Below are 56,589 nucleotides of genomic sequence, written 5' to 3' on the forward strand. Positions count from 1 at the left end.
CACCAACACCCCAGCCCTAACCGAACGGCATTGCGTCTAGGGGGTGTCTGGTGGACTTCTTCGCGGAATTCGACGGACTCGACCACCGGCAGGTGACCTCGCGGCTGCTCGCCGAGGGTTGGACCGTCTGCGGCCTCGGTGAGTGGGCCACCGTGTGGCGCTCTCCCGGCGGCGGCCTGGCCGCGCGGGTCTGCCCGTTCGAGCCGGGATACCAGGTGTTCGTCGAGCTGTGCCGCTCGCTGTCGGGGCACCGCCTGCTGCCGCGCATCGAGTTCGACGCCGAGCTGTCCGGCGGCGGGCGGGTGACGGTCATGGAGTTCCTGTACCCGTCCGAACCGGCCTTGCACGAGAAGGCGAGCCGACTGTGGGAGGCCGGCGAAGGGGACTTCGGCGCGGTCCGGGCCGAGGCCGAGCGGCTCGACGCCGAAGCAAGAGCGTCGCTGCCGTTCTGGGGCGGACTGGGTCTCAACCCGCACAACGTGATGACCACGCTCTCCGGCGAGGTCAAGCTCGTCGACCTGTACTTCATGTCCGGCCACGAGCTCTATGCCGCGCTGCTGCGCGACCCTGCCGCGTTCGCGGAGGCGATCCCGGCCGAGCGCTACGCGCACTTGCCCGAGATCGCCTTCATCGCGCGGAACTCGACCCCCGATGAGATATCCGAACTGCGCCGGGCCGCCGCGGTCGTTCAGGACTCGGGGCGGTATTCGGCGTAGTCGAAGTCGGCGAAGCTCCCTTCCGCGGCCAGGTCCTGGACCCACATCCCCACGAACGCGCCGGTGAAACCCCACGTGTCGGCGGTCTTGGCGAATTCGTCGGACAGGATCGTCGCGTCGCGATCCTCGTCCAGATCGGTCCATTCGCTCTCGCGGTACGCGAAGCGGAGCCTCGGGCCCTCGAAGGCGATGCGCAGGTCCGATCTCGGGCCGACCTCGGCGACCGGCCGGATCTCGCGCTCGCCCCACTTGCTGGTGACCAGGGACAGGGTCGGTCCGCCGTCTTCCAGGGAGATCTGGAGAAAGTGCCAGTTGTCGGCGTTGTAGTAGGCGACGATCCCGGCCGCCTGGTGCTCGGTGGTCGGCGTGAACTCGATCCCGGCCTCGAAGACCCCGCGCACGGCGGTGACCCGCTGGGCGACCAGGCTCGGAGTGCGGCGGGCGAACGGGCCCTGGCCGCCGGTCACGCGCAGATGGGAGGGGCGGTCGGCCAGGCTCAGCCAGTCCTCCGAGGGGTGGCGGCGCAGGGTGCTCCAGCGTGCGTCGAGGCGGTCGGAGTCGAAGTCGTCGCGGGCCGGTTCCTGCGGCCACGGATGGGGATCCAGGTTCGGGGCCGGAACCTCGACCGCGGGCGCGGCGTCGGGGACGCGGGGCCAACCGTCGACCCACTCGATCCGGGCGATCGCGGTCTCGCGGCCGAGCACGCACGGGTCGGTGCCGTCGCGTTCAAGCGGCCCCCGGTCGGGGTTTCGGACGACGGGACGGCCGGTCAGGTACGGCATGTACCACTCCCCCGCCTGCGTCTGGACCAGGCTGCCGTGTCCGGCCTTCTGGAGTTCGGAATCGGGTTTGTCGCGGGCGGTGATGAGCGGGCCGTTCGGGTCGATCTCGTAGGGGCCCATCAGGTCTCTCGAACGCGCGACGATCTCGCCGTGGTAGTAGCCGGTGCCGCCCTCGGCGCAGAACAGGTAGTACCAGCCGTCCTTGCGATACAGGTGCGGGCCCTCGGTGACCCCGGCCGGGCTGCTCTTCAACAGCAGCGTCGGCTCGCCGACCGGCGCCCCCGCTTCCAAGCGCTGGATCTCGATGCCGTCGAATTTCCGGCCGGGTTTGGGGACGCACACCATGTTGAGCAGGTAGGTGCCGCCGTCCTCGTCATGGAACAGGGCGGCGTCGAAGCCGCGGCCCGGGAGGCGGACGGGGTCGCTCCAGGGTCCGGCGATGTCGGCGGCGGTGGTCAGGTAGTTCGCGCAGTCCTTGTAGTCGTGGGTGTAGGAGTCCATGACGCTGTAGACCAGGTGGAAGCGCCCGTGGGCGTAGGTCAGGTCGGGGGCCCACACGCCGCCGGAGTCGGGAACGCCGGTCAGGTCGAGCAGCCGCCCGCTGTCGGCGATGCCGCCGAGGGCCCGCCAGTGCTTCAAGTCTCGGGAGTGGTGGAGCCGGACTCCCGGACACCATTCGAAGGTCGAGGTGGCCAGGTAGTAGTCCTCGCCGACGCGGACGATCGATGGGTCCGGGTGGAAGCCGGGCAGGACGGGGTTGCGGATGACGCCGTTCGGCGGTTCGGTGCTCACGGTTCGGTCCTTCCAGTGCCTGGTACGCGCACTCGGCATTCAACCGCGGTCGAAAGCCCGTTGCAAGATGTCGCACCCCCTCGATAATTTCGATGCATGCCGAAAACCGATTTCGAGATCCGGCCCGTCCACGAGTCGGAGTACGCCGCCCTCGGGGAGATCACCGTAGAAGCCTACGACCGCGACGGCTTCCTCGACGGTCCCGACGACCCGTACGCCGACTTCCTGCGCGACGTCGCCGCGCGCGCGTCCGAGGCTGAGGTGCTGGTGGCGGCCGAGGGCGATCGGCTTCTCGGCGGGGTGACGATGGTGCCACCAGGGGCCGCCGGCGCCCAGCTCGCCGGGGCCGGCGAGGCCGAGATCAGAGCACTCGCGGTCGGTCCGGCCGGGCGCGGTCGCGGAGTCGGCACGGCGCTCACGGACGGCTGCATCGCGCTCGCCTCGGAGACCTTCGGCGCCAAGCGCGTAGTGCTGTGCTCGCTCTACAGCATGAAGGCCGCGCACCGCATATACCTGCGGCGCGGTTTCCGCCGCGCACCGGAGCTGGACTGGGAGCCGGTCCCCGGTGCGGTCCTGTGGGGCTTCGCGCTCGAGCTCTAGACCGTTCCGAGCCCGGCGACGAAGTCGCCGTAGCCGCCGAACGCCTGCGCGACGTCGGACTGGCCGATCCCGTAGCGGGACAGGTCGTAGACGTGCCCTCCGGTGCCTCCGGCGCGATTCCGCGCGGCGTCGAGGTTCTCGCGCTCGGTCGGGCCCCACGGGGCGTCGAGCCGTTCGAACAGCTCGGTGAAGCGCCGCTCGGGGTCCTCGGCCAGGTGCCGGTAGGACACGTCGATGATCGAGTCCCCCGGCACGTTCTCGCGGGCGGCCGAGGCGCGGGCGATGCCGGTGGCGAGCATGCCGAGCCAGACCCTGCCGATCTCCTCGAGGTCGGGAGAGCGGGTGTGGACGGACTGGCTGGTCTCGGCCAGCGAGCACATCGAGCCCATGACGGTGCCCGGGTCGCGGTGGGTCCACACGACCTGGGCGTCGGGGAAGGTCTTGAACAGCGTCTCCAGGCTCCACAGGTGCGCCGGGGACTTGAGGACCCACCGGCGGCGGGGCCTCCCGTACTGGAGGACCTGGAGCGCCTGCTTGAGGTACTGGTAGTCGGGGGTGTAGTCGCGGTCGAGCATCCACTGCTCGTAGCGCGGCATGTGGGCGCGGACGACGAACATCAGGCCGTGCGGCAGGACGAAGACGCACTCCTCGGGTTTCTCGGCGCCGAGCGGATGGATCCTGGGCATCATCGGGGACGCCTTGCTGGCGCCCTGGGCGACCTGCTCGGCCTGCTTGATGTAGCGCTCTCTCACCGAGTCGGGGATGTCGGCGAGGTCGCAGTTCATCAGCTCCCACATCAGCGGGGCCCGGTGCGCCTCGGGTTCGGCCAGGACGTGGTGGGTGAGGGTGGTCCCGGTGCGCGGGAGCCCGGCCACCACGATGGGTCGCTCGATCGGCTCGTCGGCGATCTCGGGGTGCAGCGCGTGGAGCTTGCGGATCCGCATGCGGTTCTCCAAGCGCTTGCCAAGGTCGTCGACCGTGCCGATCCAGCCGGTTGGAGTGAGTCCGTCGACGTCGGCGAAGCAGGTCAGGAGGAAGCGCATCTCTTCGATGAACTGCTCGTCGCCGTGGGCGGTGCCGTCGGTCTTGGATTCCGCCTCGTCGATCGCGTGCTTGATGATCTTGTCGATCTTGTTCCGTCGGTTCGCGATCGTCGGGGTGAGTACGACGTTGATCGCCTTGAGCCACGGGGCAACTCGCTGCATGGCGGCTTCTCCTCTTGGGGCGCTTCAAATGTGAGGAAAGCCTACCTCCTCACCGGGTCATCCCGCTTCTTCGTCCTCCCTCGGCAGCTCCTCCAGCGGGAACGCGGTCGCGATCTGCGGAGTGAGCTCCGCGACGAAGCGCGCGGCCAGATGGTTCGAGTCCCGGTAGACCAGCAGGTTCCCCACCACCACCGGACACCGGCCGGTCTCGGTGTCGCAGATCCACGGGATCGGGTCGACCACGTGGGCGCCGGCCTCCGAGACGGCGTCCTGGAGATCTTCCCGGCGGTCGGGGTAGAGGACGGCGTCGTCGAGCTCGTTGACGCACTCGGTGGCATCGTCGGGGTGCTCGGCGAGGCAGTCCGGGACGTCCTCGGCGGCGACCGGTGTGTCGGCGAGGTAGTAGACCTCATCGGTCCGGCTCCGGAGGTCCTCGACGGCCTCGACCCATCCGTCCACCCACGCCTGGTCGGGATCGTCGGCAATGAGGTCCTTGTCGTCGTAGGAGGCGGCGACCACCAGGTCCGGATCGACTTCCTCGATCTCGGCGAGCGCGTTGCCCTTCCAGTCGTAGCACTCGGTGTACTCGTGGTTCAGTTTCGGGTCGTGCTCCCTGACCTCGGGCACCGAGCAGTTCGCCTTGGTCAGCACCAGCATCCGCCAGCCGGAGGCCTGGGCGAGCTGATTGAACGCCGGAAACCACTGCGCGGCGTGGGAGTCGCCGTACAGGACCACGGTCTTGTCGCCTTCGGGATCGCCGAACCAGCACTCGTCTACCAGATCGGTGGCGGAGCGCGCGACCATGCAGCCCTTGTCGTACATGGACGGTTCATCCTCGCGAGCGTCCTCCAGTGACGGCGTGAGGTTGGCCGGGACCGAGTCGATCTCGGAGGACTCGCCCAGCAGCTGCCACACGGTGGTCTCGTCGCCGGTGATCTCCGCGGCCTCGGTCCCGTCGCCGTCCGTCACCGGCTGGGTGACCGCCACGAATGACGCGGCCAGCGCGCACACCATCAGCGCCCCGCCCAGCGCCAGTGCCCGCGAGGGCACCTGGACCAGCGGCCGGCGGGTCCGGACGGGGTTCTCGATGAGGTGGAACATCGCGACGCTGAGCAGGAACGCCAGGCCCATCAGGGGGACCATGTACCGCAGCCGGGGCTCGACGCCCAGCGCGACCGGGGCGATCATGACGATCGGCCAGTGCCACAGGTACAGGCCGTAGGAGATCTTCCCGAGGTACTGGGCGGGGGCGATGCCCAGCAGCGTCCCGGCGCCGAAGCGGTGGGGGACGCAGCCGGCCGCGATCACCACGGCGGTGCCGGCGACGGGCAGGACCGCGGCGTAGCCGGGGAACGCGGTGGCCTCGTCGATCAGGAAGACGGATCCGACCAGGGCCGCCAGGCCGATCCAGGAGGCGACCGCGGCGGCGGCCGCGGGAACCGTGCGCCTGATCCGGTTCGCCAGCACGGCGACGAAGGCACCGGCCGCGAGTTCCCAGGCGCGGGTGTGGATGCCGAAGTAGGACCAGACCGGGTCCTCGGCCGAGCGGGTGACGCTCAGGAAGAACGAGACGGCGGCGACGGCGGCCAGGACGATCGCGATCACGGTGATGCGGCGGCGGTACAGCGGGTACCGGCGGGCGAACCGGCCGCCCCACAGGCGCCCGCACACCACGGCCACGGCCAGCAGCATCAGCGGCCAGACCAGGTAGAACTGCTCCTCCACCGCCAGCGACCAGAAGTGCTGGAGCGGCGAGGGGTCGACGTCCGCGTTGAGGTAGTCGGTGCCCTCGGAGGCAAGGCGGAAGTTGACCACGTTCAGGGCCGCGGCCGCGGTGTCGGCGGCGATGTCGCCCAGGCGGGTGCGCGGCAGCCACAGCCAGGCGGCGACCAAGGTCGCCACCAGGACCGTGGCCGCGGCCGGCAGCAGCCTGACGGCGCGGCGGGCGTAGAACTTGGTGAGCGAGACCCGGCCGGTGCGCTCGATCTCCCGCAGCAGCAGCGAGGTGATCAGGAACCCGGAGATGACGAAGAACACGTCCACGCCGACGAATCCGCCTTCTGAGTAGAAGAACTGGATGTGCGCCGCGATCACCATGACGACGGCGAGGGCGCGCAGGCCCTCGATGTCGGGTCGCCAGTGGTCGGGACGGGTCCGGTCCGGCGCGGAATCGTCGCGCCGACTGGTCGATCGTGCCGCTTCGGTCAGAGGCATGAGGATGAGTCTCCGAACTGTTCACCGGTCGAGGTCCGCCCAGCGGGCACGGCAGAGCGGACATTTCCGGGCAAGGGGGGCCGTCTTCGGGGACGATCTGCGACCATAGCACTTTCCGCACCTTGAAATCGACCGACTCCCAATGTGTGACATGTACGTCAATCGATAAGGGCGGCGCGGAAAGCGGCGTAAACCGTCTACGGCACTCCGGGAGGCTCGGGGGTGCGGCGCAGCAGCCCTTCCTGTGCGGCGGTGGCCAAGTGGTGTCCCTCGCCGTCGAAGAAGCGCCCCTGGGCCAGGCCGCGGCCGCCGGAGGCGGTGGGCGACTCGGCGTCGTAGAGCACCCACTCGTCGGCGCGGAACGGCCGGTGGAACCACATGGCGTGGTCGAGGCTGGTTCCCAGGTAGCCCCCGCCGCCCCAGACGGCGCCGTGCCGGTTCAGCACCGTGTCGAGCAGCGTCAGATCCGAGGCGTAGGTCAGCACGCACACGTGGATGAGCGGGTCGTCCGGGAGCTTCCCGTCGGCCTTCATCCAGACCCGCTGGCGGTCCTCAGCCGGTCTTTCACCCGATCGGGCGTAGCCGGAGCCGCCGAGGTAGCGCACGTCGATGGGCCGGGGGATGCGCGCCCACATGCTCAGCCGGTCGGGGTCGGCCCGCAGCTGCTCGGAGATCGGGGCGATCCGGTCGGGGCCGGGCACCTCGGGGGCGGGGTCGCCGTGTTCGAGGCCGTTCTCGCCGACGTGGAAGGACGCCGACATGAAGAACAGGGTCTTGCCGCCCTGGAGCGCCACGGTGCGCCGCACCGAGAAGGAGCGGCCGTCGCGGATGTTCTCGACCTGGTAGATGATCGGCTTCGACGAGTCCCCGGGCCGCACGAAGTAGCCGTGCAGGGAGTGCACGCGCCGATCCGGTGCGACGGTGCGGCCGGCGGCCACCAGCGCCTGCCCGGCTACCTGGCCGCCGAACACGCGCTGGAGCCCGACCTCGGCGCGGGGGCCGCGGAACAGGCCGGTGTCGATCTCCTCCAGGTCCAGGACGCCGAGGAGCGAGTCCACGGCGTCCTGCCCGACGAGTACCTCGGACACTATGAGCCGACCTGGTGGACGCGGACGGTGTTGGTCGAGCCGGGGGTCCCGGCCGGGGTGCCGGCCACGATCACGACCAGGTCGCCCGGCGAGGCCAGGCCGTGCTCCTGCATGGTCCTGTCGACCAGCGTGAACATCGTGTCCGTGTGGTCGACGTGCTCGACCTGGTAGGCGTCGGTGCCCCACGACAGCGCCATCTGGTTGCGCACCGACTCGATCGAGGTCATGCCCACGATCGGCTGCTGGGGCTTGAGGCGGGCGAGGCGCTTGACCGTGTCGCCGGTCTGGGTGAACGCGGCCAGGGCCTTCGCGTCGAGGGCGTCGGCGATCTGGGCCGCGGCGGCGGTGACCGCGCCGGGCTTGGTCCGCGGCTCGTGGTGCATCTCGCGGGGGCCGACCGGCCCGGACTCGGTGGTCTCGACGATCTTGGCCATGGTGCGGACGGTGCCGACCGGGTACTTGCCGACGCTGGTCTCGCCGGAGAGCATGACCGCGTCGGCGCCGTCGAGGACGGCGTTGGCGACGTCGGAGACCTCGGCGCGGGTGGGGCGGGCGTTCTCGATCATGGAGTCGAGCATCTGGGTGGCCACGATGGCCGGCTTGGCGTTCTCGCGGCAGAGGCGGATGATCTCCTTCTGCACCAGCGGCACCTCGTCGAGGGGCATCTCGACGCCCAGGTCGCCGCGGGCGACCATGACGCCGTCGAACGCGCGGACGATCTCCTCGAGGCGGGCGACCGCCTCGGGCTTCTCGACCTTGGCGATGATGGGGCGCCGCACTCCGACCTCGTCCATGACCTTGTGTCCGAGGCGGACGTCGTCGGGGTGGCGCACGAAGGACATCGCGATCAGGTCCACGCCGAGGTTGAGCGCGAACTTCATATCGGAGATGTCCTTCTCCGAGAGCGCGGGAACCGAGATGTTCACGTTCGGCAGCGACAGGCCCTTGTGGTTGGACACCGGTCCGCCCTCGACGACCAGGCATTCGACGTCGGTGTCGGTCGAGGAGAGCACCTCCAGGGCCAGTTTGCCGTCATCGACCAGGAGCCGGTCGCCCTTGGAGACCTCGGACGGGAGCTTCTTGTAGGTGCACGAGACGCGGTCGTGCGTGCCGTCGACGTCGTCGGAGGTGATGAGGACGCGGTCGCCGGCGTCCCACTGCTCGGAGCCGCTCTCGAAGGTCCCCAGCCGGATCTTGGGCCCCTGCATGTCGGCCAGGATCGCCACGGGCTTCCCGGCGGTCTCGGCGGCCTCCCTGACCATCTGGTAAACGGCCTCGTGGTCCGCTTGGGTGCCGTGGCTGAAGTTCATTCGGGCGACGTTCATGCCGGCGTCGATCAGACCGGCCATCCGCTCCGGAGTGGCGGTGGCGGGACCGATGGTGCAGACGATTTTTGCTCTACGAGTCACCCTGCGAGCTTATATCGGACGCGAATTCGGACTCGGGCGGTCACCGCAGATGAGAGGCGGAATTCACCGTCCCCGAATGGCATAGGCGCACATTGCGAATACGCGGAATTGAGCGCCCGCCGCAATAGTCGAGGGCGCGCAATTCCGCGTAATTCGATTCCTTTAGACGCCCAGCGGCTGGGCGTCGGCGGTCACCGGCTCGGGCAGAGCCGTGGTCTCGCCGAGGTACCGGTGGACGGCCGCCGCGGCGGCGCGGCCCTCGGCGATGGCCCACACGATCAGGGAGGCGCCCCGGTGGGCGTCCCCGGCGACGAACACGCCGGGCGCGTCGGTCTGCCAGTCGGCTCCGCAGTCGATGACGCCGCGGCCGGTCCGCTCGATGCCGAGCTGGCGCAGCAGCTGCTGGTCCTCCGTGCCGGAGAAGCCGATGGCCAGCAGCACCAGGTCGGCCGGGACGACCTGCTCCTTGCCGGGCACCGGGATGATGTCGCGGCGGCCCTGGGATTTGTCGACGGTGACCTCCGAGAGGCGCATCTGGCGCACGTGCCCGTGCTCGTCGCCGATGAACTCGAGCGCGGCCGAGCCGTAGTTGCGCTCGCCGCCCTCCTCGTGGGCCGGGTAGTTGCGCACGATGACCGGCCAGACCGGCCAGGGGTCGCGGTCGGCGTCGCGGTCGGTCGGCGGCATCGGGTACAGGTCGAGCTGCCGGACCGAGGCGGCGCCCTGGCGGTGGGCCACGCCCAGGCAGTCGGCGCCGGTGTCGCCGCCGCCGATGATGACCACGTGCTTGCCGCGGGCGTCGATCGGGGCGAACGGGGCCTTGCCGGCCGCGACCTGGTTGGCGCCGGTCAGGTGCTCCATGGCCTGGTGGATGCCGGCCAGTTCGCGGCCTTCCTGGTCGGTCTCGCGACCTTCGAGCGCGCCGACGGCCAGCACCACGGCGTCGTGGCGTTCGCGCAGGTCCTCGGCGGACAGGTCGACGCCGACGTTGACGCCGCAGGCGAACTCGACGCCTTCGGCCCGCATCTGGTCCAGGCGGAGGTCGATGTGGCGCTTCTCGAGCTTGAAGTCCGGGATGCCGTAGCGCAGCAGCCCGCCGGGAGCGTCGTCGCGCTCGTAGACGGTGACGGCGTGTCCGGCGCGGGCCAGTTGCTGGGCGGCGGCGAGCCCGGCCGGGCCCGAGCCGACCACGGCCACGGACTTGCCGGTGGACCGCTCGGCCGGGTGGGGCCTGACGTTCTCGTCGTCGAAGGCCCGGTCGATGATCTCGACCTCGATGTTCTTGATGGTGACCGGGTCGTCGCCGATGCCGAGCACGCAGGATGCCTCGCACGGGGCCGGGCACAGGCGGCCGGTGAACTCGGGGAAGTTGTTGGTGGCGTGGAGCTGCTCGATGGCCGCGCCCCACCGTCCGGTGCGGGCCAGGTCGTTCCACTCCGGGATCCGGTTGCCCAGGGGGCAGCCGTCGTGGCAGAAGGGGATGCCGCAGTCCATGCACCTGGAGGCCTGGGAGGTCACCATCTCGGCGGTGGTGCGCTCGTAGACCTCGCGGTTGTCGAGGATGCGGACGGGCACCGGCCGCCTCTTGGGCACTTCGCGGCCGTGCTCGAGGAACCCGCTGGGATTAGGCATTGGCGACCTCCTTCTCTTGGGCCTGACGGGCGAGTACGGCCTTGTACTCGGTGGGGATGACCTTGGTGAAGCCGCTGGCGGCCCTGGGCCAGTTGGACAGCAGCTCGGCGGCCACGGTCGAGCCGGTGGCTCGGCCGTGGCGCAGCAGCAGGTTGTGGACCAGGTCGATGTCGGCTGCGCCGAGCTCGTCGAGGTCCACCAGGGTGGTGTTGGTGCGGCTCTCGTCCAGGCGCCACACGTAGGCCACCCCGCCGGACATGCCCGCGGCGAAGTTGCGGCCGGTGGGGCCCAGGACCAGGACGGTGCCGCCGGTCATGTACTCGCAGCCGTGGTCGCCGACGCCCTCGACGACGGCGACTGCCCCGGAGTTGCGGACGCCGAAGCGCTCGCCGACCTTGCCGCGGATGTAGACCTCGCCGGAGGTGGCGCCGTAGAGGATGGTGTTGCCGGCGATGACGTTCTCCTCGGCCTTGAACGGGGCCGCGGCGTCGGGCAGGACGGTGATCCGGCCGCCCGACAGGCCCTTGGCGAGGTAGTCGTTGGTGTCGCCGACGAGCTTGAAGTTCGCTCCCCGGGTGAGGAAGGCGCCGAAGGACTGGCCGGCGGTGCCGCGGAAGGTCACGTCGATCGAGCCGTCGGGCAGCCCCTCGCGGTGGGTGCGGCTGACCGCCGCGCCCAGCAGGGCCCCGACGGAGCGGTCGGTGTTGCGGATCGACATCTCGGCCGAGACCGTGGTGCCCTCCTCGATGGCGGGCCGGGCGAGTTCGACCAGCGCCGCGCCCATGGTGCCCTCGACGTCGTGGTCCTGCTCGCGCCCTCGGGTACGCGGACCATCGGAGGGGGCGGCCAGGATGTTGGACAGGTCGATGCGGGAGGCCTTGCGGCTCTCGCCGGTGACCTGGCGGAGGCGCTCGACGTTGCCGATGGCCTCGTCGAGGGACCGGTAGCCGAGCTCGGCGAGCAGCTCGCGGACCTCCTCGGCGATGTAGCGGAAGAAGTTGACCACGTGGTCGGCCTGGCCGGTGTAGCGCTCGCGCAGGACCGGGTCCTGGGAGGCCACACCCACCGGGCAGGTGTCCAGGTGGCACACGCGCATCATGACGCACCCGGCGACGACCAGGGGCGCGGTGGCGAAGCCGTAGCCCTCGGCACCGAGCAGCGCGGCGACGACGACGTCGCGGCCGGTCTTCATCGCACCGTCCACTTCGAGCTTGACGCGGTCGCGCAGCCGGTTCTGCACCAGGGTCTGCTGGGCCTCGGCCAGGCCGATCTCCCAGGGCGTCCCGGCATGCTTGACCGAGTTGGCCGGGGCCGCGCCGGTGCCGCCGTCGTGGCCGGAGATGAGGATGTTGTCGGCCTTGGCCTTGGAGACACCCGCGGCGACGGTGCCGACGCCGACCTCGCTGACCAGCTTGACGTGGACCTCGGTGTCGCCGCCTCCGGCGTGCTTGAGGTCGTGGATGAGCTGGGCCAGGTCCTCGATGGAGTAGATGTCGTGGTGCGGCGGCGGGCTGATGAGCCCGACGCCGGGCGTGGCGTTGCGGGTCGCGGCGATCCACGGGTGGACCTTCTTGCCCGAAAGCTGGCCGCCCTCGCCGGGCTTGGCGCCCTGGGCCATCTTGATCTGGATGGCGTCGGCGGTGGCCAGGTACTCGCTGGTGACGCCGAAGCGGCCCGAGGCGACCTGCTTGATCGCGCTGCGCCGCTCGGGGTCGTAGAGCCGGTCGACGTCCTCGCCGCCCTCGCCGGAGTTGGAGCGGCCGCCGAGGCGGTTCATGGCGATCGCGAGGGTCTCGTGTGCCTCCTGGGAGAGCGCGCCGTAGCTCATCGCGCCGGTGTGGAAGCGCCGCACGATGCTCTCGACCGGTTCGACCTCCTCGACCGGGACGCTCTGGCGGGTCTCGGTCTCGAAGTCGAGCATGCCGCGCAGCAGCCCGGAGTCGGCCGCGATCGAGTTGACCTTGTCGGTGTAGCGCTTGAACACCTCGTACTGGCCCGACTTGGTCGAGTGCTGGAGCAGGAAGACCGTCTCGGGGTTGAACAGGTGGACCTCGCCCTCGCGGCGCCACTGGTAGTCGCCGCCGGGCGGCAGCGGCTGGTCGGGGTCGACCTCCTGCTCGTAGGCGCGGCGGTGCCGCTCGGCGACCTCCTTGCTGATCGTCTGGAGGCCGATGCCGCCGATACGGGAGTCGGTGCCGGTGAAGTACCGGTCGACGAAGTCCTCGTCGAGGCCGACGGCCTCGAAGATCTGGGCGCCGGTGTAGGAGGCGACCGTGGAGATGCCGATCTTGGACATCACCTTGAGGATGCCCTTGCACAGCCCCTCGATGTAGTTCTCGACCGCCTGCGCCGGTTCGGCGTCGACCACGCCGAGGTCGCACAGCTCCTCGATCGAGTCGAAGGCCAGGTACGGGTTGACCGCGGCGGCGCCGTAGCCGAGCAGCACCGCGGCGTGATGCACGGTGCGGCAGTCGCCGGTCTCGACCAGGAGCGCGACCTTGGTGCGGGTCTGCTCCCGAACCAGGTGCTGGTGGACGGCGGCCGTCAGCAGCAGCGACGGGATCGGCGCGAGGTCGGCGGTGACGTCGCGGTCGGACAGGACCAGGATGCGGGCCCCGTCCTCGATCGCCTCGGAGACGTGGCGGCAGATCTCGACCAGGCGGTCCTTCATGCCGCGCGAGCCGTGCCGCACCTTGTAGAGGCCGGAGACGCGCACGGCCTGGAAGCCGGGCATGTCGCCGTCGTCGTCGATGTGGAGGATCTTGGCCAGCTCGTCGTTGGACAGGATCGGGCGGGACAGCTCGATCTGGCGGCACGAGTGCGGGCCGGGCTCCAGGATGTTGCCCTCGGGACCGATCATGTTGCCCAGGGCGGTGACCAGCTGCTCGCGGATGGCGTCGAGCGGCGGGTTGGTGACCTGCGCGAACAGCTGCGTGAAGTAGTCGTAGAGCAGCTTGGGGCGCTTGGACAGCCCTGCGATGGGGGTGTCCGATCCCATGGACACGACCGGCTCGGCGCCGGAGGAGGCCATGGGGGCCAGCAGCATCCGCAGTTCCTCGTCGGAGTAGCCGAAGGTCAGCTGGCGGCGTCGCACGATCTCGGAGCTGTAGACCACGTGCTCGCGGTCGGGCAGCTCCTCGAGGTGGATGAGCCCGGCATGGAGCCAGTCGCCGTAGGCGTGCTCCTTGGCCAGGGCGTCCTTGATCTCCTCGTCGTCGACGATGCGGCCCTCAGCGGTGTCGACCAGGAACATCCGGCCCGGCTGCAGGCGGCCCTTCTCGGCGACCTGCGCGGGGTCGAAGTCGACCACGCCGGACTCGGAGGCCAGGACCACCACGTCGTCGGTGGTGCGCCACCAGCGGGCCGGGCGCAGGCCGTTGCGGTCCAGGACCGCGCCGATCTGCGTGCCGTCGGTGAAGGCGACCGCGGCCGGTCCGTCCCAGGGCTCCATGATCGCGGCGTGGTAGCGGTAGAAGTCGCGCCGCTTGGGGTCCATGGTCGCGTTGTGCTCCCATGCCTCGGGCATCATCATCAGCATCGCGTGCGGCAGGCTGCGCCCGCCCAGGTGCAGCAGCTCTACGACCTCGTCGAAGTTCATCGAGTCGCTGGCGCCGGGCGTGTTGATCGGGAACAGGCGGCGCAGGCGGCCGGGCAGGTGCTCGCTGGCCAGCTCGGCCTGGCGGGCGGTCATCCAGTTCCGGTTGCCCCTGATGGTGTTGATCTCGCCGTTGTGGGCGACCATCCGGAACGGGTGGGCCAGCGGCCAGGACGGGAAGGTGTTGGTCGAGAAGCGCGAGTGGACCAGCGCCACGGCGCTGGCGGTGCGCTCGTCGCGCAGGTCGGGGTAGAACTGGGGCACCTGGGCGGGGGTGAGCATCCCCTTGTAGACGATGGTGCGCGCCGAGAGGGTGACGATCGCGGCCCCTTCGAGGCGCCTCTCGCGCAGCTCCCGCTCGGACTGCTTGCGGACGGCGAAGGCGAGCCGGTCCAGTTCGAGGCCGGAGACGGACTCGTCCTCGGAGGCGACGAAGACCTGGCTGACGCGGGGCATGGAGGCCAGGGCGCCCTCGCCCAGGCCGGAGGGGTCGACCGGGACTTCGCGCCAGCCCAGGACGCGGCAGCCCTCGGCGATGGCGTACTTCTCGATGATGGTGCGGGCGCGGTCGGTCGCCTCGTCGTCGTCGACCGGCGTGAAGACCAGTCCGGCGGCGTAGCGTCCGGCCTCGGGGAGGCGGAAGTCGACCGCGTCGCGCAGCAGGGCGTCGGGGATCTGGATCAGGATGCCCGCCCCGTCACCGGAGTCGGGGTCGGGCGCGGTGGCGCCGCGGTGCTCCATCCGCACCAGGGCCGACAGGCCCCGTTCGATCACCTTGTGGTCGGCGCGGCCTTGCAGATCCGCAACGAAGGCAACGCCGCAAGCGTCGTGTTCCCATTCTGGGCGGTAAAGACCTGGCGTGGTGTTCAGGGCAGAACTCAACCTTGGCCTCCTTCGTCGTCGAGGGCTCCAGCAAGGTGGGGGCGCTGGAACACGGCGGTGTTTCGTACGGGACGACGTCGGCCCGAAAGAATGCAAAGTGTCAGACGAGTGTAATGCATAGCTCATCTTCAGGACACCCGCGTCCTACGATACGAGCAGCTAGAAACGTCGAAGCAGATAAATCGCGCTCGATGGGCGCAATCGCCGCGCAATCGCGATGTAACCGATATTCGAAACCCCCACAGGCCCGCAGCGGTCTTGCGGAGGGCGGTTAGAGTGTTCGAATTCGCACGGCGCCCGAACCGTGAATGAGGCACCCCCCGCATCGCGACTCAGCCGAGCCATGTGAGTGCATCAAAGGTACGCATCCAAGGAGCAGTTCGACAATGACCTATCCCCCACCCGGCGGCACCCCGCCGCCTGGCTTCGGCCAGCAGCCCCAGCAGCCGGGCTATCCCCAGCAGCAGGGTGGGTACAACCCACAGCAACCCGGGTACGGCGCACCCCAGCAGCCCGGCGGCTACACTCCGGCCGCTCCGGGCGGGTACAACCCGGCCGGAGCCCCGGGCGGCTACCAGCAGCCCGGATACGGCGGACCGGGCGCTCCGCCCCCCGGGCCTGGAGCGCCCCCGCCGATCCCGCCGCCCTCGGGCGGCGGCAACGGCGGCTTGGTCGCGAAGATTCTGGGCGCGGTCGGTTCGATCGTGCTGATCGCGGTCATCGCGCTCGTGAAGGTCTTCGTGTTCGACTCCGACGACGGCGGCAACAACGACTACGCCGGCGACACCACCCTCTCCAGCGACGAGGAGGAGGCGGCCGAGCAGGCCGTCGAGGGCGACTGCATGCCGCAGAACTACGGCAGCGGCGACGGCGAGGAGATCGTCGTCGACTGCGGCGACGAGCTGGCATTCTGGACCATCACCAAGGTCGACAACGACGCCGCGGTCTCGATCACCGCCGGCGACGTGACCGACTTCCAGGACGCGGTCGACATCTGCGGCGAGAACGTCTACGCCCGCATCCCCGGCGAGGTCTGGCTCGACTACAACTTCGTCGAGCTCGAGGGCACCACCGAGCAGTTCTTCTGCCTGGAGGCGATCCAGGAGGAGAACGTGGACGGCCAGCTCCCCAAGGTCCCGACCACCGGGGAGTGCTTCGACGACGCCGCCGACTGGTGGACGGTCGACTGCTCCTCGGCGACCGCGATCGGCGAAGTGGTCGACGCCATTCCGGTCAGCCCGCCCGAGCAGGACATGAGCCAGTCCGACGCCCAGGGACTGGCGGGGCAGTGCTCCGGCGGCGAGGTCTACTGGCAGATCGAGGACCAGCTCGGACGCACCGGCGGCATCCTCTGCGGCAACGAGCTCTAGCGAGCGAGAACCACTGGGCCGCTCCGGCTTCGGCCGGGGCGGCCTTTCTCGTGGCGCGGGTGGTCGCACGGTCCTCTTATGATGGGAGGCAGGCCCCCTGCCCGGTGAGCAACGGAGAGACCAATGAGCTACCCACCTCAGAACCCCTACGATCCGAACCAGCAGCCCGGGTTCGGCCAGCCCACGCCCGAGAACCCCCGGCACTTCACCACCGACTCCGACCCGTATTCGCGGCCCGACCCGTACGGGCAGAGCCCCTACGGCGGCGGCCCGCCGATGAGCGTCCAGCCCGGCAGCGTCCCACCGAGCGTCCCACCGGGCCCGCCGCCGGCGCAGGGCTTCCAGACCGGGCAGGCGTTCCAGCCCCACCAGCCCGCTCCGCCCCCGCCCAGCGGCTCGTCGAACACGCCGCTGATGGTGACCATCCTGGTCATCGTCGTCGCGCTCGCCATCGGCGGCACCGTGATCGCCACGCTGGTCGGCGGCGACGACGATGAGACCGACATCGCCGACGACACCACGACCGGCGAAGCCACGACCGCGGCCGAGGAGACCACCGAGCCTTCGCCCGAGCCGACCGAGGACGAGACGACCGACGGCTACGAGGCCGAGTACCGCCCGCCCGAGGTCGACGAGTGCATCGAGAACGTCGACTCCGGCTTCTACGTGGTCCCCTGCGACGCGGAGGAGGCCTACTGGATCGTCCTCCACATCGAGCAGAACCCGGACGACCCGGACCCCGACGACTCGGCGCACAGCACCGCCGGGCACAACGTGTGCAAGGACTACGACTACACGACCTTCTACTACACCGACACCGCGCTGGCCGCCGGCCGCGACTGGGATCCCGAGATCGACTCCATCACCGCGATCTACTGCATGCGCGAGGTCGACGGCTAGAGCCATAGCGCGGTTACGATCGAGCCATGTCGCTGCGCACCGATGAGGTCGACCTGTTCGAGGCCGCCAGGGATCGCCTGGGGGCCATCGCCTACCGGCTGCTCGGCTCGGCGGCCGAGGCCGAAGACGCCGTGCAGGAGGCGTTCCTGCGCTGGCAGGCCGCCGACCGGGACCTGGTCGAGGTGCCCGAGGCGTGGCTGACGAAGGTCCTGACGAACCTGTGCCTGAACCAGCTCACCTCGGCGCGCGCCAGGCGCGAGACCTACGTCGGGCAGTGGCTGCCCGAGCCGGTCCTGGACGGCGACCCGATGCTGGGCCCGGCCGAGACCGCCGAGCAGCGCGAATCGGTCTCCCTGGCGATGCTGCGGCTCATGGAGCGCCTCTCCCCCAATGAGCGGGCCGTCTACGTCCTGCACGAGGCGTTCGGCCACACGCACCGCGAGATCTCCGAGGTCCTCGACATCACCGAGAACGGCAGCCAGCAGCTGCTCAGCCGCGCCCGCAGGCATGTCGCCGCCGGCAGGGTCCGCGCCGAGGTCGACCGCGACGCGGCCCGCGAGCTGGTCGAGCAGTTCCTGGCCGCCGCGGCCACCGGCGAGACCGAGGCGCTGGTGAAGCTGCTGGCCGAGGACACCATGGGCATCGGCGACGGCGGCGGCAGGATCCCCGCCCGCAAGCGCCCGGTGCTCGGCGCCCTGGCGGTGGCGAAGTTCCTGCGCGGCCTGTTCAAGCCCTCCGAGGCCAAGCGGGCGATGATCGGCGGCTCGCCGGACGTGTACCCCGGCCTCGCCAACGGGTCCCCGGCCCTGCTCGTCGTGGTCGACGACCGGGTGGTCTCGGTGATGGCCCTGGAGGTCGTCGACGGGCGGGTCGCGGCCGTCCTCAACCAGGCCAACCCCGACAAACTGGCCCGCGCCACCAGGCAGTGGGCCGCGGACGGACCACACGGGGAGCCGCTTCTCGCCCACTGGTGAGGACATGTGACTGACTTCACAACAAAGAACGGTCAGCTTTTACGGCGTCATCCGGTTCAGGGAGCGAACACGCTTAGAACGGGAGCACGCCATGAAGCACCGCATCGTCGTCCTCGGGGCCGGATACGCCGGAGCCAGCGCCGCCGGGCGCCTGGCCCGCCGCCTCCACTCCGGCGACACCGATATCACCCTCGTCAACGCCGAGCCCGACTTCGTCGAGCGCGTCCGCATGCACCAGCTCGCCGCCGGGCAGGACCTCAAGCCCCGGCCGCTGGCCGACATGTTCGACGGCACGGGAGTGCGGCTTCGCCTGTCCCGCGTGACCGCCGTGGACGTCGAGCGCAAGACCGTCGCCCTCGACGACGGCGAGCTGGACTATGACACGCTCGTGTACGCCCTGGGCAGCGCCGCCGCCGACCACGGGGTTCCCGGGGTCGCCGAGCACGCCCACGACGTGTCCGGCCGCGCCTCGGCCCTGCGGCTGCGCGACCGCCTCACCCGCATGGACGCCGGCGGGACCGTCACCGTCGTCGGCGCCGGCCTGACCGGCGTCGAGGCCGCCAGTGAGATCGCCGAGTCCCGGCCGGACCTGCGGGTGGCCATCGTCGCCCGCGGCGGCTTCGGCGACTGGCTCTCGCCCAAGGGCCGACGGCACCTCAAGGGCGCGTTCGACCGGCTCGGCGTGGCCGTCCACGAGCACGCCGACGTCACCCGCGTCGAACCCGGGACCGTGGTCACCGCCGACGGCCGCACCGTTCCTGCCGAGGCGGCGGTGTGGACCGCCGGTTTCGCCGTCCACCCGATCGCCACCGCCACGGGCCTGGAGACGGCCGAGTCCGGTCAGATCGTCGTCGACCGGACCATGCGCTCGGTCTCGCACCGCGACGTCTACGCCGTCGGCGACGCCGCGCTGGCCGAGGGCCCGGGCGGCCGCCCGCTGCGCATGTCGTGCGCCTCGGGTACACCGACCGCCTGGCAGGCCGCCGACGCCATCGCCGCGCGCCTGACCGGTCGCAGGCTCCCCAAGGTGCCGATCCGCTATTTCAACCAGTGCATCAGCATCGGCCGCGAGGACGGGCTCATCCAGTTCGTGACCGCCGATGACCGCGCCAAGCCGTACGTGCTCAAGGGGAAGAAGGCCGCCCGCTACAAGGAGGCGATCTGCAAGGTCGCGGCCTGGGGCGTCGCCAACCCGACCCTGGGAATGCCGGCCCGCCGCCGCCACTTCGCGCACGGCGGCGCCGAGGCCGCCGTCGCCGCCTGAGAGGCCAGTGGCCCGCGACACAAGCCAATGGTGTCAGGAATTCGGGCGCCGCCCCGTTCAAGGGGCGAGCGAACCAGAAGGAGAGACACCATGAAGCACCGCATCGTCGTCCTCGGGGCCGGATACGCCGGAGCCTACGCCGCCGGCATTCTGGCCCGGCGTCTCCACCCCGAGGACGTCTCCGTCACCGTCGTCAACGCCGAGCCCGACTTCGTCGAGCGGATGCGGCTCCACCAGATCGCCGCCGGACACGACCTGAAGCACCGGCCGCTGGACGACATGTTCGACGGCGCCGGGGCCCGGTTCCGGCTGGGACGGGTCACCGCCGTGGACGTCGAGCGCCGCACCGTCGCCCTCGACGACGGCGAGCTGGCCTACGACACCCTCATGTACTCGCTCGGCAGCACCGCCGCCGACCACGGCGTGCCGGGCGTGGGCGAGCACGCCTTCCACGTCGCGGGCCGGCCTTCGGCGCTGCGCCTGCGCGAGCGCCTGCACCGCATCGGCGACGGCGGGAACGTGGTCGTCGTCGGCGGGAACCTGACCGCGATCGAGGCCGCCACCGAGTTCGCCGAGTCCCTCCCGGGACTGCGGATCAGCCTCGTCACCACCGGCGAGCTGGGCGGCTGGCTGGGCCCGGCGGCCCGCCGCCACCTGCTGCGCGCGTTCGACCGGTTCGGCATCGACGTCCACCAGCACACCGCCGTCGAGCGAGTCGAGGCCGGGCGGGTGGTCGCCGACGACGGCACCGCCTTCGACTCGGAGGCGACCGTGTGGGCGGCCGGTTTCGCCGTCCACCCGATCGCCGCCGCCAGCGGCCTGGAAGTGGCCGAGAACGGCCGGATCGTCGTCGACCGCACGATGCGCTCGGTCTCGCACCCGGAGGTCTTCGCCGCGGGCGACAGCGTCCACGCCATCGGGGACAACGGGGAACCGCTGCCGATGTCGTGCGCCTCGGCCGGCTACACCGGCATCCAGGCCGCTGCCGCGATCGTCGGGCACCTCACCGGCCGCAAGATCGCCGAGAGCTCGCTGCCGTACGTGGGCAACCACATCAGCCTCGGCCGCAAGGACGCGATCTTCCAGATGGTCGACGGCCGCGCGCGGTCGAAGTCCTGGGCCCTGCGCGGCCGGGCGGCCGCGGGGCTGAAGAACGGCATCCTCAACACGGCCGGATGGGCCGTGGGGCACCCGACCTACGGGATGCCCAAGCGCAGGCTCCGCGCCGTCGCTTTCGGACACGCCGTCGAGGAGGTCGCCGCCTAGAGTGGGACGGGTGTCGATGGACCGCGCCGCCACCGAGCGCTTCGAGGCCAGCCGCGACCGGCTGGCCTCGTTGGCCTACCGCCTGCTCGGCTCCGCCGCCGACGCCGAGGACGCCGTGCAGGACGCGTTCCTGCGCTGGCAGGCCGCCGACCGGGACCTGATCGAGGTGCCCGAGGCGTGGCTGACCAAGGTCGTCACCAACCTCGCCCTCGACCGGCTCCGGTCGGCGAAGGTCCGCCGCGAGCGCGCAGTGGGCGCCTGGCTGCCCGAACCGCTGCTCGACGGCGACCCGATGCTGGGCCCGGCCGAGACCGCCGAGCAGCGCGAATCGGTCTCCCTGGCGGTCCTGCTGCTGCTGGAGCGTCTCCCACCGGTCGAGCGGGCCGTGTACGTCCTGCGTGAGGCGTTCTCGTACAGTCACGCCGAGATCGCCGGCATCCTCGACATCACCGAGTCGGCCAGTCAGCAGCACGCCCACCGGGCCCGGCGGCACATGGGCGCCTCGCGCCGCGCCGGTGCGGTCGACCGCACCGATGCGCGCCGGATCGTCGAGGCGTTCCTGGACGCTGCCATGTCGGGGCACACCGAGCGGCTGGTCGCGCTGCTCACCGAGGACGCCAGCGCCATCTCCGACGGCGCGGGCCTGGCCGACAAGCTGATCGAGCTGTCGACTCCGGAGCGGGTCTCCGCCGCGGCGCGGGGCGCGCTCAAGCCCTCCCCCGGCAAGCTGGCGCGGATCGGCGGCTCCCCGGCGCTGTACGCCGCCCTGGTCAACGGCGGCCCGGCCGTGATCGCCGTGCTCGGCGACCGGGTGGTCGGCACGGTCGTGTTCGAGGTCCGCGACGGCAGGATCGCGCGCGGGATCGGCATGGCCTCCCCGGCCCGGCTCGGGCGCGTCACCGAGCAATGGCGGCGGCAGGACCACGACGAACCCGTCGTCCACTCCTGGTGACCAGCGTCACCACCGGCCGCTGTCAGGTTTCGCGGCCCTGTCCGGTTCAGGGTGCACACCCACCCGAACGGGAGCGAAGCCATGAAGCACCGCATCGTCGTCCTCGGCGCCGGATACGCCGGGACCAGCACCGCCAACAGCCTGGCCAAGCGGCTCCACCCGGACGACTTCGAGATCACCGTCGTCGACGCCGAGACCGACTTCGTCGAGCGCATCCGCTACCACCAGCTCGCCGTCGGCCAGCGGATCGAAGCCCGGCCGCTGGCCGAGCTGTTCGAGGGCACCGCGGTCCGGCTCCGCGTCGACCGCGTGACCGGGATCGCCCCTGAGCGCCGCACCGTCGCCCTCGACGGCGGCGAGCTGGACTACGACACGCTCGTGTACGCGCTCGGCTCGACCGGGAGCCTCGCTGACGCGCCCGGCGCCGCCGAGCACGTGTTCGAGGTCGGCAGCCGGGCCGGGGCCCTGCGGCTGCGCAAGCGGCTCGACGCGCTCGGCCCCGCCGACGAGGTCCTGGTGGTCGGCGGCGGACTGACCGGCATCGAGGCCGCGACCGAGATCGCCGAGGCGCGCCCCGACCTGGCGGTCGCGCTGGCCGCCCGCGGGGAGTTCGCCGCCGGTTTCACTCCGGCCGGGCGCCGCTACCTGAGACGGGCCTTCGACGAACTGGGCGTGACCGTCCACGAGCACACGAGCGTCGAACGCATCGGAGCCGCCCTGGCGATCACCGACACCGGACGGGCGCTGCCGAGCGCGGCCACCATCTGGTCGGCCGGGTTCGCCCACCACCCGATCGCCGCCGCCGCGGGGCTCGCGACCGACGAGGCGGGCCGGATCGAGGTCGACCGGACCATGAGGTCGGTCTCGCACCCGAGCGTGTGGGCGGTCGGCGACGCCGCCCTGGCGCCCGGACCGAAGGGCAGTCCGCTGCTGTCCAGGTGCGCTTCGGCCCTGCCGGCCTCGTGGCAGGCCGCGGACGAGATCGCCGCGGACCTGACCGGGAGCCGCCGCCACCGCATGCCGGTCTTCTTCGTGCAGCAGTGCGTGAGCCTGGGCCGAGAGCGCGGTCTGATCCAGGCGGTCTCCACCGACGACCGCCGCCCCCGCAAACTGCTCATGACCGGCCGGACCGGGGCCCGGTACAAGGAGATGATCTGCCGGTTCTCGCTGTGGTTGACGGCCCATCCGCTCCCGTTCGGCGCCGGACGGCGCCGCCGCGCGAAGCGGGTCCGGCAGGCCGCGTCCGTTTAGGGGGCGACGATCCTCGGGTGCAGATCCTCGGCGGGCGGCTCCCAGGAGTCCACGTCCACCGGGGTCTGCTCGCCCGAGCGGATGTCCTTGATCTGGTGCTCCTCGCCGGGGAAGAGCACGAACGGGATGCCGCGCTTGTCGGCGAACTTGATCTGCTTGCCGAACTTGGCCGCCGAGGGCGAGACCTGGGTGGGGACGCCGCGCTCGCGCAGCCGCCGGGCCAGCGCGTTCGCCTCGCCGCGGCCGTCCTCGTCGGCCAGGGCCACCAGGACGCAGGTGGGGACCTCGCGGGTGGCGTCGAGCGCACCGGAGCTCAGGAGCGGCACCAGCAGCCGCGAGACGCCGATCGAGATGCCGACCCCCGGGTAGGTGTTCTTGCCGTCCGAGGCGAGCGTGTCGTAGCGGCCGCCCGAGCAGATCGAGCCGAGCTGTTCGTGCCCTTCGAGGACGGTCTCGTAGACGGTGCCGGTGTAGTAGTCCAGGCCGCGGGCGATCTTCAGGTCGGCCACCACCAGGCCGGGCGCCTGGTCGGCGGCGGCTTCGACGACGGCCGCGAGCTCACCGAGGCCCTCTTCGAGGAGCGGGTCGGTCACTCCGAGCGCCTTGACCCGGTCGACGAACGAGGTGTCCTCGGAGCTGATCTCGGCCAGCTTCAGGCACGCCTCGGCCTGCTCGGGAGTCGCCTCGACCTGATCGATCAGGAGCTTCTGGACCGCCTCGGGCCCGACCTTGTCGAGCTTGTCGATGATCCGCAGCGCCTCGTCGGTGTCGTCGATGCCCAGGCCCTGGTAGAAGCCCTGGCAGAGCTTGCGGTTGTTGACGTGCATCCGCACCGGCGGCAGCGGCAGCCCGCGCAGGGCGTCGGCGATGACTAGCGGGATCTCGACCTCGTAGTGGGCCGGGAGCTCGTCGCGGTCGACGATGTCGATGTCGGCCTGCCAGAACTCTCGGAAGCGGCCCTCCTGCGGGCGCTCGCCCCGCCAGACCTGCTGGATCTGGTAGCGGCGGAACGGGAAGTTCAGCTTCCCGGCGTTCTCCAGCACGTAGCGGGCGAAGGGCACGGTCAGGTCGAAGTGGAGGCCGAGCCCGGCGTCGCCGCCCCCGGAGTCGGCCTGGAGGCGGCGCAGCACGTACACCTCCTTGGAGGTCTCGCCCTTGCGAAGCAGCTGGTCCATCTGCTCGACGGCGCGGGTCTGGACGTTCGCGAAGCCGTGCAGCTCGAACGCGCGGCGGAGGTGGTCGACGACCTGCTGCTCGACGATGCGCTGCCGGGGCAGCAGTTCGGGGAAACCCGAGAGCGGCTGGGGTCGTGGCATGGATGTCTCCTGATTCGAAGTTCGAGCTCGATGCGAATACTGCGGCGCGGTTCAGCGATGGGCCTGGGCGACCTGGCGCAGGTACGGGTTGGAGGCGCGCTCGGCGGCCATGTCGGTGCGCGGGCCGTGGCCGGGCAGGATCCGGACCTCGTCGGCCATCGGCAGGACCTTGCGCTCCAGGCTCTCCCACATCTTCGTCGCGCTCCCGCCGGGCAGGTCGGTGCGCCCGATGGCCCCGGCGAACAGCACGTCGCCGGTGAGCGTGTAGGGCGTGGCATCGCGCGCGGCGGTGTGGAACATGATCGAGCCCTCGGTGTGGCCGGGGGCGTGGTCGACGGTGAACCGCATCCCGGCCAGTTCCAGGGCGGCCCCGTCGGACAGGACCTCGACGTCGTCGGGCTCGGTCCATTCCAGTCCGGTGCCGAACATGGCGCTGGTGCCGGGCCCGAAGCCGAGGGTCGGGTCCTGGAGCAGGTGGGAGTCGTCGGAGTGGATGAAGGCCGGCACGTCGCTGGCGCCGCACACCGGCGTCACCGAGAAGGTGTGGTCCAGGTGCCCGTGCGAGAGCAGGACGGCGACGGGCTTGAGCTTGTGCTCGGCCAGCGTCTCCTCCAGGCGGGGCGCGATGCCGATGCCGGGGTCGACCACGACGCATTCGGAGCCTCTGGAAGAGGCCAGCACGTAGCAGTTCGTGCCGAACGCGTCCGCCACCAGCGTCTCGATGAGCACCCGCTTTCCCTCCTTCGCCGCGCCTCAGGATACACCGGGTAGGCACGGTCATGACACCGACGGAGCCTCGATACACTCCAATTCCCATAAACCCCCTTTGCAAGCATTGGTTGATCGAGGAGGCCCCGCAGTGCCCGCCAAGTCGAAGCACATGGAGCGGCGCAAGCAGCGCATCGCGAACGCGAAGAAGAACGCGCGTCTGGCGGGCAAGATCCGCCGCCGCCGACAGCTCCAGGCGCTCCTCGGGCTGGTGGTGATCGCCGCGGTCCTGACCCTGGGCTATCTGTGGCAGACCGGGTTCTTCGACGACCCCGAGCCCCCGGCCGAGGACATGCCGACCGAGGATGTGATCCCGACCGACCAGATGCCCACAGACCAGCTGCCCACCGAGGAGGCGACCGACGTCCCCGAGGACGACGCCAGCGAAGCCCCCGGCGAAGAGACGACCGAATAACCCTTCAAGCGACGAAATTCTAAGGAGAACCGACGGTGGCGTCGAAACAGGCACAGCGCATGGCCGCCCGGGCCCAGCTCCAGCAGCGCATGGCGCAGAAGGCCGAGCAGGAACAGAAGCGCCGCACGGTCCTGTGGGCCACAGGCGGCGTCGCCGCCCTGGTGGTACTCGCGCTGGGCGCCTGGATCGTGTTCTCGGTCGTCGGCGGCGACGACGGCGACGGCACCGAGGCCGCCTCGGACTCCGAGACCGAGGGTTCCGATGAGGCCGCGGGCGAGGACGCCGCGGGCAACGACACCCCGATCGAGGACACCGTCGCCACCGCCGAGGAGGCGGCAGCCCGCTGCGAGGGCGTCGAGCCCAGCGGCGAGGGCGAGGTCGCCGAGACCAGCGGCAGCCCCGACGGCCAGCCGGCCACCGACGTCTACCTCGAATGCATGTCGATGACGGTCCCCGACGCGTCCGAGACCGCCGACTGCGTCTACACCCCGACCACCGGCTCCGAGGTCCCGCCGACGACCGAGCCGGGCGCCGGAACCCAGGAGATGACCATCGTCTCCAACCTCGGCACCATCACCGCCGACATCGACACCGCCGCCGCCCCCTGCACCGCCGGTTCCTTCACCTACCTGGCCGGCCAGGGCTACTTCGACGGCTCGCAGTGCCACCGGCTGACCACCGACGGCATCTACGTCCTCCAATGCGGTGATCCTGACGCGCGGGGCGCGATCGAGGCCGGCTCTCCCCAGATGGCCGGACAGGGCGGCCCCGGCTACCAGTACGCCGAGGAGAACCTGCCCGACCAAGGCGAGAACAACTACCCGGCCGGGACCATCGCCATGGCCAACGCCGGGCCCGGGACCACTGGCAGCCAGTTCTTCATCGTCTACGACGACACCACGCTGGGACCGGACTACACCGTCCTGGGCCAGATCACCTCGGGCCTGGACATCGTCGAGGAGGTCGCCGCCGCGGGCGCAGTGTGATGCACACGCCCGGGCCCGAGGGCGCCCCCGGCTACGATGGAAACCTAAGCTTGATGAGCAGCGAGCGAATCGAGTTAGAGGAGGCGACGGTGGCGACCGAACGAGCCGCGGGATCCGGCGGCAAGACCGCGGGCGCCGGGACGAAGGCCTCCGATCAGGAGGCCGCCCCGGTCGGACCGCCCACAGGGCGGCGCATGCGGGCGAGGCTGGCGCGATTCAACGCGCCCTGGCAGTCCTCGACCCTGCCCGAGGTGCTGGAGCCGCTGGTCGCCACGCACCGGGCGGCGCACCCGCGCGCCGACGTCCGACTCCTCGAGCGGGCCTATTCGCGGGCCGACGACCTGCACTCCGGCCAGTTCCGCAAGTCCGGCGACCCCTACATCACCCACCCGCTCGCGGTGTCCTCGATCCTGGCCGAGCTGGGCATGGACACCAACACGCTGGTCGCCGCGCTGCTCCACGACACCGTGGAAGACACCGACTACACCCTCGACGAGCTCGAGGACGAGTTCGGCGGCGAGGTCAAGCTGCTGGTCGACGGGGTCACCAAGCTCGACAAGGTGAAACTCGGGGACGCCGCGAAGGCCGAGACCATCCGCAAGATGGTCGTCGCCATGGCCAAGGACCCGCGGGTCCTGGTCATCAAGCTGGCCGACCGGCTGCACAACATGCGCACCCTGACGTTCCTGGCCCCCGAGAAGCAGGAGCAGAAGGCCCGCGAGACGCTCGAGATCCTCGCTCCTCTGGCCCACCGGCTGGGCATGAACACCATCAAGTGGGAGTTGGAGGACCTGTCCTTCGCCACCCTCTACAAGAAGCGCTACGCCGAGATCGCGCGGCTGGTCGCCGAGCACTCCCCGCAGCGCGAGATGCTGCTCCAGCAGGTGACCGCGCAGGTCAAGGAGCACCTCAAGGACTCCCGCATCAAGGCCGACGTGTCCGGGCGACCCAAGCACCTGTACTCGATCTACCAGAAGATGATCGTGCGCGGCCGGGACTTCAACGACATCTACGACCTGGTGGGACTTCGCATCCTGGTCGAGTCCGAGCGCGACTGCTACGCCGCGCTCGGGGTGATCCACGCGAACTGGCAGCCGGTGCCGGGCCGGTTCAAGGACTACATCGCGATGCCGAAGTTCAACATGTACCAGTCGCTGCACACGACGGTCATCGGACCGAACGGCAAACCGGTCGAGATGCAGATCCGGACCTGGGCGATGCACCGCACCGCCGAGTACGGCATCGCCGCGCACTGGAAGTACAAGGAGACCAAGAACTCGACCGTGGCCGGTCCCCCGGCGCACATCGACGACATGGCCTGGCTGCGCCAGCTCCTGGACTGGCAGCGCGAGGCGGCCGACCCGTCGGAGTTCCTCGACGCGCTCAGGTTCGACCTGGCCTCCTCGGAGGCTTACGTCTTCACTCCCAAGGGCGACGTGATCGCGCTTCCGGCCGGCTCGACCCCGGTGGACTTCGCCTACGCCGTCCACACCGAGGTCGGCAACCGGTGCATCGGGGCTCAGGTCAACGGCAAGATCGTGCCGCTGGAGTCGCAGCTGGCCAACGGCGACGTGGTCGAGGTCTTCACCTCCAACTCCGAGAACGCCAGCCCCAGCGAGGACTGGCTGAACTTCGTCAAGAGCCCCCGGGCCCGCACGAAGATCAAGCAGCACTTCAAGAAGGAGCGCCGCGAAGAGGCGATCGAGCTCGGCAAGGACGAGCTGGCCCGCGCGATGCGCAAGCGGCGGCTGCCATTGCAGCGCATGCTCACGCACGACAACTTGACCTCGCTGGCCAAGGACATGAACCTCAAGGACGTCGAGGCGCTGTACGCGGCGCTCGGCGAGCATCACATCAGCCCCACCCAGGTGGTGCAGCGGCTGCTGGAGGTCCAGGGTGGAGCCGAGGGCGCCACGGAGGACATGGCCGAGGCCACGGCCCCGACCCAACCGGCGCGGATCGTGCCCGAGGAGCACGGCGACATCCATGTCGCCGTGACGGTCGCGGGCATGAAGGAGGGCGAGATGCCGGTGCGCCTCGCCCACTGCTGCAACCCGATCCCGGGCGATCCGATCATCGGCTTCGTGACCCGCTACCACGTGATCAGCGTGCACCGCAGGGACTGCGAGAACGCCGAAGAGCGCGTGGAGTTGCAACCGGACCGGGTGGTCGAGGTCCAATGGTCCGACCAGGACGACAAGGCGACCTTCGTGGCCACTGTCCAGGTCGAGGCCCTGGACAGGCACCGGCTCCTGGCCGATGTCACGCAGGTGCTCTCGGGCGAAAGGGTCTCGATCCTGTCGGCGACGGTGACGACCACGAGGGACCGGATCGCCTTGTCGCGCTTCACCTTCGAAATGGGCACACCGGAACACCTGGACCACCTGCTGAAAGTGATCCGAAAGATCGACGGAGTCTACGACGCCTACCGTCTAACCGGAGCCGAATCCAAGCCCTGACACAGGCTGGCGCGAGCATGTGCGCTTTGGGGAAGGACTCGTTGGAGGCTATGACGACGGGGTTCTTCTCGTCGCGGTTGGTCAGGACTTAGAAGAGCAGTTCGGCGCCGTGTCGGTCGAGTTCCATTCAGGGACGGCATGGCTCAACCGTGCGGAACCCGTGCGACATTCATGCCGCCATCACGAAGAATCGAACCAGTCCAGTTCCGCCCGAAATCCTGCATAGGAATATACATGCTCGCGAAATTCGCAAAACGTGCGACGATCGTATTCGCCGCCATGGCCGCGCTCATCATCGCCGCCTCAGGACAGGCCCAGGCCGCCGACGCCTATCTGTACTACTACGACCTCGACCACACGCGGCTCGGATACATGGTTCACCTCGATGCGGAGCCCGACAAAATCAAGGTCTGCGATACGTATGCGGACGGGTACACGGTGTCCGGATCAATCTGGGAGGGCCGCACCCAGATCGGTTCGACTGTTAGGGATGGCTCGGATGCAGGGTGCAACTACGGGACCGTACCACTGGAGAGCGGGCACACCTATGAGATGGTTCTGTGTTGGGAAGCGCCCAGGGCCGAATGTCGCTCTAGGACGATTACCGAATGATGATCGAAATCGCCTTGGCCTGGAGAGTGCCACGAGAAAGACGGGTGGCCGGGGGAAAACTCACCTTGCCGCCGGGTAGGCGTTAGCAACGCCGCAGGCTTCACAGGAGCTCCCTTCGCCCCGGGTCAGGCGGCGGCTTCCCCGCCGATTCGGTAGTCGTATTGCCAGGCGGTGTCATCGTCCTCGGTTGCGATGTAGGTGATGTCGGTATAGAGCACCTCACCGGGATGCTCGGGCACGAATTCGCGGCCGATGAAGTCGACCAGGCCCTCGGCCTCGGTGCCGGGCACAGTGGTCTTGGGTCCCGAGGTCGGGTGCACGCACTCGAGCCCGGCGGTGCGGGCCAGTCGGCGGAGGCGCCGCTCGCCGTGCCGTCGGCCCTGGCGGGCGAGTTCGGCGGTCAGCCGCCGTATCCCGTAGCGGCGCTTCTTGGCCGCGTGCGTCTCCTCGACGACCGCGGTCAACTCGGCGTCGGCCTGCTCGCGTTTCGAGGGCGGGCGGTCACGCCAGGCGTAGTAGCCAGCGGGGCTCACCTCCAGCAGCGCGCAGGCACACCGCAGCGAGACCCGCTCCGTCTCCATCAGCAGCCCGGGCTCATCCCCGCGTGGGCGGGGAGCACGCTGCGCGGCAGGGCCCCGGTGGTCTGAATCGAGGCTCATCCCCGCGAGCGCGGGGATGTGGATAGGTACCGGTTTTGGGCTTCGGGTCTCGGTCCGGAGGATCGCGGCTCGAAGCCGTCAGGCCGCTGCTGACCCGCCGGATATCCGCGTCCGCGCAAGATCAGGCGACCTCTTCCCAGTTGATTCGGTAGTCGTACTGCCAGGCGGTTCGTTCAGGAGTGTTGAAGCGGCCCATGATGATCGGCAGGACCAGGTCTCTGATCCTGGCGGCGATCGGACCGGCGGCCTTGGCCTGGTTGGTGCGGGCCGCTATCGCGATGATGCGTTCGACCCGTTCGCGCCGGTTCCGGTGGTAAGCCCGGAACGCCTGGTCGATGGGCAGGTCCCGCAGGCAGCGGGCGAGTTCGATCGCGGATTCGGCCGCCAGGGAGGCGCCCTGGCCGGAGGACGGCGAGGTGGCGTGGGCGGCGTCGCCGACCAGGACGGCCCTGCCGCGGGACCATACCGGCGTGTGCGGCAGGTCCTCGAGCTTGTGCGCGGGGATGAACTTCTCGGGCGTTACGCGGTCGAGGATCTCCAGTGCCGGTCCGTTGTCCCGCGCGAAGGCGGTGCGCAGCGCCTCGATCCAGTGTTCGTAGCCGGTCGCCTCGAGCCCGCCGGAGGCGAGGCCCTTGACCGGGAGGTTGGCGAACCAGGCGCATTCGTCGCCCTCGACCTGGTATCCGAAGAAGGCGCGGCGTCCGAACATGAAGTACTGGGCGCCTGCGGTGTCGGGGACGCCGGTGCCGTCGACGTAGCCGCCGAAGCTGACCAGGCCGGTGTAGCGCGGGCCGGGGGCGCGGGGATCGACGACAGCGCGGACGGCCGAGCGGATGCCGTCGCAGCCGATGAGGACGTCGGCCTCGGCGGTGGTGTGGTCGTCGAAGCGGGCGATGACGCTGCGGCCGGTGTCGGTGGCATCGACGAACCGTTTGCCGTGGACGAGTTCGATGCCCTCTGCGGCGGCGAGTCGCTGAAGTTCGGCGCTCAGCTGTCCGCGCGGGAGCGTCAAGCGGGGCGCCTGTCCGGGCGGTTCTGGAATCTCGGCCAGGATCTTGCCGGTGTAGCTCCGAATGACCATCCGGCGGGTGGGCGTGGCGAGCTCGGTCAGGATGTCGTCGGCGCCGACGAGTCCGAGGGCGGCTCGGCCGTTGGGCGCGACTGACAGGGGTCCTCCGCGGCTGCCGGAGCCGGGCTCGTGCGCCTCGTAGACCGTCGCCTCGATTCCGGCCATGCGGAGTGCCATCGCCGCCACGGGGCCAGCGACGCCTCCGCCGATGATGACGGCGGTGCGGGCCTTGGTCTGGGGTCTCGTTCGGTGCTGCATGTCGTTCTCCACTCGTTTGCGCTGCCGACGGCAACGCTAGGGCGATGGAGTGGCACCGCGAATCGGCGTGGAGTTGCGTCCGGGTGTCGACCCTGGGAGTAGGCGGCCTTCGCCGATCCGCTGCACGGCGGCTCCGAACCACCTATATTGAGGGCGACTCACCCAGGGAGGGGTTTCAAAGTGGGCATGTCAGACAAGTTCAACGAGATGAAGGACAAGGCCTCCGACGCCGCCGAGGACGCGAAGGACAAGGCGGAGGACCTCTACAACAAGGCCAAGGAATCGCCGGCCGGCGAGAAGATGGACGAGATGGCCGACGACGTCAAGGAGCGGGCCCAGGAAACCGTCTCCAAGTTCAGGCGCGACGACTAGTAGGCGCCGAACGCGACGCGGCAGGGGCGAATCCGGTCGGATTCGCCCCTGCTCATGTGCGTGGTGCCGCCGCTAGCGCTTCCTGCGGCGCTTCTGCTGCTGCCGCTTGGCGCCCTGCCGCGAGCCGCCCGAGCGGCTGCCGGCGCCGGCCGTGGCCGGCTCCTCTTCCTCTTCGACCAGCTCGATAGGGAGGTCCTCGGTCTTGGCGTTCGGGGCGTCGTCCTCGTCGTCCTCATCGCGCGTGCCGGATCGCTTGTTGGCGACCTTCTGGTTGTGCTTCTTGTAGACCGGGCTGCGCTCGGCCATGTCGACCACCCACGGGGCGGCCAGGAACACCGAGGAGTACGTACCGGTGATGATGCCGACGAACAGCACCAGCGCCAGGTCCTTGAGTGTGCCGACCCCGAGCATGCCCACGCCGATGAACAGCAGCGCGCCCACCGGCAGGGCGCCGATGAGCGAGGTGTTCAGCGAGCGCATGAGGGTCTCGTTGATCGCCTCGTTGACGCCCTCGGCGAAGGTCCGCTGGCGGGTCTGGAGCAGGTTCGCGGTGTTCTCCTGGACCTTGTCGAACACGACCACCGTGTCGTACAGCGAGTAGGCCAGGATCGTGAGCATGCCGACCATGGTCGAGGGCGTGATCTCGAAGCCGATCAGCGAGAAGACCCCGGCCGTCAGCACCAGGTCGTGGCCGAGGGCGCCGAGCGCGGCCACGGCCATGCGCCGCTCGAAGCGGAGCCAGATGAACCCGGTGATCAGGATCAGGAAGATGATCAGGGCGATCAGTGCCTGCTGGGAGACCGAGGCGCCCCAGGTCGCCGAGACCTCCGAGATCGAGATGTCGTCGGCCGAGATTCCGGCCGCTTCGGCCATGGCCTGGCGGACTTCCTGGGACTGGTCGCCGTCGAGGGTGGCGGTGCGGATGATGAAGGTCTGGTCGCCGACGGAGCCGGCGATCTGGCCCGAGGCGACCTCGGCGCCCGCCGCCGAGGCGGCGTCCTCGACCTCGGTGATGGTGACGTCGCCCTCGGCCGGAACGGTGTACTGGTTGCCGCCGGCGAAGTCGATGCCAAGGGAGAAGCCCTTGACGATCATGACCGCGATGCTCGCGGCGATGATGATCGCCGAGAACAGGTACCAGCGTTTCCGGTGGGGGACGAACTGGATGTTGGTCTCGCCGCGGTAGAGCTTGCTCCACATGGACAGCGGCTTGTCGGTGTTGTGCGTGCTCATCGGTGCTCCTTAACCGCGCGCCTTGCCGGGGGCCGGGACCGCTTTGGTGTGGAGCCCGGACAGGTGGACGTTGCTGAGGACCCTGCCGCGAGCCATCCACTCGGCGATCGGGTGGGTGAACAGGAACACCACCAGGACGTTCACCAGAGTCGAGACGCCGAGGGCGAACGCGAACGCGCGGACCGGGCCGATGGCCAGGAAGTACAGGACCAGGGCCGCGATGATGGAGACGGTGTTGGCCGACAGGATCGTGCGCCTGGTGCGGATCCAGGCTCTGGGCACCGCCGAGCGGGCCGATCGGCCGTCCCTCATCTCCTCCTTGATGCGTTCGAAGTAGACGACGAAGGAGTCGGCGGTGATGCCGATCGCGACGACGAACCCGGCCACGCCGGCGAGGGTCAGTGTCAGGCCGATCTGGGAGCCCAGCAGCGCCACCAGCGGGTACAGGACGACCGCGGCGGTAGTCAGGCTGCCCAGGACGACCAGGCCGAGGATGCGGTAGTAGACGAGGCAGAACAGGAAGACCAGGGCCAGGCCGATGCCCATGGCCAGCAGCCCGGCCTCGAGCTGGACGACACCGAGGGTCGCGGTGACGTCGTTGATGGTCTGGACCACGAAGCTGATCGGCAGCGAGCCGAAGTTGAGCTGGTCGGCCAGCTGGTTGGCCTCGTCGGCGGTGAAGTCGCCGGAGATCTGCGTGGTGTTGCGGGACGCCTCCCGGATGGTGGGGGCGCTGACGACCTCGTTGTCGAGGACGATCGCGACGTTCTGGCCGACGTTCTCGGTGGTCAGGTTGCCCCAGCGCTCGGCGCCGGCGGAGGTGAACTCGACGTTGACGACGAAGTTGTTCAGGCTCGCCTGGTCGGTGCCGACGTCGGCCGAGGCGACGTCGGAACCCAGGACCGTGGCGGACTGGAGGAGGAACTTCTGGGGCGGGGCGACCATCTGGCCGTCCTCGGTGACGGCTGGCTGGCACGCGGTGACCTCGGCGTCGGGTTCCTGGACCGACCCGGGCGGGCGGGCGTCGAGCTGCTCGCAGGTGATGGTGGGGACGTAGTACTGCACGGAAGCCGGGAGCAGGCCGACCTCTTCGGGGGTCAGCTCGCCGAACGGTTCGAGCGCGGCGAGGCTGGCCTCGTCGGTCGGGACGGTGGTCAGGCTCTGGGCCATGGTCGCGGCCTCCTCGCCGACCTTGGCCAGGATGTCCTCGATGCTGGCGTCGCCCTGGGGTGTCTGGTCCTGGTCGTCCTGGTCGTTCTCGGTGTCGACCTGGGCGCCGCCGGAGTTGTCGTCGGTGGTCTCGTCGGTCGGCTCCTCGCCGTCGCCGACCTCCTCGTCCGATTCCCCGGTCGGCTCGTCCGAGGCGCCGTCGGTGGCCTCGTCGGTCGGCTCCTCCCCGTCCCCGAGGTCCAGGTCTTCGAGGACGGAGAAGTCCTGGGTGGAGGCGGTGACGATGCGGAAGCGCAGCTCGGCGGGGGCACCGACGTCACGCAGGGCGTCCTCGTCGGTGTCGTGCCCGGCCACGTTGACCACGATGTTCTCATTGCCCTCGACGTAGACCTCGGGCTCGGCCACGCCGGTGGAGTTGACGCGGCTCTCGATGATCTGCCGGGCCTGCTCCATGGTCTCTTCGTCCGGCTGGTCGTCGGAGTTGGTCAGGTAGGCCGTCAGCGTCATCGACAGGCCGCCCTGGAGGTCGAGGCCGAGCTTGGGAGTGGGGAACTTCAGGCCCGCCCCGGCGACCGATGACGCCCACAGGACTCCGATCACGGCCAGCAGCGCCACGAAATAAGGGGCGACGGGCAGCCGCTTTCGCTGGATTTTCTTGCGCGGGCGGTCGGCGCCCGTGGTTGCACCCATGTTGGACGGCAATGGTCAGTCTCTTCCTCGGTCGGTTCGGCGCGGGCGCACACGATGGACCGCGCCGGGCGTGCCGGTCCCGGAGGGGTGGTTCAGCACACGTTGTGTCGGCGCGGCTCATTCTAGACGGCCGCGATCAGCGGCTGGAGTGGGCGTGCGATTCGGCACCCGTCAAGGAATATGAGCCGTGTTTACGACTAGTATTCCTTGCGGTCCGATTTGCCGCTGTGCTGGTCGTCGCCGCCGTCGTCGGTCGAGCGGAGCTTCTCAAGGTCCTCGTCGGTGAGGGTGGCCTCCTCCTCGCTGAGCGGGGCGGATTCCTCCTCGGCCGGGGCCTCCTCCTCAGCGCCGGACACGACCTTGGCGATGGCCTGACGGGCGAACACGAGGAAGACGTCATCGCTGGCCTCGAGGGTCACCGTCTCGTCGTCGGAGTCGACGACGGTGCCGTACAGGCCGCCGATGGTCATCACACGCGCGCCGGAGCCGACCTTGGTCTGCATGTCCTGCTGCTCGCGCTGGCGCTTCCTCTGCGGCCGGATCATCACGAAGTACATCAGGGCGATGAAGCCCACGATCATGATCAGGAAGATCAGGTTGCTGCCGCCACCACTGTCCTGAGCGAGAACGTCTACAGCTGAGAGCACGGTGTGCCTTTCGTCGTTGTGTGGACTCTTAAGACGTGCGCGGAGTCTACCGCGCACGTATCAGACAATCCCCACCCTACGCGGGGTCACCGGCGAACAGTCCTTCGGTGGAAGGGGGTTCGAGCCCCAGGTGCCTCCACGCTTCGGCCGTGGCCACGCGCCCGCGCGGAGTGCGGGCGATCAGCCCGGCCCGGATCAGGTAGGGCTCGGAGACCTCCTCGACCGTGTCGGTCTGCTCCCCCACCGCCACGGCCAGGGTCTTCGGCCCGACCGGGCCGCCGCCGAAGGTCTTGACCAGCGCCCGCAGGACCGCCCGGTCCAACCGGTCCAGGCCCAGCTCGTCCACGTCGTAGAGCGCCAGCGCCTCGACCGCGATCCGAGAATTGATCACCCCGTCGGCCCTGACCTGGGCGAAGTCGCGCACCCGGCGCAGCAGCCGGTTGGCGATGCGAGGCGTGCCCCGCGAACGCGAGGCGATCTCGGCGGCCCCGTCGCCGGTGACCTCGACCCGCAGAATCCCGGCCGAGCGGGTCACGATCGACTCCAGCTCGGCTTCCTCGTAGAACTCCAGCTGGCCCAGGAACCCGAAGCGGTCCCGCAGCGGACCGGTCAGCAGCCCGGCACGGGTGGTGGCGCCGACCAGCGTGAACGGCTCAAGATCGAGCGGGATGGCCGTCGCCCCCGGGCCCTTGCCGACCACCACGTCGACCCGGAAGTCCTCCATGGCGGTGTACATCAGCTCCTCGGCCGGGCGCGCCATCCGGTGGATCTCGTCGATGAACAGCACCTCGCCGGGCCCGAGGCTGGTCAGGATGGCCGCCAGATCCCCCGAGCGCTCCAGGGCCGGGCCCGAGGTCTGCCGCAGCCCCACCCCGAGCTCGCCGGCGACGATCATGGCCAGGGTGGTCTTGCCCAGGCCGGGAGGGCCCGAGAGCAGGATGTGGTCGGGCGGGGACTGGCGCTGCCTGGCGCCTTCCAGCAGCAGGCCGATCTGCTCGCGGACCCGCGCCTGCCCGATGACCTCGTCGAGCTTGGCGGGCCGGATGCCGGCCTCGGCCTTGCGGTCCAGCTCGGTGGCCTCGGCCGCGGTCAGGGCCGCGTCCCACTCCTCGGCGGTGTATTCGGGTTCGTCCATGGACTATCGCTTCCCGAGCATTCGGATGGCCTGCTTGAGCAGGGTGGGGACGTCGGCGCCGTCGACGCCCTCGGCGTCGAGCTTCTCGATCGCGGTCTTGGCCTCCGAGGCCGACCAGCCCAGGGCCTGGAGCCCCTGGCCGACCTGGGTGCGCCAGCCACCTGGCCGCGAACCGGACTGCTTGGGCGGGGAGGTCTCGATCGGGCCGATCTTGTCGGCCAGGTCCAGCACGATCCGCTCGGCGCTCTTCTTGCCCACCCCGGGGATGCGCGAGAGCGTGGCGGTGTCGGCGGTGGCGATCGCCTGGCGGATGATGTCGGGCCGCAGCGCGTCGACCGCGTCGCGGGCGATGCGGGGCCCGACCTTCTGGGCGGTCTGGAGTAGCTCGAACAGGTCGCGCTCGTCGGGCGAGTTGAAGCCGAACAGGGTGATCGACTCCTCGCGCACGATCGTGGATACGTGCAGGACGGCCTTGTCGCCGACCTTGAGGTTGGCGAGGGTGTGGGGTCCGGAGTGGACGGCGTAGCCGACCCCGTTCACGTCGATGACGGCGTGGGTCTCCCCCACCGCCGCTATGGTCCCGGTGAGTTGGGCGATCATCGCGGTTGTCCCCTTCTCGGCGAGGCCCGCGGGCCGTGGTCCGGTCCGGTCGAGGCCGATGCGAGCTTGGCCTTGAGCCCGCCGCGCCACAGGTGGCAGATGGCGATGGCCAGCGCGTCGGCGGCGTCGGCCGGCTTGGGCGGATCGGTCAGGCGCAGGATGCGGGTGACCATGGCCGTCACCTGGCGTTTGTCCGCGGTGCCGTTGCCGCAGATCGCGGCCTTGGCCTCGGAGGGAGTGTAGGTGGCGGTGGGCAGCCCGGACTTGGCCCCGGCCAGCAGCGCGACGCCGGACGCCTGGGCCGTGCCGATCACGCTGGCCACGTTATGCTGGCTGAAGACCCGCTCTACCGCCACCGCCTCCGGCTCGAACTCCTCCAGCAGCCGTCGCAGTCCCTCGTCGAGCGCGAGCAGTCGATCGGCAAGTGGCGCTTCAGGGTCAGTGCGGATCACCTCGACGGCGACCATCTTGCCCGGCGCGCCGGGACGCCCCTCCACGACGCCGACGCCGCACCTGGTCAGCCCCGGATCGATCCCCATCACGCGCACTCGCCCCTCCGTTCGCTCGCTCGCGCCAGCTTATCGGCCGAGGCCGACAGGTGCGTCCGGTGACGCCGGTGATGTTGCCAATAAACTACTTGCCGCCCGGCAAGCTCAGGGTTAACCTGAACAGGGCCAGGTTGTGAAGACCTCGCACTTCGGCCCCGAATCCCGAACTCTCCCAACGAATTTTGCGAGATTACCGTGTCCGCTGCTGCGTTCAACCCTGTGGCCGTCGAGAACGGCCACTCGCGCCGCTTCATCACCATGATGGTATTCGTCCTCGGCGCCCTGACGGCGACCGCGCCGTTGGCGACCGACCTCTACCTCCCGGCCTTCCCTGAAATGGCCGAAGCCCTGGGCTCCACCGAGAACCACATCCAGCTGACCCTCACCTCCATGATGATCGGACTCGGACTCGGCCAGGCCGTCCTCGGCCCGCTCTCCGACCGCTTCGGGCGCCGGATACCCCTGCTGATCGGCATGGGGCTCTTCACCGTCACCGCGCTGGCCTGCACCGTGGCGACCAGCGCCGACCAGCTGATCGTCATCCGCTTCTTCCAGGGCCTGTCCGGCGCGGCGGGCATGGTGATCGCCCGCGCGGTCATCCGCGACCACTTCGTGGGCGACGACATGACCCGCTTCACCGCCAAGATGCTGTTCATCACCATGCTCGCCCCGATGCTGGGCCCGATCATCGGGGCCCAGATCATCACCTTCGGCCCCTGGCCGCTGGTCTTCGTGTTCATGGGAGTCATGTCGGCACTGGCGACCTTCCTGGTCTGGCGCTTCCTGCCCGAGAGCCTCCCGGCCGAGCGCCGCCGGGAGTTCAGCGGCGGCGCGTTCGCGCGGACCCTCGGCAGCCTGGTGACCGACCGGTACTTCATCACCCCCGTCCTGGTGGTCATCTTCAACTTCTCGATGCTGTTCACCTACGTGTCGACCTTCAGCTTCGTCTCCCAGAACCAGATGGGGGCCTCGGCCGGGAGCTACTCGCTGATCTTCGGCGTCGGAGTCCTGGCGCTGCTGGCGGGCAACCAGGCCAACATGCTGATGATCGACCGGATCGAATCGAGCCGCCGCATGGTCATCGGCCTGTCGATCTCCATGACCGGCGTGGCCGTGCTCGCGGGCCTGACACTGACCGGGACCGACAGCCTCATCTCGGTGCCGATCGCCCTGGCGGTGATGATGCTCGGCAGCGGCGTGATTTTTCCGAACGCCGGGGCCGCGGCGATGTCCTCGCAGGAACCGCAGATCGCCGGTACCGCCTCGGCGTTCATGGGCTGCCTGCAGATGGCCGCCGGAGGCGTGATGCCCGCGCTGGCGACGATCGGCGGCGTCAGCCTGGCGAGCATGACCGGCGGCATCGTCGCCTACGGCATCGTCACCACGATCGCCGTCATCGCGATGCTCCGCGTCTACCGGCGCGAACCGGTCGCCGCCTAGCCGCGACGAACGACATCCGCCCGGTCCCCTGCGGGGCCGGGCGGTTTCGTTTAGCCCCCTTCGGCGGCGGGAAACTCCCCTGTGTGCGTGACAGGCGATTCCACGACCGTCGGGAGGCAGGCCGGGTCTTGGCCGGGATGCTCGACCGCTACCGGGACCGCTCGGACCTGCTGGTCCTCGGGCTGCCGCGCGGCGGGGTGCCGGTGGCGTTCGAGGTCGCCGAGGCGCTCAACGCGCCGCTGGAGGTGCTCATGGTCCGCAAACTCGGCGTACCCGGGCATGAGGAGCTGGCCTTCGGGGCGGTCGCCACCGGCGGGATCATGGTCGTCGACGCCGGGGTCTTGAGCGGCTTCGGCGTCGACGGCGAAGAGCTGGATCGCATCGCCGAGCGCGAGCGCGCCGAACTCGATCGCCGCGAACGGGCCTACCGGGGAGATCGCGAGCCGCCGCGGCTGCGCGACAAGACCGTGCTGCTGGTCGACGACGGCCTGGCCACCGGCTCGACGATGAAGGCCGCGATCCGGGCCGCACGCGCGACGGAACCGGCGTGGCTGGCCGTGGCCGTGCCGACCGCCCCGGCGGGCACCTGCGAAGAACTGGCCCGGCTCGTCGACGACCTGGTGTGCGCCTCCAACCCCGAACCGTTCACGGCCGTCGGCCAGTCGTACCGGGAGTTCGAGCAGACCGGCGACGACGAGGTCCGAGAGCTGCTCGGCTTAGGACCCGCGGGATTCGGGCCTGGCTGGAGCGACGAATCCCAGCTCCCGAGCCACGGCCGCGGCCTCGCCTCGTGAGGCGACGTCGAGTTTCTCCAGGATGTTCGCGACGTGGAACTTCACGGTGTGCTCACTGATGTGGAGGACTTCGGCGATGCGCCGGTTGCGGTGGCCGCCGACAAGGTGGTGCAGCACGTCGATCTCGCGGGGATTGAGCCGTTCGGCCAGGTCGGCGGCGCGCGGCGCGGCTCCGCCCAGCGGAATGCGGGCGGTGACCGTGGTGCCCCATCCGGGGACGGCGTCGAGGTCGAACTGCGCGCCCAGCGCGGCGGCGGCCGTGGCGATGCGCCTCACGCCGGTGTCCGTCTCCGCGAGGACACCGGGGCCGTCGTCTCGGACGGTCACGCGCAGCGCGCCATCGCTGAGGTCCCAGGAGATGCGGATACGGTCGATCCCGGCCTGGTCGAGGGCGGTCAGGACCGCGCCGCGCACCAGTGCCCGCGCCGCGGCGGCGACCTCACCGGGGAGTACCTGGTCGGCCCGTTCGGGCGGATCAAGTTCGAGCTCGGCGTCGTTGTATCGCATGAGCAGGACGAGTTTGTCGGTCATTCGCGCGAAGGCCGTTCCGGCGGTCTCGGCGCCGCCGTGGCGTTCGCGCCCGGTCGCCGAGCGCAGATCGACCATGGCGGCCGCCGCGATGTCGGCGGCGGTGCGGCGCGCGGCGGCGTCGGAGAGTTGGCCCGAGCGCAGGGCGCCGAGGACGCCGCCGAGGGTGGCCGCGTGGGCGTCGGTGAGCTCGAGGATCAGGCGGGCGCGGTCGCCCGACTCGACGTGCGAGCGCGACAGCTTCACCGGTTCGACTTGGGCGTTGAGGATCATGACATGCGCCGCGGCCAGGTCCCACAGGCGCTGGAGGACGTCCCCGGCGGCCTCGTCGGGGCTCGGTTCGGTCGGCAGGGCCGCCAGCACGGAACCGGCCGATCCGGGAGGGGCGGACGCGACCGCGACCACCGGCAGGACGGCTCCGGCGACGCTGATCTCGCCGTGCCAGGGTCGGCCCGGTTCGACCAGGCCGGCGAGCCTGGCCATCTCGGCGACCGTCTCGGGGCAGTCGGGGGCGTCACCGTGGCTGCGGACCGGCACGGACACGCAGTCGCCGCTCTGGAGCAGCAGGCCCCGGTGGGGCAGGACGGCGCCGGCGATCGCCGAGACGCGCGGCAGGATCTCCGGCAACGGCGCTTCCAGCAGGTCCCGCGTCTGCGCGAGGACGGTCGCGTGCTCCTGGGGCCTCATGCGGGCAACTGTAGTCGGCTCGGACGCGGAGGCGCCTCCTCCTTCGGTGGGGCCGAACCGCTCGAACGGCCGGGTTGCGACCGGGTCGGGCGCGATGAGACTGAGAGGGGTTCAGTCAACGTTCGAATCGGGAGTGCTCATGGAAGCTCGACAGCGGAACCTCGGCGACCTCAGCGTGCTCGTCGCCCGTCTGGGAGTGGGGATCATCCTGCTCGCCTACGGGTGGCAGAAGCTCGCGGACTGGGGCCTGTCCACGACCGCCGAGATCATGTCCGGCGGAGGCGTGCCGCTGCCGCAGGTCAGTGCCTATGCGACGACGTTCGGCGAGTTGCTCGCGGGCTCGGCGATCATCCTTGGAGTCGCGGTACGGCCCGCCGCGATCGGCGCGGCGCTGCTCATGACCGGCGCGATCGTGTTCGTCAACGGCGCCAGCGGCCTGTACGCCGAGCAGGGCGGCTACGCCTTCCCGCTCGCGGTCGGCGCGGCCTCGCTGCTGCTGGCCGTCACCGGGTCGGGCCGCTTCGGGCTCGACCCGCTGCTGAAGCCGGTCTACGACCGGATGCGCCCGGTCGCGAGCGCGGTCCGATGACCGAGTCGAGCGTGACCCGCCGCGGGCTGCTGCGCGGTACGGGCGCCGGCGCGGCGGCCCTGGGGCTGGCCTCCTGCGGCGAAAACTCGGCCTCATCCTCGTCGGAGGGCGGACCGACGCCGGACTGCGTGCTCACCCCGGAGGGCACCGAGGGCCCGTACTACCTGGACCTCGACCTCTCGCGCGGCGATCTGACCGAGGGCCGCGCGGGGGTGCCGCTGCGGCTGGACTTGACCGTGGTCGACACCGGTTCCTGCGCGCCGATCCAGGACGCGGCGGTGGACGTGTGGCATGCCGACCCCGACGGGACCTATTCGGGGACCGAGGCCCACGGCACGGTCGGTGAGACCTACCTGCGCGGCGTCCAGCTCACCGACGCCGACGGGCGCGCCGAGTTCGACACGCTCTATCCGGGCTGGTATTCGGGCCGCACCGTCCACATACACGTCAAGGTCCACGTCGAGGGCGAGACGGTCCACACCGGTCAGCTCTACTTCCCCGAGGACGTCAACGGCGAGGTGGCCGAGGTCGCCGAGTACGCCCGCGACAGCGGACCGGACACCGCGAACGCCGACGACATGTTCTATCCGAGCACGGGCGCCGGATCGACCCTCGACCTGTCCGGCTCGGTCGACCAGGGGTTCACCGCGAGCATGGTGCTCGGCGTCGGCGGATGACGCCGACCGGGAACTCGGTGCCGCCCCCGCTCGCGGGGGCGGCCCGTTCCGTGTCCCCCTACGCGTCGAGTTCGGCGAGGACCTCATCTGGAATGTCGACGTTCGTGTAGACCTCCTGGACCTCGTCGGAGTCCTCCAGGGCGTCCACGACGCGCATGACCTTGCGGGCGCCCTCGGCGTCGACCGGGACGCTCGTGGAGGGCTGGAAGCCGGCCTCGGCCGAGTCGTAGTCGATCTCGGCCTTCTGGAGCGCGGTGCGGACCTCGACCAGGTCGCTCGGCTCGCACAGGACCTCGAAGCCGCCCTCGCCGAGGTCGTTGACCTCTTCGGCCCCGGCGTCCAGGACGGCCATGAGGATGTCGTCCTCGGTCAGGCCCTCGGTCTTCGGAACGATGATCACGCCTTTGCGGGAGAACAGGTAGCCCACGCTGCCGGCCTCACCGAGGGTGCCGCCGTTGCGGGTGAGCGCGACCCGCACTTCGGAGGCGGCGCGGTTCTTGTTGTCGGTGAGGCACTCGATGAGCACGGCCACCCCGCCGGGCGCGTAGCCCTCGTACATCAGCGTCTCGTAGTTGACCCCGGCCCCGTCGAGGCCGCCGCCGCGCTTGACGGCGCGGTCGATGTTGTCGTTGGGCACCGAGTTCTTCTTGGCCTTCTGGATGGCGTCGAACAGCGTGGGGTTGCCGTCGGGGTCGGGGCCACCGGTGCGCGCCGCCACCTCGATGTTCTTGATCAGCTTGGCGAACAGCTTGCCACGCTTGGCATCGATGGCGGCCTTCTTGTGCTTGGTCGTCGCCCACTTGGAGTGGCCACTCATACCGGCGTTTCCTCGTTCCTCTAGTCGGCCTCTCCGGCGCCGGAGCGCCGGACCATGTCCACGAAGTATCGGTGCACGCGCGCGTCATCGGTGACCTCCGGGTGGAAGGAGGTGGCCAGGCAGGCGCCGGCGCGTACCGCGACGATCCTACCGCCCGGGCCCTCGGGCCCGGAGTCCCCGCTGCTGACGCGGCCGATCACCTCGACGCCCTCGCCGACCCGCTCGACCCAAGGGGCGCGGATGAAGACGCCGCGGAACGGGCCGCCGTCGAGGCCGTCCAGGTCGATCTCGGCTTCGAAGGAGTCGACCTGGCGGCCGAAGGCGTTTCGGCGGACCGTCATCGGGATCGCACCGAAGGAACGCTGGTCGGGGCGGCCGTCGAGCACGTCGGAGGCGAGCATGATCATGCCCGCGCACGACCCGAAGGCGGGCATTCCGGCGTCCAGGCGCTTGGCGATCGGGTCGAACAGTTCGAAGACCCGCAGCAGGTGGCTCATGGTCGTCGACTCGCCGCCGGGGATCACCAGGCCCTCGACCGAGTCGAGCTCGGAGGCGCGCCGGACCGGCACCGGCCGGCCGCCGGCGGCCTCGACCGCACGCGCGTGGTCGGCCACGTCGCCTTGCAGCGCCAGGACACCGATCTGGGGCACGCGCATGTCAGAGAACTCCAAAGTTGTGCTTACGGCGGGCTTCTCAAGCGTAGTTCCGGCCGCGCGGGCTGCCTACCTGGGCGATCGGTACTGTGACCGGATCCGGGTGGGGGTTCGGGCGTTGGGCGCGATCCGTTAGGCTCACCGGCTGAACGTGCCGCACCCCTTAGGAGCCCTGAGGAACCATGCCTGAGATTGTCAAGCGCAACCCGATGCCCCGTTCGGTCCGGGCCGGACGCAACGCGATGTGGTTCCAGGCCGCGATCAGCGCCGTCGTCGGCGGGCTGGTCGTGCTCGCCCACCACACCGCCCGCGACCTGGTGCCCCCGGCCGCCGAACACGACGTCTACCGCGCCGCGGTCGGCCTCGGCACGCTCACGGTGTGCCTGCTCCTGGCCATCGCCCTGCTGCGCACCCAGTGGCGGGCGCTGTGGCTGCTGGTCCTGCTCAGCCAGGTCCTGAGCCTGGCGGGCCTGGCATGGCTGATGGCCACCGGCGGCCTGTACTGGGCACTGTGCATCGCCTTGGCTATCGTTCCGATTATCATCGTCGGTACCCTGACCGAGCGGTTCGCTCGGAGATGGTTCAACCACTAGCTCCCGGAGGCTGACTGCCAAATGCTCCCCCAACCGAACTTCGGCCCCGCCTCCGAGCCCGACCCCGTCGGTGGCGACGACGACGAGGAGCTCGGTCCGCCGAAGCAGATCGGTCGCCTGCGGATCTCCATGTGGGTCCAGGCGGTGTGCGCGGTGATCGCGGGGAACTTCCTGGTCGTCGCCGTCTTCTCGTACCGGGGCATGAGCCTCGACGAGCTCACCGACATCTACGAGGGCGCCGACGGCGTCGAGGACCCGGCCGGACTGGCCCGGGACGCCTTCGACTACTACCAGGGCACCGGGTTCCTCGCCTCGACCCTGACGATGGCCATCGTGGCGGTCCTGGCCGCGATCGTCACGGCCCTGTGCGCGCTGCGGCTCAAGACCCGGCTGAAGTCCGTGCGCTGGACCGCCGTGGTGACCTCGGTGCTGCTGTTCCTGACCGGAATGCTGATGACCACCGTGTTCGGCTACTGGGTGGCGCCGTGGGTGGTCGCCTCGGTGCTGTCGCTGTGGTGGCTGTTCGCCGGGGACGTCCGGTGGTGGATGAGCGAGAAGCGGAAGTAACCAGGACTCGTCCTCTTCGACCCCGTCCCCGTCTGATTCGTGCTCGGCGAGGTAGTCGATGAACCTCGCCCGCGCCAAGGGCTCGGCCTCACCCCACCTGCCCTGGGTGGTCTGGCGCCACATCGACACCAGGTCGTCGATGGCCACCCCGATCTCGGCCACGTCCGGGTCCAGGTCGGTGTTGGCCGCTGCCGGAGTGTGCTGGATCAGGTCGATGAAGAACCGCCAGTCGCGCCGGTGCCGCGCCAGGGCGAACGCCCGGTGCTGAAGGTCGGCGGTCGACAACTGCTCGAGGTCTTCGGCGTTCATGCCACCAGCCTATGCTTCGAGCCTGGTTTGCGTGTGTCGATGGGCGTTTGCGCGGCTTCGGCTACTTAGGATCTCGTCATGATCAAGAGAGTCCTTCGCGCGGGCGCGCTGCTCGCCGCCGCCGCGCTCATCGCCCTCGCCGCTCCGGCGCAGTCCCACCCGGTCGCGCACGACTCCGGCGTGTTCTACCTCAAGGTCACCGACCAGGACGGCTTGGTGGCCGACGCGGTGCTGACCTGTCCGGGCGGCTGGCTGCACCCCCACGGTGCCGAGTCCTGCTCCCAACTGGCGGCTACCGGCGGCGATATCTCGGGCATCCCGCCGGCCGGCGGGTTCTGCCACCTGATGTACCGGCCGGTGACCGTGGCCGCCCACGGGCACTGGAACGGCGACTTCCGCAGCTTCGAGGCCGAGTTCGGGAACCTGTGCCGGGCCGTGGAGGCGACCGGCGGGTACCTGTTCGACTTCGGCTGAGCCCAGACGCGAAAGCGGCGGGCCGGAGCGTCTTGCTCGGCCCGCCGCTACTCTGCGTCTCTACCAGCCGCGCTTGGCGAGCTTCTGGTCCTCGTCGAGGGTGTCGACGTTGATGCCGACCATCGCCTCGCCCAGGCCGCGGGAGACCTCGGCGACGACCTTCGGGTCGTCGTAGAAGGCGGTGGCCTTGACGATGGCGGCGGCGCGTCCCGCCGGGTCGCCGGACTTGAAGATGCCCGAGCCGACGAAGACGCCCTCGGCGCCCAGCTGCATCATCATGGCCGCGTCGGCGGGAGTGGCGATGCCGCCGGCGGTGAACAGCACCACCGGGAGCCTGCCGAGCCTGGCCACCTCGGCGACCAGCTCGTAGGGGGCGCGCAGGTCCTTGGCGGCGGCGAACAACTCGGCCTCGTCGAGCTTGGACAGGCGGCCGATGTCGGCGCGGATCTGGCGCATGTGCCTGGTCGCCTCGACGACGTTGCCGGTGCCGGCCTCGCCCTTGGAGCGGATCATGGCCGCGCCCTCGGTGATGCGGCGCAGGGCCTCGCCGAGGTTGGTCGCCCCGCACACGAACGGGACGGTGAACTTCCACTTGTCGATGTGATTGGCCTCGTCGGCGGGCGTGAGCACCTCGGACTCGTCGACGTAGTCGACGCCGATGGCCTCCAGGACCTGGGCCTCGACGAAGTGGCCGATCCTGGCCTTGGCCATCACGGGGATGGAGACGGCCTCGATGATGCCGTCGATCATGTCGGGGTCGGACATGCGCGACACGCCGCCTTCGGCGCGGATGTCGGCGGGCACGCGTTCGAGCGCCATGACGGCCACGGCCCCGGCGTCCTCGGCGATCCTCGCCTGCTCGGGGGTGACGACGTCCATGATGACGCCGCCCTTCAGCATGTCGGCCATGCCGCGCTTGACGCGGGCGGTGCCGATCTCGGCCTCGGTCTTCTGGGTCTCTGCCACGGTCACCGGCTCCATCTAGTGGTTGACAAGTTCTGTCATTAGGGGTACCTGACGGCGTCGATTCTACGCCGCGACCGACCTCACAGAACCGCTCGATCACTGCATGGGGTCTTCGATGTCCCAGTACTGGGGGCGGGGCAGGCGGCGGTGGAGCCGCAGCAGGACGGCCGCCGGCAGGGAGCGCGAGGCCACGGCGTCGCGCACGAAGTCGGAGTGGATCTGGCGGGCCAGGGCGACGCGCCGGTTCGCGGTCCCGAGGTCCTCGGCCCAGGCCGGGTCGGGATCGAGTTCGCGCAGGGCGCGGGTGAGGTCGTTCTCGGCGTACTCGCGCAGCTCACGCTGCCGCTTGTCGTCGGCCGGGACGGCCACGACCGACAGCGCCAGGGCCACGACCTCGTCGAAGCCGGGCTGGCCGACGAACTTCAGGACCGTCTCGGCCCGCTCGTCGAGCTTGGTCAGCAGCGCGGTCTCGGCGGTGTGGGCGCGTCTGTGCAGGCGTTCCACCCGCGTCACCGTCCACGTCGCGTACGCGCCGACGACGGCGACGATCGCAACGAGAACGGCCAGCCACCACATCTGGATCATCGTAAGCGAGGGCGCCCACGACCGGTGGTCCGGCGTGGGCGCGCTTCGGTGCTTCGACTGTGCTAATCGCTACTCATCACTTCCCGTCGCGTTGCGTTCTCGATGGCTCATGACCTGCCTTGCGGCCACCAGGCCGAGCAGGAATGCGAGTGCGCCGACGATGATGTTGTTCCAGATGACGCCAACCGTCGGGTCGGTCCCCACCATCCACGGCGAGATGACCAACCAGAGCCCGATCGCGCTCATGGCCCAGCTCATGCCGTACATTCGCTCCGGGGCCACGGTGAATCCGAGCGCGAGCAGACCGATCGCGACGCCCATGATCAGGTTGTGCGTCGCCAGTGCCGCCTGAGAGGTCGCGAAATCGACCACCCATGGCGATATGACGCAGTATAGGCCGATGAGGAAGAACGGCGCGTCGATGAGCACCACGTCTCTCCGGCCCATCATCTTGGCGTAGCGGGTCCGCATCTCTCGTACGTCCGGGTGGGTCGTTAGATCACCCCTGTGTGAGACATCGGCCATCCGACTGCCCTCCGTCCGATCCGTGCGCGTGCGGCTGCACGGGGATACACGGATCGTTCCCCCTCATTATGGACCCGTAGCGACTGTGAGTAAAGGGGTCGCGACTCAGCGGCGCCGCACGGCGCCGGCCTCGATGGCGGCGCGGTAGACCTCGACGACCCGGTCGGCGACCTCGGGCCAGTCGTAGCGCCTGACCCACTCGTTCGCCCGATCGACGTAGTCGTCGCGCAGGCCGGGGTCGTCGAGCAGGCGGGCGGCCTCGGCGGCGAGAGCGTGGGCGCTGCCGACCGGGAACAGGCCCCCGACGCGGCCGCCGTCGAGGACGCTCTTGAACGCCTCGATGTCGGAGGCGAGCACGCAGGTCCCGGCGGCCATGGCCTCGGTGAGGACCATGCCGAACGACTCGCCGCCGGTGTTGGGGGCGACGTAGAGGTCGACGCCGGCGAGCATCGACGCCTTCTCCTCGTTGGAGACCGCGCCGAGGAAGTGGACGCGGGAGGCGGTCTCGGAGTCGAGTCCGGCGACGGCCTCGGCCGGGTCGCCGCGGCCGACGACGAGCAGGTGCAGGTCGGGCCGTTCGACGGCGAGGGAGGCGAACGCCTCGCGGAGGATGCCGAAGCCCTTGCGGGACTCGGTGTAGCGGCCCATGAAGCCGATGGTGGGCCCGTCGGGCTTGCCGACCAGCGGCGCGGCCTTGCGGTAGAAGGCGACCGGGACGCCGTTGGGGATCTCGACCGCTCCCCCGCCGAGGTGCTCGACCTGGACCTTGCGGGCGTGGGAGGAGACGGCGATGCGCGCCGAGAGGTTCTCCAGGACCAATTGGGCCATGTGCTTGCCTGCCGCGAGCATCCGCGAGCGGGTGATGGCGGTGTGGAAGGTCGCCACGACCGGGCACTTGGCGGTGAGCACGGCCAGGCACGAGAGGCTGGGCGTGAGCGGCTCGTGGACGTGGACCACGTCGAACTCGCCTTGGAGGCACCAGCGGCGCACCCGGGCGGCCGAGCGCGGCCCGAACGCCAGGCGGGCGATGGAGCCGTTGTAGGGGACGGCCAGGGCCTTGCCGCCGGGGACGACGAAGTCGGGGAGGTCGGCGGTCTGGGTGGCCGGGGCCAGGACCGAGACGTCGTGACCGGCGCCGATGAGGGTCTCGGCCAGGTCGGCGATGTGGAACTGGACGCCGCCGGGCACGTCGAAGGAGTAGGGGCTGACGATCCCGATCCGCAGGTCCCCCATCACGACTCCAGGGTGTCCGCGCTCGACGGTCCGGATGGGGCGTTGAAGTCGGCCGTCCAGAACCGCTGGAGCATGTGCCAGTCGGCGGGATGGGCGCCGATGCCGTCGGCGAAGGCGTCGGCCACGGCCTGCGCGGTGTGGCCCAGGCGGTCGCGCAGGCGGCCGGTGCCGGTGTCGACCGGCCCGGTGATGTGGCAGACGGCGCGGTCGCTCGCGTAGTGGATGTGGGCGGTGAACAGCGGGACGTCGTTGCGGATGGCCAGCAGGGCCGGGCCGACCGGGAAGGTGGTCGTCTCTCCGAAGAACTTCACCTCGACGCCGCTGCGGCCCAGGTCGCGGTCGGCGACGAGGGCGACGACGTGGCCGTCGGCCAGGGCCTCGCCGAGGACGGCATCGGGGCCGCGGTCGCCGCCGGAGGCCGGGACGATGCGCATGCCCAGCGATTCGCGGTACTCGACGAAGCGGCGGAAGACCCCTTCGGGTTTGAGCCGTTCGACGACGGTGGTGAGCTTGTTGCCGGCGATCTGGGGCACCCAGGCCCCGGCGAAGTCCCAGTTGCCCGAGTGCGGCAGCGCCACGATCGAGCCCTTGCCCGCGGCGGCGCGCTCGGCGACCGGCTCGTAGCCGTTCATCTCGAAGTTGCGGTCGATGTCGTCCCGGCTCATCGACGGGAGGCGGAACGCCTCCATCCAGTAGCGGGCGTAGGAGCGCATCGCCTCGCGCACGAGCTCGGGCTCGGGTTCGCCGCCGACGACGCGGGCGAGGTTGCGGCGCAGCTGGCGCACGCCGCGGCCGTCCTTGCGCCAGGCGCGGTCGGCTCCGGCGCGGAACAGGGCCGCCGCGGCGGCCTCGGGCATGAGCCTGACGCCGCGCCAGGCGGCGAGGTAGGCCCATTCGTTGAGCTTCTCAGGCATCGGCATGGCGCTCCTCGACGGCGGTGAGGCTGGCGCGGGCGTGGACCAGGCGCTGGGCGACGGTGATGGTCGTCAGCAGTGCCAGCAGCCCCATGCCGACCTCCAGCGAGTAGGGGACGCCGACGATCTCGACCAGGACGGCCGCGCCGGCCAGGATGAGCCGTTCGGGACGTTCGGCGATGCCGACGTTGCACTCCCCGCCCAGGCTCTCGACGCGGGCCTTGACGTAGGAGACCACTTGGGAGGTGATGAGGGCGACCAGGGCGAACGCGCAGCCGAGGAAGCGGTCCTCGGCCAGCAGCCAGTAGGCCAGGCCGGCCAGGATCGCGCCGTCGGCGATCCGGTCGCAGGTCGAGTCCAGCAGCGCCCCGAATTTGGAGCCGCTGCCCTGGACGCGGGCGATCGCGCCGTCGATCATGTCGGTGAACGCCGACAGGGCCACGACGATGAGCGCGGCGAGCAGGTGCCCCTGCGAGAGCAGGAAGATCGAGGCGGCCACGATGACGGCCGTGCCGATCACGGTGACGGCGTTGGCGGAAACGCCGATGCGGATGAGGACCTTCGCGACGGCGTCGACATAGCGCCGCAAGCTGGCTCTGCCAGAGGTCCGAAGGAACTTCGCCATGGTCTCCTGATTTCTTCGGCGGCGCCCACTGGGTGTTCGGGCAACGGGCTGGTAGGGGATGACTCTATAGTGCCCTTCGGCCTATTCCTCCTTCCAAGCGGCGGCGAGTTCGTCGCGGGTGTCGGCCAGGAGCTGCGGGAGGGTCTTGGTGCGACCGATGATCGGCATGAAGTTCGAGTCGCCGCCCCAGCGGGGAACGACGTGCTGGTGGAGGTGACCGGCGATGCCGGCCCCGGCCACCTGGCCCTGGTTCATGCCGATGTTGAAGCCGTGGGCGCCCATCGCGGCCCGGATCACCCGCATGGCCCGCTGTGTGAGCGACCCCATCTCGGCGACCTCGTCGGCGTCGAGCTCGGTGTAGTCGGGGACGTGCCGGAAGGGCACGACCATCAGGTGGCCGCTGTTGTAGGGGAACTTGTTCATCACGACGTACATCGATTCGCCCCGCGCGATGATGAGGCCGTCGACGTCGCCGAGCCCCGGGATCTCGCAGAACGGACAGCCCTCCATGTCCGTGTCGTCCCCGGTCGGCTTGCCCTCGCCCTTGATGTAGGCCATGCGATGCGGTGTCCACAGCCGCTCGTAGCCGTCAGGTTCGCCGACGCCGTCAGGTGCTTGATCGTTCACGGGAACGATCCTAGGCCACCGTGTCGTGTGCCGGTAATCCCACGAAACTTCGGTGACACGCTGTGTCGGTTAGGCTCCAGTTGTGACTCTGGCGCAGCTGTATCCCGTTCTGCTCATAGGGTGCGCCACCGTCCTGGTCTCCATCGCCGCGATCCGGGCGACCCATCGGATCGGCCTGCCGGCGCTGCTGGTGTTCCTCGGCATGGGCATGGTCATGGGCGAGGACGGCCTGGGCATCCCCTTCGACGACTTCGAGCTGGCGCAGGTGCTGGGCACGTTCGCGCTGGCGCTGATCCTCATCGAGGGCGGCCTGTCGACCCGCTGGAAGGCGATCTCGGCGCAGTTGGCCCCGGCGAGCCTGCTGGCCACGGCCGGGGTGGGCATCAGCGTGGCCGTCGTCGCCTGCGGGGCGCACTACCTGCTGGGATTCTCCTGGCAGACGTCCCTGATCCTGGGCGCGGTCGTGGCCTCGACCGATGCGGCGGCGGTGTTCTCCGAGCTGCGCGGGGCGGGCCTGCCCAAGCGCCTGTCGGGGACGTTGGAGGCCGAATCGGGCTTCAACGACGCCCCGGCGGTCATCCTGGTCCTGGCGTTCTCCTCGACCGCCGGCATCCCGAGCGCGGTCGCCTTGGTGGGGACGCTGCTGTGGCAGCTCGCCGCAGGCACCGCGATCGGGCTGGCGGTCGGCTTCGGCGGGGCGTGGCTGCTGCGCCGGCTCGCGCTGCCGGTCTCGGGTCTCTACCCGCTCGCGGTGTTCAGCCTGGGCATGGCGGCGTTCGCGGCCGCCGGTGCTTTGAACGCGTCGGGGTTCATCTCGGCCTACCTGGCCGCGCTGATCCTGGGCAATTCGCACCTGCCGCACCGGGCGGCGACCCAGTCGTTCGCGACGGGCCTGGGCTGGGTGGCGCAGTTGGGCATGTTCGTGATGCTGGGGCTGCTGGCGAGCCCGGCGAGCCTGCTGGACGCCGTGGTCCCGGGCATGATTCTCGGCGCGGTGCTGACGCTGGTGGCCAGGCCGGTCTCGGTGGTGGCGTGCCTGCTGCCGTTCCGGTTCTCGATCCGGGAGCAGACCCTGGTCGCCTGGGCGGGGCTGCGCGGGGCGGTGCCGATCGTGTTGGCGACGATCCCCCAGGCCGAGCGGCTGCCGGGCGGTCAGGCCCTGTGGAACATCGTGTTCATCCTGGTGGTGGCGTTCACCCTGCTCCAGGGTCCGACCCTGCCGTGGGTGGCCAAGCGCCTGGGCCTGTCCGATCCGGCGGCGGTCCAGGAGGTCGACATCGAGACCGCTCCGCTGGACGCGGTCGACGGCGAGGTGCTGACGATTGCCATCCCGAAGAAGTCGGCCCTGGCGGGCCTGCGGGTCTTCGAGCTGCGGCTCCCGAAGGGCAGCGTGATCGCGGGGATCGTGCGCGGCGATGAACTGTTCGTCCCCGAACACACCGACCGCCTCCGCTCGGGAGACCAACTCATAGTGGTCACGACCCCGAGGCTGAGGGAGGCCACCGAACAACGCCTGACGGCCCTGGCCAGGGCAGGAAGACTCGCCCGCTGGCTCGGCGAATCCGGCCGTGGCTGATACCATCTATATAAGATACACACACTATCTATATAAGGAGTATTCATGGCCGTTACTTCACTTGACATAGATGACTCGGTACTACAGAAGGTCCTGCGGCTCTCCGGCCTGCACACGAAGAAGGACGCGGTAAACCTCGCGCTACGCGAGTACGCCGAACGACACGAACGCATCGCGGCCTATGATCATTTCTTCGATCTGGCTCAGGACTGGGACTATGAGTCCTGGCGCGCTCGCCACGAGCGCGAGAAGGAAGGCTTGGAGTGATCCGGTACCTTCTTGACAGTTCGGCGCTCTGGCGGATCTCCCGCGAGCGCGACACTCATCGGGCATGGGAATCCGCCGCCTCCAGTCTCGCAATCGGATCCTGCCATCCTCAACGAATCGAGTTCCGTCGATCCGCGCGAAATCATGCAGAATTTGAACGAATGACCGAAATGTTTGAGGTGCTCTATCCGGACATTCCGGTTCACAAATCATGTGCCCGTTGGGTGGAGAGCGCTCAGTACCGTTTGTCCGCCAAGGGCCTCCACCAGGGCCTATCATTGGTCGATCTCACGGTCGCAGCTACCGCGGTCCACCACGACCTGATAGTCCTCCACGACGATAATGATTTCCGAACCATCGCGGAGGTTGCCGGCGAACTGCGGCACCGCCGTGTCTCCGACTTCCCGGACTTGCCATGACCGAGCCTGAAAACACCGACGCGCCTTGGGAACCGAGTTCCCAAGGCGCGTCGCGTGCTCGGCGCTATTCGGCGGCGGAGGGGCCCTCATTGGTTCGGGATTCGACTACCTCGACCACGTGGGCCAGGGCCTCCTCCAACGGGACTCCGTTGCGCTGGGAGCCGTCTCGGTAGCGGAAGCTGACCGTTCCGGCGTTCTGGTCGTCGTCGCCGACGATCACCATGAACGGGACCTTCTGCTGCTGGGCGTTGCGGATCTTCTTCTGCATCCGGTCGTCGGAGTGGTCGACCTCGGCGCGGACGCCCCGCCCGCGGAGCTTGGCGAAGAAGCCCTCCAGGTAGTCCGCGTTCTCCTCCCGGACCGGGATGCCCGTCGCCTGCACCGGCGACAGCCAGGCCGGGAAGGCCCCGCCGTAGTGCTCGGTCAGGACGCCGAAGAACCGCTCGATCGAACCGAACAGGGCCCGGTGGATCATGACCGGACGCTGCCGGGAGCCGTCGGCCGCGGCGTACTCGAGCTTGAACAGCTCGGGCTCGAAGAAGTCGACCTGGATGGTCGACAGCTGCCAGGTGCGGCCCAGCGCGTCCTTGGCCTGGACGGAGATCTTGGGGCCGTAGAAGGCCGCCCCGCCCGGGTCGTCGACCAGGTCCAGGCCCGAGGCCGCCGCCACGTCCGCGAGGATCTGGGTGGCCTCCTCCCAGGTCTCGTCGTCGCCGACGTACTTCTCGGGGTCCTTGGTCGACAGTTCCAGGTAGAAGTCGTTGAGGCCGTAGTCGCGCAGCAGGTCCAGGACGAACTTCAGCAGCCGGGTGAGCTCCTCGCTCATCTGGTCCTTGGTGGTGTAGATGTGCGCGTCGTCCTGGGCGAAGCCGCGGGCGCGGGTCAGGCCGTGCACCACCCCGGACTTCTCGTACCGGTAGACCGACCCGAACTCGAACAGCCGCAGCGGCAGCTCCCGGTAGGAGCGGCCGCGCGAGTCGAAGATCAGGTTGTGCATCGGGCAGTTCATCGGCTTGAGGTAGTACTCGGCGCCCTCCAGCTCCATGGGCGGGAACATGCCTTCGGCGTACCACTCCAGGTGCTTGGAGGTCTCGAACAGCTGCCGCTTGGTGATGTGCGGGGTGTTGACGAACGAGTAGCCCGCCTCCACGTGCTTCTGCCTCGAGTAGTCCTCCATGATCATGCGGATGATCCCGCCCTTGGGGTGGAACACCGGCAGCCCCGAGCCCAGCTCCTCGGGGAAGCTGAACAGGTCGAGCTGGCTGCCGAGCTTGCGGTGGTCGCGCTTCTCGGCCTCGGCCAGGCGCTCCAGGTACTCCTTCTGCTCGGCCTTGGTGGGCCAGGCGGTGCCGTAGACGCGCTGGAGCTGCGGGTTCTTCTCCGAGCCCATCCAGTACGCGGCGGCCGAGCGCATGATCTTGACCGCCCCGATGAGCTTGGTCGAGGGCAGGTGCGGGCCCCGGCACAGGTCGGACCAGACCCGCTCGCCGTTGCGGTCGAGGTTGTCGTAGGCGGTCAGCTCGCCGCCGCCGACCTCCATGACCTCGGCGGCGTCGGTGCCCTCGCCCTTGGTCTCGATCAGCTCCAGCTTGTAGGGCTCGTGCGCGAGCTCGGCGCGGGCCTGCTCGAGCGAGTCGTACCTGCGGCGCTCGAAGCGCTGGCCCTGCTTGATGATCTGAAGCATGCGCTTCTCGATCTGCTTGAGGTCGTCGGGGGTGAACGGGTCGTCGACGTCGAAGTCGTAGTAGAAGCCGTCGGTGATCGGCGGGCCGATCCCGAGCTTGGCCTCGCGCAGCTCCTGCACGGCCTGGGCCATGACGTGGGCCGCCGAGTGGCGCAGCACGTTCAGCCCGTCCGGGCTGCCGAGCGGGACCGGTTCGACCTTGGTGTCGGCCGGCGGGGCCCAGGAGAGGTCGCGGAGCTGCCCCTCGGGGTCGCGCACGACGACGACCGCGTCGGGCCCGGCGGTGGGCAGGCCGGCTTCGGCGACGGCATCGGCGCACGTAGTGCCAGCCGTCACCCAGAGCGGTTCGACGACGGCTGGACTGGTGTTGGGCGCTGCGGATGCCACGGTTCTCCCTCGATCTGATTGCGGCCGGATCTGCCCGGCGCTCGACATTCGGGTCAATGGTAGTCGCCGGTCCGGGCCGCCCTCCAACGCGTTACGCGCCCCGAAGTTCCCGCGCTCGCGGACTTGACCTTGGACCCGGCTCCAAGGTTTAGGTTCGATGTATGACCACCGCAACCGCGAAATTGACCGTCGGGAAGGTCGCCGAGTCCGTGGGCGTCTCGGCCGACACGATCCGGTACTGGGAGCGCGAGGGACTGTTCCCGCCTCCCGAGCGCAGCCCGGCCGGGTACCGCCGCTACGAGGCCGACGCGGTCGACCGGGGCCGGTTCATCCGCACCTGCCAGCGCGCCGGCCTGCGATTGAGCGACATCGCCGATCTGCTGGCCGTGCGGGACACCGGGACGTGCCCGTGCGAGCCGGCCGGGGAGCACCTGGAGCGGCGCATCGGCGAGGTCGCCGCCGAGATCGCGCGACTGGAGGGGCTGCGGAGCCAGTTGACCTCGATGTTGACGGCGGTCCAGACGGCCCAGGGCGGCGGCGAGTGCGACGAGCCGCTGCCGGACTACTGGTGTCCGCCCGAGGAGTGCGCGGAAGGAGGTGCCCGATGAGCGACGACTGCTGTGAAGACCCCGGCTGCTGCGGCTCCGGCTGCTGCGATTAGGACCTATGTCGGTCCGGCCGGGGGCCGCCGATGGATCGGCGGCCCCCGGCCGTGCCTCACGAGGTCAGCCGCCGGTTCCCAGCGGGGAGGGCAGGACGCGCACCGGCTCGCCGACGAGCGACCCGATGATCCACTCACCTTCGTGGGGAACGACGTTCGTGGC

The 56,589-nt window shown here is 69.9% G+C and carries 54 protein-coding genes; 26 read left to right on the top strand and 28 right to left on the bottom strand.

Annotated features, from left to right (window positions below):
• Positions 1-50 precede the first annotated feature (50 nt).
• Positions 51-716: a hypothetical protein gene (locus JFB92_RS09505; RefSeq protein ID WP_199037439.1), complete on the top strand. Its 666-nt coding sequence runs from the start codon at positions 51-53 to the stop codon at positions 714-716.
• Here the strand turns inward: JFB92_RS09505 and JFB92_RS09510 are convergent.
• Positions 689-2,290: a glycoside hydrolase family 43 protein gene (locus JFB92_RS09510; protein ID WP_199037441.1), complete on the bottom strand. Its 1,602-nt coding sequence runs from the start codon at positions 2,288-2,290 to the stop codon at positions 689-691. The genes JFB92_RS09505 and JFB92_RS09510 overlap by 28 nt on opposite strands.
• A gap of 96 nt (positions 2,291-2,386) precedes the next feature.
• Between JFB92_RS09510 and JFB92_RS09515 the strand changes: the two genes are divergently transcribed.
• Positions 2,387-2,890 (top strand): GNAT family N-acetyltransferase, encoded by a 504-nt coding sequence (locus JFB92_RS09515; protein WP_199037443.1) that lies wholly within the window; start codon positions 2,387-2,389, stop codon positions 2,888-2,890.
• Here the strand turns inward: JFB92_RS09515 and JFB92_RS09520 are convergent.
• The 6 genes from JFB92_RS09520 to gltB form a co-directional block, all read right to left on the bottom strand.
• Positions 2,887-4,095, bottom strand: a complete 1,209-nt coding sequence (locus tag JFB92_RS09520) for a sulfotransferase family protein (protein ID WP_199037445.1) — start codon at positions 4,093-4,095, stop codon at positions 2,887-2,889. The genes JFB92_RS09515 and JFB92_RS09520 overlap by 4 nt on opposite strands.
• A gap of 57 nt (positions 4,096-4,152) precedes the next feature.
• Entirely contained in the window at positions 4,153-6,309 is a 2,157-nt protein-coding gene (locus JFB92_RS09525; RefSeq protein ID WP_199037447.1) for an acyltransferase family protein, read from the bottom strand.
• A 197-nt stretch (positions 6,310-6,506) separates the two neighbouring features.
• Positions 6,507-7,397 carry an acyl-CoA thioesterase gene (locus tag JFB92_RS09530; RefSeq protein WP_199037449.1) on the bottom strand — a complete coding sequence of 297 codons (891 nt, stop codon included), beginning with the start codon at positions 7,395-7,397 and terminating at the stop codon, positions 6,507-6,509.
• Positions 7,397-8,806: a pyruvate kinase gene (gene pyk, locus JFB92_RS09535; protein WP_199037451.1), complete on the bottom strand. Its 1,410-nt coding sequence runs from the start codon at positions 8,804-8,806 to the stop codon at positions 7,397-7,399. The genes JFB92_RS09530 and pyk overlap by 1 nt, the downstream gene beginning before the upstream one ends.
• Positions 8,807-8,968: 162 nt before the next feature.
• A complete protein-coding gene (locus tag JFB92_RS09540) occupies positions 8,969-10,438 on the bottom strand; it encodes a glutamate synthase subunit beta (protein WP_199037453.1) in 1,470 nt (489 codons plus the stop codon).
• Entirely contained in the window at positions 10,431-14,915 is a 4,485-nt protein-coding gene (gene gltB, locus JFB92_RS09545; RefSeq protein ID WP_233162795.1) for a glutamate synthase large subunit, read from the bottom strand. The genes JFB92_RS09540 and gltB overlap by 8 nt, the downstream gene beginning before the upstream one ends.
• Before the next feature lie 386 nt (positions 14,916-15,301).
• Here gltB and JFB92_RS09550 point away from each other — a divergent pair, with 386 nt between their 5' ends.
• From JFB92_RS09550 to JFB92_RS09580, 7 genes are all read left to right on the top strand, one after another.
• Positions 15,302-16,285 (top strand): hypothetical protein, encoded by a 984-nt coding sequence (locus JFB92_RS09550; protein ID WP_199037457.1) that lies wholly within the window; start codon positions 15,302-15,304, stop codon positions 16,283-16,285.
• 123 nt (positions 16,286-16,408) lie between these two features.
• The gene (locus tag JFB92_RS09555) at positions 16,409-17,185 is read left to right on the top strand and encodes a hypothetical protein (protein ID WP_199037459.1); all 777 of its coding nucleotides are present in this window, start codon (positions 16,409-16,411) and stop codon (positions 17,183-17,185) included.
• Between the two features lie 26 nt (positions 17,186-17,211).
• Positions 17,212-18,159: an RNA polymerase sigma factor SigJ gene (sigJ, locus tag JFB92_RS09560; RefSeq protein WP_199037460.1), complete on the top strand. Its 948-nt coding sequence runs from the start codon at positions 17,212-17,214 to the stop codon at positions 18,157-18,159.
• A 91-nt stretch (positions 18,160-18,250) separates the two neighbouring features.
• Positions 18,251-19,423: an NAD(P)/FAD-dependent oxidoreductase gene (locus JFB92_RS09565; RefSeq protein ID WP_199037462.1), complete on the top strand. Its 1,173-nt coding sequence runs from the start codon at positions 18,251-18,253 to the stop codon at positions 19,421-19,423.
• Positions 19,424-19,513: 90 nt separating this feature from the next.
• A complete protein-coding gene (locus tag JFB92_RS09570) occupies positions 19,514-20,689 on the top strand; it encodes an NAD(P)/FAD-dependent oxidoreductase (protein WP_199037464.1) in 1,176 nt (391 codons plus the stop codon).
• Between the two features lie 16 nt (positions 20,690-20,705).
• Positions 20,706-21,641 (top strand): sigma-70 family RNA polymerase sigma factor, encoded by a 936-nt coding sequence (locus JFB92_RS09575; protein ID WP_199037538.1) that lies wholly within the window; start codon positions 20,706-20,708, stop codon positions 21,639-21,641.
• Positions 21,642-21,722: 81 nt separating this feature from the next.
• Positions 21,723-22,892 carry an NAD(P)/FAD-dependent oxidoreductase gene (locus tag JFB92_RS09580; RefSeq protein WP_199037466.1) on the top strand — a complete coding sequence of 390 codons (1,170 nt, stop codon included), beginning with the start codon at positions 21,723-21,725 and terminating at the stop codon, positions 22,890-22,892.
• Here JFB92_RS09580 and hisS read toward each other — a convergent pair.
• The gene (gene hisS, locus JFB92_RS09585; RefSeq protein ID WP_199037468.1) at positions 22,889-24,208 is read right to left on the bottom strand and encodes a histidine--tRNA ligase; all 1,320 of its coding nucleotides are present in this window, start codon (positions 24,206-24,208) and stop codon (positions 22,889-22,891) included. The two genes, JFB92_RS09580 and hisS, sit on opposite strands and share 4 nt — an antisense overlap.
• A 51-nt stretch (positions 24,209-24,259) precedes the next feature.
• Positions 24,260-24,937 carry an MBL fold metallo-hydrolase gene (locus tag JFB92_RS09590; protein ID WP_199037469.1) on the bottom strand — a complete coding sequence of 226 codons (678 nt, stop codon included), beginning with the start codon at positions 24,935-24,937 and terminating at the stop codon, positions 24,260-24,262.
• 130 nt (positions 24,938-25,067) lie between these two features.
• Between JFB92_RS09590 and JFB92_RS09595 the strand changes: the two genes are divergently transcribed.
• The 4 genes from JFB92_RS09595 (at position 25,068) to JFB92_RS09610 (ending at position 29,448) form a co-directional block, all read left to right on the top strand.
• Entirely contained in the window at positions 25,068-25,391 is a 324-nt protein-coding gene (locus JFB92_RS09595; RefSeq protein ID WP_199037471.1) for a hypothetical protein, read from the top strand.
• A 35-nt stretch (positions 25,392-25,426) separates the two neighbouring features.
• A complete protein-coding gene (locus tag JFB92_RS26555; protein WP_307789087.1) occupies positions 25,427-26,377 on the top strand; it encodes a peptidylprolyl isomerase in 951 nt (316 codons plus the stop codon).
• Complete coding sequence (locus JFB92_RS09605; RefSeq protein WP_372451609.1) at positions 26,377-28,836, top strand: RelA/SpoT family protein; 2,460 nt, start codon at positions 26,377-26,379, stop codon at positions 28,834-28,836. Before JFB92_RS26555 ends, JFB92_RS09605 begins: the two co-directional genes overlap by 1 nt.
• Before the next feature lie 234 nt (positions 28,837-29,070).
• The gene (locus tag JFB92_RS09610) at positions 29,071-29,448 is read left to right on the top strand and encodes a hypothetical protein (protein ID WP_199037475.1); all 378 of its coding nucleotides are present in this window, start codon (positions 29,071-29,073) and stop codon (positions 29,446-29,448) included.
• 125 nt (positions 29,449-29,573) lie between these two features.
• On the opposite strand, the gene JFB92_RS09615 is transcribed toward JFB92_RS09610, so the two are convergent.
• Positions 29,574-30,029, bottom strand: a complete 456-nt coding sequence (locus JFB92_RS09615) for an IS3 family transposase (RefSeq protein WP_199037477.1) — start codon at positions 30,027-30,029, stop codon at positions 29,574-29,576.
• Positions 30,030-30,228: 199 nt separating this feature from the next.
• Positions 30,229-31,434, bottom strand: a complete 1,206-nt coding sequence (locus JFB92_RS09620; RefSeq protein WP_199037479.1) for an FAD-dependent oxidoreductase — start codon at positions 31,432-31,434, stop codon at positions 30,229-30,231.
• A gap of 186 nt (positions 31,435-31,620) precedes the next feature.
• Here JFB92_RS09620 and JFB92_RS09625 point away from each other — a divergent pair, with 186 nt between their 5' ends.
• Positions 31,621-31,806 carry a YtxH domain-containing protein gene (locus tag JFB92_RS09625; RefSeq protein ID WP_199037481.1) on the top strand — a complete coding sequence of 62 codons (186 nt, stop codon included), beginning with the start codon at positions 31,621-31,623 and terminating at the stop codon, positions 31,804-31,806.
• A gap of 72 nt (positions 31,807-31,878) precedes the next feature.
• On the opposite strand, the gene secF is transcribed toward JFB92_RS09625, so the two are convergent.
• The 6 genes from secF to ruvC all read right to left on the bottom strand — a co-directional run bounded on the left by secF (position 31,879) and on the right by ruvC (position 37,829).
• Positions 31,879-33,039: a protein translocase subunit SecF gene (gene secF / locus JFB92_RS09630; protein WP_199037483.1), complete on the bottom strand. Its 1,161-nt coding sequence runs from the start codon at positions 33,037-33,039 to the stop codon at positions 31,879-31,881.
• 9 nt (positions 33,040-33,048) lie between these two features.
• Positions 33,049-34,899: a protein translocase subunit SecD gene (gene secD / locus JFB92_RS09635; RefSeq protein WP_199037486.1), complete on the bottom strand. Its 1,851-nt coding sequence runs from the start codon at positions 34,897-34,899 to the stop codon at positions 33,049-33,051.
• Positions 34,900-35,096: 197 nt separating this feature from the next.
• The gene (yajC, locus tag JFB92_RS09640) at positions 35,097-35,546 is read right to left on the bottom strand and encodes a preprotein translocase subunit YajC (RefSeq protein WP_199037488.1); all 450 of its coding nucleotides are present in this window, start codon (positions 35,544-35,546) and stop codon (positions 35,097-35,099) included.
• A gap of 76 nt (positions 35,547-35,622) precedes the next feature.
• Positions 35,623-36,681, bottom strand: coding sequence for a Holliday junction branch migration DNA helicase RuvB (gene ruvB / locus JFB92_RS09645; protein WP_199037490.1), 1,059 nt, complete (start codon positions 36,679-36,681; stop codon positions 35,623-35,625).
• A 3-nt stretch (positions 36,682-36,684) separates the two neighbouring features.
• Complete coding sequence (gene ruvA, locus JFB92_RS09650) at positions 36,685-37,281, bottom strand: Holliday junction branch migration protein RuvA (protein ID WP_199037492.1); 597 nt, start codon at positions 37,279-37,281, stop codon at positions 36,685-36,687.
• Positions 37,278-37,829 carry a crossover junction endodeoxyribonuclease RuvC gene (ruvC, locus tag JFB92_RS09655; RefSeq protein WP_199037494.1) on the bottom strand — a complete coding sequence of 184 codons (552 nt, stop codon included), beginning with the start codon at positions 37,827-37,829 and terminating at the stop codon, positions 37,278-37,280. The genes ruvA and ruvC overlap by 4 nt, the downstream gene beginning before the upstream one ends.
• A gap of 195 nt (positions 37,830-38,024) precedes the next feature.
• On the opposite strand from ruvC, the gene JFB92_RS09660 reads away from it, so the two are divergent.
• The gene (locus JFB92_RS09660; protein WP_199037496.1) at positions 38,025-39,269 is read left to right on the top strand and encodes a multidrug effflux MFS transporter; all 1,245 of its coding nucleotides are present in this window, start codon (positions 38,025-38,027) and stop codon (positions 39,267-39,269) included.
• A gap of 83 nt (positions 39,270-39,352) precedes the next feature.
• Positions 39,353-40,063, top strand: coding sequence for a phosphoribosyltransferase (locus JFB92_RS09665; RefSeq protein WP_199037498.1), 711 nt, complete (start codon positions 39,353-39,355; stop codon positions 40,061-40,063).
• Here the strand turns inward: JFB92_RS09665 and JFB92_RS09670 are convergent.
• Positions 39,986-41,278, bottom strand: a complete 1,293-nt coding sequence (locus tag JFB92_RS09670) for a helix-turn-helix transcriptional regulator (RefSeq protein ID WP_199037500.1) — start codon at positions 41,276-41,278, stop codon at positions 39,986-39,988. The genes JFB92_RS09665 and JFB92_RS09670 overlap by 78 nt on opposite strands.
• A gap of 139 nt (positions 41,279-41,417) precedes the next feature.
• On the opposite strand from JFB92_RS09670, the gene JFB92_RS09675 reads away from it, so the two are divergent.
• Both JFB92_RS09675 and JFB92_RS09680 read left to right on the top strand, forming a co-directional pair.
• Positions 41,418-41,867, top strand: coding sequence for a DoxX family protein (locus tag JFB92_RS09675; protein WP_199037502.1), 450 nt, complete (start codon positions 41,418-41,420; stop codon positions 41,865-41,867).
• Positions 41,864-42,544, top strand: a complete 681-nt coding sequence (locus JFB92_RS09680) for an intradiol ring-cleavage dioxygenase (protein ID WP_199037504.1) — start codon at positions 41,864-41,866, stop codon at positions 42,542-42,544. Before JFB92_RS09675 ends, JFB92_RS09680 begins: the two co-directional genes overlap by 4 nt.
• A 58-nt stretch (positions 42,545-42,602) precedes the next feature.
• Here the strand turns inward: JFB92_RS09680 and JFB92_RS09685 are convergent, their stop codons facing one another.
• Together JFB92_RS09685 and pdxT are read right to left on the bottom strand one after the other, a co-directional pair.
• Entirely contained in the window at positions 42,603-43,361 is a 759-nt protein-coding gene (locus JFB92_RS09685) for a YebC/PmpR family DNA-binding transcriptional regulator (protein ID WP_199037506.1), read from the bottom strand.
• Between the two features lie 20 nt (positions 43,362-43,381).
• Complete coding sequence (gene pdxT / locus JFB92_RS09690; protein ID WP_233162797.1) at positions 43,382-44,017, bottom strand: pyridoxal 5'-phosphate synthase glutaminase subunit PdxT; 636 nt, start codon at positions 44,015-44,017, stop codon at positions 43,382-43,384.
• Positions 44,018-44,196: 179 nt separating this feature from the next.
• Here pdxT and JFB92_RS09695 point away from each other — a divergent pair, with 179 nt between their 5' ends.
• The 4 genes from JFB92_RS09695 (at position 44,197) to JFB92_RS09710 (ending at position 45,957) form a co-directional block, all read left to right on the top strand.
• On the top strand, positions 44,197-44,607 hold the full coding sequence (locus JFB92_RS09695; protein WP_199037508.1) for a hypothetical protein: 411 nt from the start codon (positions 44,197-44,199) through the stop codon (positions 44,605-44,607).
• Positions 44,608-44,628: 21 nt separating this feature from the next.
• Entirely contained in the window at positions 44,629-45,174 is a 546-nt protein-coding gene (locus JFB92_RS09700; protein WP_199037510.1) for a hypothetical protein, read from the top strand.
• Positions 45,175-45,232: 58 nt separating this feature from the next.
• On the top strand, positions 45,233-45,442 hold the full coding sequence (locus tag JFB92_RS09705; protein WP_199037512.1) for a hypothetical protein: 210 nt from the start codon (positions 45,233-45,235) through the stop codon (positions 45,440-45,442).
• A 119-nt stretch (positions 45,443-45,561) separates the two neighbouring features.
• A complete protein-coding gene (locus JFB92_RS09710) occupies positions 45,562-45,957 on the top strand; it encodes an SSI family serine proteinase inhibitor (protein ID WP_199037514.1) in 396 nt (131 codons plus the stop codon).
• 60 nt (positions 45,958-46,017) lie between these two features.
• Here the strand turns inward: JFB92_RS09710 and pdxS are convergent, their stop codons facing one another.
• The 7 genes from pdxS to JFB92_RS09745 all read right to left on the bottom strand — a co-directional run bounded on the left by pdxS (position 46,018) and on the right by JFB92_RS09745 (position 51,432).
• The gene (pdxS, locus tag JFB92_RS09715) at positions 46,018-46,938 is read right to left on the bottom strand and encodes a pyridoxal 5'-phosphate synthase lyase subunit PdxS (RefSeq protein WP_199037516.1); all 921 of its coding nucleotides are present in this window, start codon (positions 46,936-46,938) and stop codon (positions 46,018-46,020) included.
• An 81-nt stretch (positions 46,939-47,019) separates the two neighbouring features.
• Positions 47,020-47,499 (bottom strand): hypothetical protein, encoded by a 480-nt coding sequence (locus JFB92_RS09720; protein ID WP_199037518.1) that lies wholly within the window; start codon positions 47,497-47,499, stop codon positions 47,020-47,022.
• A gap of 78 nt (positions 47,500-47,577) precedes the next feature.
• Positions 47,578-48,033: an SPW repeat protein gene (locus JFB92_RS09725; protein ID WP_199037520.1), complete on the bottom strand. Its 456-nt coding sequence runs from the start codon at positions 48,031-48,033 to the stop codon at positions 47,578-47,580.
• A 105-nt stretch (positions 48,034-48,138) separates the two neighbouring features.
• A complete protein-coding gene (locus JFB92_RS09730) occupies positions 48,139-49,257 on the bottom strand; it encodes a glycosyltransferase family 4 protein (RefSeq protein ID WP_199037544.1) in 1,119 nt (372 codons plus the stop codon).
• 8 nt (positions 49,258-49,265) lie between these two features.
• Entirely contained in the window at positions 49,266-50,180 is a 915-nt protein-coding gene (locus tag JFB92_RS09735) for a phosphatidylinositol mannoside acyltransferase (protein ID WP_199037522.1), read from the bottom strand.
• On the bottom strand, positions 50,173-50,805 hold the full coding sequence (gene pgsA / locus JFB92_RS09740) for a phosphatidylinositol phosphate synthase (protein ID WP_199037524.1): 633 nt from the start codon (positions 50,803-50,805) through the stop codon (positions 50,173-50,175). The genes JFB92_RS09735 and pgsA overlap by 8 nt, the downstream gene beginning before the upstream one ends.
• Before the next feature lie 81 nt (positions 50,806-50,886).
• Positions 50,887-51,432: an HIT family protein gene (locus tag JFB92_RS09745; protein ID WP_307789090.1), complete on the bottom strand. Its 546-nt coding sequence runs from the start codon at positions 51,430-51,432 to the stop codon at positions 50,887-50,889.
• Positions 51,433-51,514: 82 nt separating this feature from the next.
• Here JFB92_RS09745 and JFB92_RS09750 point away from each other — a divergent pair, with 82 nt between their 5' ends.
• The 3 genes from JFB92_RS09750 to JFB92_RS09760 are packed head-to-tail and all read left to right on the top strand — an operon-like array spanning position 51,515 to position 53,694.
• Complete coding sequence (locus tag JFB92_RS09750) at positions 51,515-53,008, top strand: potassium/proton antiporter (protein ID WP_199037527.1); 1,494 nt, start codon at positions 51,515-51,517, stop codon at positions 53,006-53,008.
• A 45-nt stretch (positions 53,009-53,053) separates the two neighbouring features.
• A complete protein-coding gene (locus JFB92_RS09755; RefSeq protein WP_199037529.1) occupies positions 53,054-53,275 on the top strand; it encodes a type II toxin-antitoxin system VapB family antitoxin in 222 nt (73 codons plus the stop codon).
• Positions 53,272-53,694, top strand: coding sequence for a PIN domain-containing protein (locus tag JFB92_RS09760; RefSeq protein WP_199037532.1), 423 nt, complete (start codon positions 53,272-53,274; stop codon positions 53,692-53,694). Before JFB92_RS09755 ends, JFB92_RS09760 begins: the two co-directional genes overlap by 4 nt.
• A 64-nt stretch (positions 53,695-53,758) precedes the next feature.
• Here JFB92_RS09760 and thrS read toward each other — a convergent pair whose 3' ends face one another.
• Positions 53,759-55,765, bottom strand: coding sequence for a threonine--tRNA ligase (gene thrS, locus JFB92_RS09765; RefSeq protein ID WP_307789091.1), 2,007 nt, complete (start codon positions 55,763-55,765; stop codon positions 53,759-53,761).
• Positions 55,766-55,926: 161 nt separating this feature from the next.
• Between thrS and JFB92_RS09770 the strand changes: the two genes are divergently transcribed.
• Positions 55,927-56,373, top strand: coding sequence for a MerR family transcriptional regulator (locus tag JFB92_RS09770; protein ID WP_199037536.1), 447 nt, complete (start codon positions 55,927-55,929; stop codon positions 56,371-56,373).
• Positions 56,374-56,589: the final 216 nt, after the last annotated feature.

Origin of the sequence: Glycomyces salinus, assembly GCF_016428645.1 — a bacterium.
GTDB classification, from domain to species: Bacteria; Actinomycetota; Actinomycetes; order Mycobacteriales; family Micromonosporaceae; genus Glycomyces; species Glycomyces salinus.

Bases quoted from the DNA above. Each gene is read 5' to 3' on its own strand.
- JFB92_RS09685 (WP_199037506.1), bottom strand. From the start codon at position 43,361: ATGAGTGGCCACTCCAAGTGGGCGACGACCAAGCACAAGAAGGCCGCC.
- JFB92_RS09725 (WP_199037520.1), bottom strand. From the start codon at position 48,033: ATGGCCGATGTCTCACACAGGGGTGATCTAACGACCCACCCGGACGTA.
- secD (WP_199037486.1), bottom strand. From the start codon at position 34,899: ATGGGTGCAACCACGGGCGCCGACCGCCCGCGCAAGAAAATCCAGCGA.
- sigJ (WP_199037460.1), top strand. From the start codon at position 17,212: ATGTCGCTGCGCACCGATGAGGTCGACCTGTTCGAGGCCGCCAGGGAT.
- JFB92_RS09605 (WP_372451609.1), top strand. From the start codon at position 26,377: ATGCACACGCCCGGGCCCGAGGGCGCCCCCGGCTACGATGGAAACCTA.
- JFB92_RS09525 (WP_199037447.1), bottom strand. From the start codon at position 6,309: ATGCCTCTGACCGAAGCGGCACGATCGACCAGTCGGCGCGACGATTCC.
- JFB92_RS09540 (WP_199037453.1), bottom strand. From the start codon at position 10,438: ATGCCTAATCCCAGCGGGTTCCTCGAGCACGGCCGCGAAGTGCCCAAG.
- pgsA (WP_199037524.1), bottom strand. From the start codon at position 50,805: ATGGCGAAGTTCCTTCGGACCTCTGGCAGAGCCAGCTTGCGGCGCTAT.
- JFB92_RS09515 (WP_199037443.1), top strand. From the start codon at position 2,387: ATGCCGAAAACCGATTTCGAGATCCGGCCCGTCCACGAGTCGGAGTAC.
- JFB92_RS09700 (WP_199037510.1), top strand. From the start codon at position 44,629: ATGCTCCCCCAACCGAACTTCGGCCCCGCCTCCGAGCCCGACCCCGTC.
- JFB92_RS09620 (WP_199037479.1), bottom strand. From the start codon at position 31,434: ATGCAGCACCGAACGAGACCCCAGACCAAGGCCCGCACCGCCGTCATC.
- JFB92_RS09710 (WP_199037514.1), top strand. From the start codon at position 45,562: ATGATCAAGAGAGTCCTTCGCGCGGGCGCGCTGCTCGCCGCCGCCGCG.
- JFB92_RS09555 (WP_199037459.1), top strand. From the start codon at position 16,409: ATGAGCTACCCACCTCAGAACCCCTACGATCCGAACCAGCAGCCCGGG.
- JFB92_RS09610 (WP_199037475.1), top strand. From the start codon at position 29,071: ATGCTCGCGAAATTCGCAAAACGTGCGACGATCGTATTCGCCGCCATG.
- ruvB (WP_199037490.1), bottom strand. From the start codon at position 36,681: ATGGACGAACCCGAATACACCGCCGAGGAGTGGGACGCGGCCCTGACC.
- JFB92_RS09550 (WP_199037457.1), top strand. From the start codon at position 15,302: ATGACCTATCCCCCACCCGGCGGCACCCCGCCGCCTGGCTTCGGCCAG.
- JFB92_RS09565 (WP_199037462.1), top strand. From the start codon at position 18,251: ATGAAGCACCGCATCGTCGTCCTCGGGGCCGGATACGCCGGAGCCAGC.
- JFB92_RS09615 (WP_199037477.1), bottom strand. From the start codon at position 30,029: ATGGAGACGGAGCGGGTCTCGCTGCGGTGTGCCTGCGCGCTGCTGGAG.
- JFB92_RS09755 (WP_199037529.1), top strand. From the start codon at position 53,054: ATGGCCGTTACTTCACTTGACATAGATGACTCGGTACTACAGAAGGTC.
- pdxT (WP_233162797.1), bottom strand. From the start codon at position 44,017: ATGCGCGTGCCCCAGATCGGTGTCCTGGCGCTGCAAGGCGACGTGGCC.
- JFB92_RS09670 (WP_199037500.1), bottom strand. From the start codon at position 41,278: ATGAGGCCCCAGGAGCACGCGACCGTCCTCGCGCAGACGCGGGACCTG.
- secF (WP_199037483.1), bottom strand. From the start codon at position 33,039: ATGAGCACGCACAACACCGACAAGCCGCTGTCCATGTGGAGCAAGCTC.
- JFB92_RS09770 (WP_199037536.1), top strand. From the start codon at position 55,927: ATGACCACCGCAACCGCGAAATTGACCGTCGGGAAGGTCGCCGAGTCC.
- pdxS (WP_199037516.1), bottom strand. From the start codon at position 46,938: ATGGAGCCGGTGACCGTGGCAGAGACCCAGAAGACCGAGGCCGAGATC.
- JFB92_RS09570 (WP_199037464.1), top strand. From the start codon at position 19,514: ATGAAGCACCGCATCGTCGTCCTCGGGGCCGGATACGCCGGAGCCTAC.
- JFB92_RS09705 (WP_199037512.1), top strand. From the start codon at position 45,233: ATGAACCTCGCCCGCGCCAAGGGCTCGGCCTCACCCCACCTGCCCTGG.
- JFB92_RS09580 (WP_199037466.1), top strand. From the start codon at position 21,723: ATGAAGCACCGCATCGTCGTCCTCGGCGCCGGATACGCCGGGACCAGC.
- ruvA (WP_199037492.1), bottom strand. From the start codon at position 37,281: ATGATCGCCCAACTCACCGGGACCATAGCGGCGGTGGGGGAGACCCAC.
- JFB92_RS09625 (WP_199037481.1), top strand. From the start codon at position 31,621: ATGTCAGACAAGTTCAACGAGATGAAGGACAAGGCCTCCGACGCCGCC.
- JFB92_RS09695 (WP_199037508.1), top strand. From the start codon at position 44,197: ATGCCTGAGATTGTCAAGCGCAACCCGATGCCCCGTTCGGTCCGGGCC.
- JFB92_RS09675 (WP_199037502.1), top strand. From the start codon at position 41,418: ATGGAAGCTCGACAGCGGAACCTCGGCGACCTCAGCGTGCTCGTCGCC.
- JFB92_RS09575 (WP_199037538.1), top strand. From the start codon at position 20,706: ATGGACCGCGCCGCCACCGAGCGCTTCGAGGCCAGCCGCGACCGGCTG.
- JFB92_RS09520 (WP_199037445.1), bottom strand. From the start codon at position 4,095: ATGCAGCGAGTTGCCCCGTGGCTCAAGGCGATCAACGTCGTACTCACC.
- JFB92_RS09735 (WP_199037522.1), bottom strand. From the start codon at position 50,180: ATGCCTGAGAAGCTCAACGAATGGGCCTACCTCGCCGCCTGGCGCGGC.
- hisS (WP_199037468.1), bottom strand. From the start codon at position 24,208: ATGCCACGACCCCAGCCGCTCTCGGGTTTCCCCGAACTGCTGCCCCGG.
- JFB92_RS09680 (WP_199037504.1), top strand. From the start codon at position 41,864: ATGACCGAGTCGAGCGTGACCCGCCGCGGGCTGCTGCGCGGTACGGGC.
- JFB92_RS09720 (WP_199037518.1), bottom strand. From the start codon at position 47,499: ATGTGGTGGCTGGCCGTTCTCGTTGCGATCGTCGCCGTCGTCGGCGCG.